Source organism: Streptomyces sp. NPDC101132, from assembly GCF_044759225.1.
In the GTDB taxonomy this organism is placed as follows: domain Bacteria; phylum Actinomycetota; class Actinomycetes; order Streptomycetales; family Streptomycetaceae; genus Streptomyces.
The window spans coordinates 147663-200418 of the sequence record NZ_JBIVYX010000004.1; the positions used below are offsets into that span (position 1 = coordinate 147663).

The 52756-nt window shown below is 73.6% G+C and carries 40 protein-coding genes; 11 read left to right on the plus strand and 29 right to left on the minus strand.

All coding sequences use genetic code 11. The features are described 5' to 3' along the window. Nucleotides 1-139: 139 nt before the first annotated feature. The 5 genes from ilvC to ACIQUR_RS11200 form a co-directional block, all read right to left on the minus strand. Nucleotides 140-1141, minus strand: a complete 1002-nt coding sequence (ilvC, locus tag ACIQUR_RS11180; RefSeq protein ID WP_399948911.1) for a ketol-acid reductoisomerase — start codon at nucleotides 1139-1141, stop codon at nucleotides 140-142. Between the two features lie 157 nt (nucleotides 1142-1298). Further along, the gene (gene ilvN, locus ACIQUR_RS11185) at nucleotides 1299-1823 is read right to left on the minus strand and encodes an acetolactate synthase small subunit (RefSeq protein WP_399948909.1); all 525 of its coding nucleotides are present in this window, start codon (nucleotides 1821-1823) and stop codon (nucleotides 1299-1301) included. 28 nt (nucleotides 1824-1851) lie between these two features. Further along, the gene (locus tag ACIQUR_RS11190; protein ID WP_403661809.1) at nucleotides 1852-3732 is read right to left on the minus strand and encodes an acetolactate synthase large subunit; all 1881 of its coding nucleotides are present in this window, start codon (nucleotides 3730-3732) and stop codon (nucleotides 1852-1854) included. A 210-nt stretch (nucleotides 3733-3942) separates the two neighbouring features. Next, entirely contained in the window at nucleotides 3943-6861 is a 2919-nt protein-coding gene (locus tag ACIQUR_RS11195) for a putative bifunctional diguanylate cyclase/phosphodiesterase (protein ID WP_403661812.1), read from the minus strand. Nucleotides 6862-7111: 250 nt separating this feature from the next. After that, complete coding sequence (locus ACIQUR_RS11200; RefSeq protein ID WP_403661814.1) at nucleotides 7112-8050, minus strand: 2-hydroxyacid dehydrogenase; 939 nt, start codon at nucleotides 8048-8050, stop codon at nucleotides 7112-7114. Between the two features lie 76 nt (nucleotides 8051-8126). Between ACIQUR_RS11200 and ACIQUR_RS11205 the strand changes: the two genes are divergently transcribed. Further along, the gene (locus ACIQUR_RS11205; protein WP_403661816.1) at nucleotides 8127-9185 is read left to right on the plus strand and encodes an aldo/keto reductase; all 1059 of its coding nucleotides are present in this window, start codon (nucleotides 8127-8129) and stop codon (nucleotides 9183-9185) included. A gap of 220 nt (nucleotides 9186-9405) precedes the next feature. Continuing rightward, on the plus strand, nucleotides 9406-10572 hold the full coding sequence (locus ACIQUR_RS11210) for a PQQ-dependent sugar dehydrogenase (protein WP_403661819.1): 1167 nt from the start codon (nucleotides 9406-9408) through the stop codon (nucleotides 10570-10572). A gap of 226 nt (nucleotides 10573-10798) precedes the next feature. On the opposite strand, the gene ACIQUR_RS11215 is transcribed toward ACIQUR_RS11210, so the two are convergent. The 7 genes from ACIQUR_RS11215 to ACIQUR_RS11245 form a co-directional block, all read right to left on the minus strand. Further along, nucleotides 10799-13846 carry an ATP-binding protein gene (locus ACIQUR_RS11215; protein WP_403661822.1) on the minus strand — a complete coding sequence of 1016 codons (3048 nt, stop codon included), beginning with the start codon at nucleotides 13844-13846 and terminating at the stop codon, nucleotides 10799-10801. A gap of 82 nt (nucleotides 13847-13928) precedes the next feature. Beyond that, entirely contained in the window at nucleotides 13929-14099 is a 171-nt protein-coding gene (locus ACIQUR_RS11220) for a hypothetical protein (RefSeq protein WP_403661825.1), read from the minus strand. A 174-nt stretch (nucleotides 14100-14273) separates the two neighbouring features. Beyond that, nucleotides 14274-14888: a hypothetical protein gene (locus tag ACIQUR_RS11225; protein ID WP_403661828.1), complete on the minus strand. Its 615-nt coding sequence runs from the start codon at nucleotides 14886-14888 to the stop codon at nucleotides 14274-14276. Nucleotides 14889-14974: 86 nt separating this feature from the next. Then, entirely contained in the window at nucleotides 14975-15589 is a 615-nt protein-coding gene (locus ACIQUR_RS11230) for a GNAT family N-acetyltransferase (protein WP_403661831.1), read from the minus strand. Between the two features lie 145 nt (nucleotides 15590-15734). Then, nucleotides 15735-17984, minus strand: coding sequence for an MMPL family transporter (locus tag ACIQUR_RS11235; RefSeq protein ID WP_403661834.1), 2250 nt, complete (start codon nucleotides 17982-17984; stop codon nucleotides 15735-15737). A 222-nt stretch (nucleotides 17985-18206) separates the two neighbouring features. Further along, nucleotides 18207-18761 (minus strand): hypothetical protein, encoded by a 555-nt coding sequence (locus tag ACIQUR_RS11240; RefSeq protein WP_403661837.1) that lies wholly within the window; start codon nucleotides 18759-18761, stop codon nucleotides 18207-18209. Between the two features lie 102 nt (nucleotides 18762-18863). Continuing rightward, the gene (locus ACIQUR_RS11245) at nucleotides 18864-19256 is read right to left on the minus strand and encodes a signal peptidase I (protein WP_403661839.1); all 393 of its coding nucleotides are present in this window, start codon (nucleotides 19254-19256) and stop codon (nucleotides 18864-18866) included. A 217-nt stretch (nucleotides 19257-19473) separates the two neighbouring features. Between ACIQUR_RS11245 and ACIQUR_RS11250 the strand changes: the two genes are divergently transcribed. Both ACIQUR_RS11250 and ACIQUR_RS11255 read left to right on the plus strand, forming a co-directional pair. After that, nucleotides 19474-20289 carry a GNAT family N-acetyltransferase gene (locus ACIQUR_RS11250; protein ID WP_403661842.1) on the plus strand — a complete coding sequence of 272 codons (816 nt, stop codon included), beginning with the start codon at nucleotides 19474-19476 and terminating at the stop codon, nucleotides 20287-20289. A 269-nt stretch (nucleotides 20290-20558) separates the two neighbouring features. Next, nucleotides 20559-21014 carry a DinB family protein gene (locus ACIQUR_RS11255; RefSeq protein ID WP_403662666.1) on the plus strand — a complete coding sequence of 152 codons (456 nt, stop codon included), beginning with the start codon at nucleotides 20559-20561 and terminating at the stop codon, nucleotides 21012-21014. A gap of 44 nt (nucleotides 21015-21058) precedes the next feature. Here ACIQUR_RS11255 and ACIQUR_RS11260 read toward each other — a convergent pair whose 3' ends face one another. Further along, on the minus strand, nucleotides 21059-21658 hold the full coding sequence (locus ACIQUR_RS11260) for a hypothetical protein (RefSeq protein WP_403661845.1): 600 nt from the start codon (nucleotides 21656-21658) through the stop codon (nucleotides 21059-21061). Between the two features lie 39 nt (nucleotides 21659-21697). On the opposite strand from ACIQUR_RS11260, the gene ACIQUR_RS11265 reads away from it, so the two are divergent. Then, the gene (locus ACIQUR_RS11265; protein WP_403661848.1) at nucleotides 21698-22840 is read left to right on the plus strand and encodes a helix-turn-helix transcriptional regulator; all 1143 of its coding nucleotides are present in this window, start codon (nucleotides 21698-21700) and stop codon (nucleotides 22838-22840) included. On the opposite strand, the gene ACIQUR_RS11270 is transcribed toward ACIQUR_RS11265, so the two are convergent. Beyond that, nucleotides 22822-23553, minus strand: a complete 732-nt coding sequence (locus ACIQUR_RS11270; RefSeq protein WP_403661851.1) for a siderophore-interacting protein — start codon at nucleotides 23551-23553, stop codon at nucleotides 22822-22824. The genes ACIQUR_RS11265 and ACIQUR_RS11270 overlap by 19 nt on opposite strands. Nucleotides 23554-23638: 85 nt before the next feature. Between ACIQUR_RS11270 and ACIQUR_RS11275 the strand changes: the two genes are divergently transcribed. After that, nucleotides 23639-25789, plus strand: a complete 2151-nt coding sequence (locus tag ACIQUR_RS11275; RefSeq protein ID WP_403661854.1) for a penicillin acylase family protein — start codon at nucleotides 23639-23641, stop codon at nucleotides 25787-25789. Continuing rightward, entirely contained in the window at nucleotides 25786-26388 is a 603-nt protein-coding gene (locus tag ACIQUR_RS11280; RefSeq protein ID WP_403661857.1) for a GNAT family N-acetyltransferase, read from the plus strand. The genes ACIQUR_RS11275 and ACIQUR_RS11280 overlap by 4 nt, the downstream gene beginning before the upstream one ends. Nucleotides 26389-26984: 596 nt before the next feature. Here ACIQUR_RS11280 and gatB read toward each other — a convergent pair. The 9 genes from gatB to ACIQUR_RS11325 all read right to left on the minus strand — a co-directional run bounded on the left by gatB (nucleotide 26985) and on the right by ACIQUR_RS11325 (nucleotide 39575). After that, nucleotides 26985-28493 carry an Asp-tRNA(Asn)/Glu-tRNA(Gln) amidotransferase subunit GatB gene (gene gatB / locus ACIQUR_RS11285; RefSeq protein ID WP_403661860.1) on the minus strand — a complete coding sequence of 503 codons (1509 nt, stop codon included), beginning with the start codon at nucleotides 28491-28493 and terminating at the stop codon, nucleotides 26985-26987. Nucleotides 28494-28509: 16 nt separating this feature from the next. Further along, the gene (locus tag ACIQUR_RS11290) at nucleotides 28510-28752 is read right to left on the minus strand and encodes a hypothetical protein (RefSeq protein ID WP_403661863.1); all 243 of its coding nucleotides are present in this window, start codon (nucleotides 28750-28752) and stop codon (nucleotides 28510-28512) included. Then, complete coding sequence (gatA, locus tag ACIQUR_RS11295; RefSeq protein ID WP_403661866.1) at nucleotides 28749-30248, minus strand: Asp-tRNA(Asn)/Glu-tRNA(Gln) amidotransferase subunit GatA; 1500 nt, start codon at nucleotides 30246-30248, stop codon at nucleotides 28749-28751. The genes ACIQUR_RS11290 and gatA overlap by 4 nt, the downstream gene beginning before the upstream one ends. A 4-nt stretch (nucleotides 30249-30252) precedes the next feature. Further along, on the minus strand, nucleotides 30253-30549 hold the full coding sequence (gene gatC, locus ACIQUR_RS11300) for an Asp-tRNA(Asn)/Glu-tRNA(Gln) amidotransferase subunit GatC (protein WP_003955854.1): 297 nt from the start codon (nucleotides 30547-30549) through the stop codon (nucleotides 30253-30255). Between the two features lie 160 nt (nucleotides 30550-30709). Continuing rightward, complete coding sequence (locus ACIQUR_RS11305; RefSeq protein ID WP_403661870.1) at nucleotides 30710-32983, minus strand: FG-GAP repeat domain-containing protein; 2274 nt, start codon at nucleotides 32981-32983, stop codon at nucleotides 30710-30712. A gap of 171 nt (nucleotides 32984-33154) precedes the next feature. Further along, on the minus strand, nucleotides 33155-35329 hold the full coding sequence (locus tag ACIQUR_RS11310; RefSeq protein WP_403661873.1) for a putative bifunctional diguanylate cyclase/phosphodiesterase: 2175 nt from the start codon (nucleotides 35327-35329) through the stop codon (nucleotides 33155-33157). Nucleotides 35330-35678: 349 nt separating this feature from the next. After that, entirely contained in the window at nucleotides 35679-37865 is a 2187-nt protein-coding gene (ligA, locus tag ACIQUR_RS11315; RefSeq protein WP_403661875.1) for an NAD-dependent DNA ligase LigA, read from the minus strand. 22 nt (nucleotides 37866-37887) lie between these two features. Continuing rightward, a complete protein-coding gene (locus tag ACIQUR_RS11320) occupies nucleotides 37888-38880 on the minus strand; it encodes a methionine synthase (protein ID WP_403661878.1) in 993 nt (330 codons plus the stop codon). Beyond that, complete coding sequence (locus ACIQUR_RS11325; RefSeq protein WP_403661880.1) at nucleotides 38877-39575, minus strand: SDR family oxidoreductase; 699 nt, start codon at nucleotides 39573-39575, stop codon at nucleotides 38877-38879. The genes ACIQUR_RS11320 and ACIQUR_RS11325 overlap by 4 nt, the downstream gene beginning before the upstream one ends. A 124-nt stretch (nucleotides 39576-39699) precedes the next feature. Between ACIQUR_RS11325 and ACIQUR_RS11330 the strand changes: the two genes are divergently transcribed. Further along, entirely contained in the window at nucleotides 39700-41148 is a 1449-nt protein-coding gene (locus ACIQUR_RS11330; RefSeq protein WP_403661883.1) for a VCBS repeat-containing protein, read from the plus strand. A gap of 81 nt (nucleotides 41149-41229) precedes the next feature. On the opposite strand, the gene ACIQUR_RS11335 is transcribed toward ACIQUR_RS11330, so the two are convergent. Next, complete coding sequence (locus ACIQUR_RS11335; RefSeq protein WP_403661886.1) at nucleotides 41230-44610, minus strand: S8 family peptidase; 3381 nt, start codon at nucleotides 44608-44610, stop codon at nucleotides 41230-41232. 188 nt (nucleotides 44611-44798) lie between these two features. Here ACIQUR_RS11335 and ACIQUR_RS11340 point away from each other — a divergent pair, with 188 nt between their 5' ends. Beyond that, the gene (locus ACIQUR_RS11340; protein WP_403661889.1) at nucleotides 44799-45710 is read left to right on the plus strand and encodes a TIGR04222 domain-containing membrane protein; all 912 of its coding nucleotides are present in this window, start codon (nucleotides 44799-44801) and stop codon (nucleotides 45708-45710) included. A 126-nt stretch (nucleotides 45711-45836) separates the two neighbouring features. On the opposite strand, the gene ACIQUR_RS11345 is transcribed toward ACIQUR_RS11340, so the two are convergent. Then, nucleotides 45837-46820, minus strand: a complete 984-nt coding sequence (locus ACIQUR_RS11345) for a GlxA family transcriptional regulator (RefSeq protein WP_403661892.1) — start codon at nucleotides 46818-46820, stop codon at nucleotides 45837-45839. 126 nt (nucleotides 46821-46946) lie between these two features. Here ACIQUR_RS11345 and ACIQUR_RS11350 point away from each other — a divergent pair, with 126 nt between their 5' ends. Then, a complete protein-coding gene (locus ACIQUR_RS11350; RefSeq protein ID WP_403661895.1) occupies nucleotides 46947-47870 on the plus strand; it encodes an NADP-dependent oxidoreductase in 924 nt (307 codons plus the stop codon). Between the two features lie 10 nt (nucleotides 47871-47880). Here ACIQUR_RS11350 and mnmA read toward each other — a convergent pair whose 3' ends face one another. Continuing rightward, on the minus strand, nucleotides 47881-49008 hold the full coding sequence (mnmA, locus tag ACIQUR_RS11355) for a tRNA 2-thiouridine(34) synthase MnmA (RefSeq protein ID WP_403661898.1): 1128 nt from the start codon (nucleotides 49006-49008) through the stop codon (nucleotides 47881-47883). A gap of 66 nt (nucleotides 49009-49074) precedes the next feature. On the opposite strand from mnmA, the gene ACIQUR_RS11360 reads away from it, so the two are divergent. Further along, entirely contained in the window at nucleotides 49075-49731 is a 657-nt protein-coding gene (locus ACIQUR_RS11360; RefSeq protein ID WP_403661901.1) for an N-acetylmuramoyl-L-alanine amidase, read from the plus strand. An 18-nt stretch (nucleotides 49732-49749) separates the two neighbouring features. On the opposite strand, the gene ACIQUR_RS11365 is transcribed toward ACIQUR_RS11360, so the two are convergent. From ACIQUR_RS11365 to ACIQUR_RS11375, 3 genes are all read right to left on the minus strand, one after another. Then, nucleotides 49750-50913 (minus strand): cysteine desulfurase family protein, encoded by a 1164-nt coding sequence (locus tag ACIQUR_RS11365; RefSeq protein WP_403661904.1) that lies wholly within the window; start codon nucleotides 50911-50913, stop codon nucleotides 49750-49752. 112 nt (nucleotides 50914-51025) lie between these two features. Beyond that, nucleotides 51026-51883, minus strand: coding sequence for a thioesterase family protein (locus tag ACIQUR_RS11370; protein WP_403661907.1), 858 nt, complete (start codon nucleotides 51881-51883; stop codon nucleotides 51026-51028). Between the two features lie 45 nt (nucleotides 51884-51928). Beyond that, a complete protein-coding gene (locus ACIQUR_RS11375; protein WP_403662669.1) occupies nucleotides 51929-52597 on the minus strand; it encodes a trimeric intracellular cation channel family protein in 669 nt (222 codons plus the stop codon). Nucleotides 52598-52756 lie beyond the last annotated feature (159 nt).

Consider the following 52756-nt stretch of genomic DNA (forward strand, 5'->3'; position numbering starts at 1 on the left):
GTACCGCGGTTGTTTACGCGGCTGTGCTGAACTGCTCCCGGGGCGGGGTTGGGCGGGGGTCCAACACCCCCCCCGGGGGGCCCGCCCCCCGCCCGGGGGGGGGGGGGCCCCGCGCCCCCCCCCCCCCCGCCGCGGAGGATCAGCTCTCCTCGCTGTCCACCCAGCTCATGAGCTTGCGCAGCTTCTTGCCGGTGGTCTCCAGCAGGTGCTCGGAGTCGGCGTCCTTGTACTCGTTGTACTTCTTCAGACCGCCGTGGTACTCCTCCATCCAGGTCTTGGCGAAGGTGCCGTCCTGGATCTCGGCGAGAACCTTCTTCATCTCGGCCTTGGTGGCGTCGGTGATCACGCGCGGACCGGTGATGTAGTCGCCCCACTCGGCGGTCTCGGAGACCGACCAGCGCATCTTCTCCAGGCCGCCCTCGTACATGAGGTCCACGATCAGCTTCAGCTCGTGGAGGCACTCGAAGTACGCGATCTCCGGCTGGTAGCCGGCCTCGGTCAGGACCTCGAAGCCGGCCTTGACGAGCGCGGAGGCGCCACCACAGAGGACGGCCTGCTCACCGAACAGGTCGGTCTCGGTCTCCTCGGTGAAGGTGGTCTTGATGACGCCGGCGCGGGTGCCGCCGATGCCGGCCGCGTACGACAGGGCCAGGGCGAAGGCGCTGCCCGTGAAGTCCTGCTCGACGGCGGCGATGCACGGAACGCCGCGGCCCTCCTCGTACTGGCGGCGGACCAGGTGGCCCGGGCCCTTCGGGGCGACCAGGGCGACGTCGACGTTGGCCGGGGGCTTGATGAAGCCGTAGCGGACGTTGAAGCCGTGGCCGAAGAAGAGCGCGTCGCCCTCCTTCAGGTTGTCCTTGATGGACTCCTCGTAGACCTGGGCCTGGATCGGGTCCGGGGTGAGGATCATGATGACGTCGGCCTCGGCCGCGGCCTCGGCGACGGAGACCACGCGGAGACCCTGCTCCTCCGCCTTGGCCTTGGACTTGGAGCCTTCCTGCAGGCCCACGCGCACGTCGACGCCGGAGTCGCGCAGCGACAGCGCGTGGGCGTGGCCCTGGCTGCCGTAGCCGATGACCGCGACCTTGCGGCCCTGGATGATGGACAGGTCGGCGTCGGACTCGTAGAACAGCTCGGCCACTGGAAAATCTCCTTGGTCTTGGTGCGTTGCGTCCCACCGTACGGCGGGGAGGGAAGTACGGGTCTACCGGTCTCGGTATACGGGCTCGGGGGGCCGGGCGCCCGTCAGGGCACCCGGCGAGCCGCGGGTTCGGCGCTCGCGGTGGGGCGCGCGGGGATCAGGCGCTGCGGTCGAGGGCCCGCAGGCTGCGGTCCGTGATGGACCGTCCGCCACGCCCTATGGCGATCGTGCCGGACTGGACGAGCTCCTTGATGCCGAAGGGCTCCAGCATCTTGAGCATGGCCTCCAGCTTGTCGGCGCCGCCCGTGGCCTCGATGGTGACGGCCTCCGGGGAGACGTCGACCGTCTTGGCGCGGAACAGCTGGACGATCTCGACGATCTGCGAGCGCGTCTCGTTGTCGGCGCGGACCTTCACCAGGACGAGTTCGCGCTGGATCGCGTTGGACGGCTCCAGCTCGACGATCTTGAGGACGTTGACCAGCTTGTTGAGCTGCTTGGTGACCTGCTCCAGCGGGAGGTCCTCGACGTTCACGACGATGGTGATGCGGGAGATGTCGGGGTGCTCGGTGACACCCACCGCGAGGGAGTCGATGTTGAAGCCGCGGCGGGAGAACAGGGCGGCGATCCGGGCCAGGATGCCGGGCGTGTTCTCGACCAGGACGGAGAGCGTGTGCTTGGACATGTGAGTCGTTCTCTCTTTCGCTCTTCGCTCAGTCGTCTTCGTTGTCGCCGAAGTCGGGACGGACGCCCCGGGCGGCCATGACCTCGTCGTTGGAGGTGCCGGCGGCGACCATCGGCCAGACCATGGCGTCCTCGTGGACGATGAAGTCGATGACGACCGTACGGTCGTTGATCGCGTTGGCCTCGGCGATGACCTTGTCCAGGTCGGCCGGGTCCTCGCAGCGCAGGGCGACGCAGCCCATGGCCTCGGAGAGCTTGACGAAGTCCGGGACGCGGGTGCCCTTGCGGGGCGCGACGGACTCGCCCAGCTGGGAGCCGACCGTCTCGTGACCGGTCTCGTCCGCGTGCAGGACGGTGTTGGAGTACCGCTGGTTGTAGAACAGCGTCTGCCACTGGCGGACCATGCCCAGCGCACCGTTGTTGATGATCGCGACCTTGATCGGGATGTTGTTCAGCGCGCAGGTGACGAGCTCCTGGTTCGTCATCTGGAAGCAGCCGTCGCCGTCGATGGCCCAGACGGTGCGCTCCGGCTGGCCGACCTTGGCGCCCATCGCGGCCGGGACCGCGTAGCCCATGGTTCCGGCGCCGCCGGAGTTCAGCCAGGTGCGGGGCTCCTCGTAGTTGACGAAGTGCGAGGCCCACATCTGGTGCTGGCCGACGCCGGCCGCGTAGATCGTGCCCTTGGGCGCGAGCTGGCCGATGCGCTCGATGACCTGCTGCGGCGAGAGCATGCCGTCCTCGGGCAGGTCGTAGCCGAGCGGGTAGGTGTCGCGCCAGCGGTTGAGGTCGTTCCACCAGGCGGAGTAGTCGCCGGTGTGGCCCTCGGTGTGCTCCGCCTGGACGGCCTGGATCAGGTCGGCGATGACCTCGCGGGCGTCACCGACGATCGGGACGTCGACCGGCTTGTTCTTGCCGATCTCGGCCGGGTCGATGTCCGCGTGGATGACCTTGGCGAAGGGGGCGAAGCTGTCCAGCTTGCCGGTGACGCGGTCGTCGAAGCGGGTGCCCAGCGCGATCAGCAGGTCGGCCTTCTGGAGGGCGGTGACGGCGGTGACCGCGCCGTGCATGCCGGGCATGCCGACGTGCAGCGGGTGGGTGTCGGGGAAGGAGCCCAGCGCCATCAGCGTGGTGGTGACCGGGATGCCGGTCAGCTCGGCGAGGACCTTCAGCTCGGCGTTCGCGCCGGACTTCATGACGCCGCCGCCGACGTACAGGACCGGGCGCTTGGCCTGGACGATCAGCTTCGCGGCCTCGCGGATCTGCTTGGCGTGCGGCTTGGTGACCGGCCGGTAGCCGGGCAGGTCCTGCGACGGCGGCCAGCTGAAGGTGGTCTGCGCCTGGAGGGCGTCCTTGGCGATGTCGACCAGGACCGGGCCCGGACGGCCGGTGGAGGCGATGTGGAAGGCCTCGGCGATCGTCTTCGGGATGTCCTCGGCCTTGGTGACCAGGAAGTTGTGCTTGGTGATCGGCATCGTGATGCCGACGATGTCCGCCTCCTGGAAGGCGTCGGTGCCGATCGCCTTGGAGGAGACCTGGCCGGTGATCGCGACGAGCGGGACGGAGTCCATGTGCGCGTCGGCGATCGGGGTGACCAGGTTGGTCGCGCCCGGTCCGGAGGTCGCCATACAGACGCCGACCTTGCCGGTGGCCTGGGCGTACCCGGTGGCGGCGTGGCCCGCGCCCTGCTCGTGGCGGACCAGGATGTGACGGACCTTCTTGGAGTCCATCATCGGGTCGTACGCGGGGAGGATGGCGCCGCCCGGGATGCCGAAGACGGTGTCGCACCCCACCTCTTCGAGAGAACGGATGAGGGACTGCGCACCCGTGACGTGCTCGATCGCAGCGGTCTGCTGTCCTCCGGTACGGGCCCGCGGCTGCGGATGGTGGGCCCCGGTGGCCTGCTCGGTCATCGGCAATCTCTTCTCGAAGCTGAGGGTTTTTGCGAGGATTCGGGTTTTGCCAGTGCAACAAAAAACCCCTCGTGCCGGATGGCAAGCGAGGGGAGCGCGTCGGGTGCGTTGAGCGGGGACATCGTGGTCCCAGCTTCAGCCGACGCGCTTTCCAAGTACGAGAATTCGGGTGCGCATGGCACTGACCCTCCCTCCGCCGGGAGGGGGATGTCAAGTGGGTGGGATGGACGTCTCACTATTTGAGCCCCTATGGAGGCCTCCCGGGACGCCCCGCGTGCCGCCCGCCATGGCGGGAAGGGCGATCCCGCCGGGTACTGGGAACGTACCGCGGACCAGCGCCCTGCGCAGCCGGTATTCGTCCAGAGGCCCGGAGAAGGCCATTCCCTGGCCGTGGGTGCAGCCCATGGCGCGGAGGGCGAGGACCTGCTCGGGGAGGTCCACCCCGTCGGCCACGGACTGCATGCCCAAATCATTTGCGATGCGCAACAAACCAGCCGTGATCTTGTGCAATCTGGCCGATTCCACCACCCCCTCGACCAGCCCGCGGTCGAGTTTCAGCACGTCCACGGGGAGCCGGCGCAGGGCGCTGATGGCCGCGTAGCCGCTTCCGAAGCCGTCCAGGGCGATCCGTACGCCGAGCCGCCGCAGCGCCACCAGGCGGCGCTCCAGCTCGTCGAAGGGCACCCGGGGGTCGCTGTCCGCCAGCTCGATCACGAGAGCGCCCGAGGGCAGCCCGTGCCGGGTCAGCAGGGCCTCCACCGAGGCGGGGGACGCCCCGCCCGCACCCTGGTGCGGCACCCCCAGACCGAGGAGCCGCTGGGCGGACATCCGCACGGCCACCGGCACGTCGTGGCCGGCCTGATGGCGCTCGGCGGCCTGCACCACGGCCTCTTCGAGGAGCCAGTTGCCCAGTTCGGCCGTACGGGCGGCGGCGCCGCCGGCCAGTCCAGCGCCCTCGGCACCGGAGCGGTCCTCGGCGGCCTCGGTGACGCGCAGGAACTCGGCGGGGGTGAAGAGGATCCCCTGGGCGGACCGCCAGCGGGCCTGGGCGGCCACGGAGGTGATCTCGCCGCCCGCGAGGGAGACGACGGGCTGGTGGAGCAGCGCGAACTCGCCGTCGTCGAGGGCGGTGCGCAGGCGGCCGGCCAGCTCCGCCCGGCGGACCACCTCGGCCTGCATCTGGGGGGCGTACAGCTCGACGCGGTCCTTGCCGCCCGCCTTGGCGCGGTACATCGCCAGGTCGGCGTTGCGCATCAGGTCCGAGGGGGTGATGCCGGGGTCCGCGAAGGCGACGCCGATGCTGGCGGCGACCCGGACCTCGCTGCCGGCGATGAGGTACGGCTGGGACAGGGTGGTGCGCAGCCGGTCGGCGATCTCGTGGACGAGGTACTCGCGGGCCGAGCGGTCGCGGCTGCCGTCGCCCATGATCAGGGCGGCGAACTCGTCGCCGCCGAGGCGGGCCGCGGTGTCGCCCGCCCGGACCGAGTCCTGGAGCCGCCGGGCGGCCTCGACCAGGAGTTCGTCGCCCGCCTGGTGGCCGATGGAGTCGTTCACCGCCTTGAAGCCGTCGAGGTCGATGAAGAGCACGGCGGTGCTGTGGTCCCCGGAGCGGCGGCCGGTGAGGGCCTGGCGGACGCGCCGGGTGAACAGGGCGCGGTTGGGGAGGTCGGTGAGCGGGTCGTGCTCCGCGCTGTGCTGGAGCTGGGCCTGGAGGCGGACCCGCTCGGTCACGTCCCGGCTGTTGAAGATCAGACCGCCCTGGTGGCGGTTGACGGTGGACTCCACGTTGAGCCACTCGCCGCTGCCGGACTTGAACCGGCACTCGATGCGCGTGGTGGGCTCCTCGGCGGGCGGGGCGGCGAGGAAGCGGCGCACCTCGTGGACCACCCTGCCGAGGTCGTCGGGGTGGATCAGGCTGGACAGCTCGGTGCCGACCAGCTCCTCGGCGTCGCGGCCGTAGACGCCGGAGGCGGCGGGGCTGACGTACCGCAGTATCCCGGTGGGCGCGGCGATCATGATCACGTCGCTGGAGCCCTGGACGAGCGAGCGGAAGTGGTTCTCCTTCTGCGCCAGCTCCTGGGTCAGGGCGATGTTGTCGAGCAGCATGATGCCCTGGCGGACCACGAGGGCGAGGACGACCGTGCAGCCGGTGAAGACCACCACCCGGTCGACGCGGCGCCCGTCCACCACGTTGTACAGGATCCCCAGGGTGCAGACGGCTGCGGCGAGGTACGGCGTGAGGGCCGGCAGCGAGCCGGTGATCGGCCGGCTGTGCGGGCGGGGGGCGCCGCGCGGGTGGCCGCCCGGCTCGCCGTACGCCATCCTGCGGGCGCCCCACGGCGCGTACGCCAGCAGCAGCGAGCCGGCGAACCAGCCGGCGTCGAGCAGCTGGCCCGAGCGGTAGCTCTCGCGCAGCAGCGGAGAGGTGAACAGGGCGTCGCTCAGCACGGTCAGCGCGAGGGCCGCGACGGCGGTGTTGACCGCGGAGCGGTTGCTGGCCGACCGCCGGAAGTGCAGGACCAGCACCATCGAGACGAGGGCGATGTCCAGCAGGGGGTAGGCCAGCGAGAGGGCCGCGCGCGGGACGCTGCCGGCGCCCTCGGAGGTGGCGCTGCGCGCGGTGTGGGCGAGGGCCAGGCTCCACGAAAGGGTGAGCAGCGAGCCGCCGATGAGCCAGGAGTCGAGCGAGAGGCAGACCCAGCCGGCCCGGGTGACCGGGCGCTTGGCGAGGACCAGCAGGCCGACGATGGCCGGCGGCGCGAAGCAGAGGAAGCAGAAGTCGGCGAGGGACGGGCTGGGCACCTCCTCGCCCAGCACCACCTCGTACCAGCCCCAGACGGCGTTCCCGCACGCCGCCATGAGGGAGGAGAAGGCGAAGAGCAGCCACGCGGGCCGCTCCCGGCTGGGGTTGGAACGCGCGTAGCGGAAGCAGGACACCGCGGCGAGGAGGGCCGCGACGCTCAGTCCGAAGTCGCCCATGAAGAGGGCGACTTCCTCCGATCCCCAGCCGAAGGCGGCACCCACGGCGTACCCGGCGCAGACCGCCGCGAGGAGGAGCTGGGCGAGCAGGCCCTTCCCGCCGCCGGAGACCGGCGGCGGCTGGGTCAGGAGCGCCCCGGGGGCACTCACCGGGGCTCCGTCACCGGCGTGGCCGGTTTGCGTGCGCGCGGATCGCTTGTCCATTGGCCGTGCATCGCCCGTCGCCCCCCAAAGTGTCCGATCACTCCCCAGCGCCGTACGTTCTCGGCGCAGTCCCCTTGTTCCGGACGATACACCAGTTTCGTCACTCAGGGACATAGGTTCTCTACTCTCCGTTACCACCAGGGGAGTTACGGATAGCGGACGCACCCGGACGGGTGCGGAGCGTGCCCGGCCGGACTCACTCCGTGATCAGCACGGTGTTCTCCACGGGCTCCCCCGCGGCGAACCGGGTGAGCTGCGCGGCGAGCAGCCGCTTGGCGCGCGGCTCGAACGCCGAGGTGCTGCCGCCCACATGAGGCGTGATCAGGACATGGGGAGCATGCCAGAGCGGGTGGCCGGCGGGCAGCGGTTCCGGGTCGGTCACGTCGAGCGCGGCGCGCAGCCGGCCCGACTCCAGCTCCACCAGCAGCGCCTTGGTGTCCACGACCGGGCCGCGGGCGACGTTCACGAGCAGGGCGCCGTCCTTCATCCGGGAGAGGAAGCCGGCGCCCGCCAGGCCCCGGGTCTCGGGGGTCAGCGGCGTGGAGAGGATCACCACGTCGGCCGCCGGGAGCAGCTCCGGGAGGTCCGCCAGGGCGTGGACGGGACCACGCGGGCAGGTGCGGGCCGAACGGGCGACCCTCGTCACCCCGGCGCACTCGAACGGGGCCAGCCGGTCCTCGATCGCGGCGCCGATGGACCCGTACCCGACGATCAGCACCTGCTTGTCGGCCAGGGCCGGGTAGAAGCCGGCCCGCCACTCCTCGCGGTCCTGGCCGCGCACGAAGCCGGGGACGTCGCGCAGGGAGGCGAGGACCAGGGCGAGGGTCAGCTCGGCGGTGCTCGCCTCGTGCACGCCGCGCGCGTTGCACAGCCGTACGCCCGGGCGCAGGTGGTGCAGGCCGGGCTCCACGTGGTCTATCCCGGCGGACAGGGTCTGCACCACGCGGACCGCGGACATGGCGGGCAGGGGGCGGACGGCGACCTCGGAGCCCTTCATGTACGGCACCACGTAGTACGCGCAGTCGGCGGGGTCGGCGGGGAATTCGGGCCCGCCGTCCCAGAAGCGGTAGGCCAGGCCCTCGGGCAGGCCCTCGATCTCGTCGGGACGGAACGGCAGCCACACGTCGGTAGTCATGATCAGGAGGCTATGCGAACCGGCCACGGTCGCAGCGGTTAGTTTGGGATGGCTGCCGAGGGAGGGGTACGAGCGGGTGGAGCGCAGGACGATCGGGGCGCCCGGGCTCGCCGTGGGCGCGATCGGGCTCGGGTGCATGCCGATGAGCTGGGCGTACACGGAGTCGCGGCGGCACGGGGAGGGTTCGCTGCGCGCGGTGCACGCCGCCCTCGACGAGGGGGCGAACCTGCTCGACACCGCCGACATGTACGGGCCGTTCACCAACGAGCTGCTGCTGGGGCGGGTGTTGAAGGAGCGGCGGGCCGAGGCCTTCGTGTCGACCAAGTGCGGACTGCTGGTCGGCGACCAGCACATCGTGGCCAACGGGCGGCCGGGGTACGTCAAGCGGGCCTGCGACGCCTCGCTGCGGCGGCTCCAGACGGACGTGATCGACCTGTACCAGCTGCACCGGCCGGATCCCGAGGTGCCGGTGGAGGAGACCTGGGGGGCGCTGGCGGAGCTGGTGGGCGCCGGGAAGGTGCGGGCGCTGGGCTTCTGCGCGGTGGGGGCGCGGGCCACGGCCCCGCGGGCGACGGGTGTACGGGGGGCGGGTGCGCGGGCGGCGCGGGGGCCGGGGCGGCCGGGTGCCGGGGCGGCCCGTTACGAAGTGACGATTCGCCAGCTGGAGCGCGTCCAGCAGGTGTTCCCGGTCAGCGCGGTCGAGGCGGAGCTGTCGGTGTGGTCGCCCGAGGCGCTGGAGACGCTGCTGCCGTGGTGTGCCGCGCGCGGGGTGGGGTTCCTGGCGGCGATGCCGCTGGGCAGCGGTTTCCTGACCGGGACGCTGACCCCGGGGCAGGGCTTCGAGCGGGAGGACGTACGGGCCAGGCACCCGCGCTTCACCGCGGAGGCGATGGCGGCGAACCAGCCGCTGGTGGCCGGGCTGCGGCGGGTGGCGCTGCGGCACGGTCCCGAGGTGACCGCGGCGCAGGTGGCGCTGGCCTGGGTGCTGGCGCAGGGGCCGCACGTGGTGCCGGTGCCGGGGACCAAGCGAGAGCGCTGGGCGGTGGAGAACGCGCGGGCGGCACGGGTGCTGCTGACGGCGGCGGACCTGCGGGAGATCGCGGCGCTGCCGGGGGCCGTGGGGTCCTGGGACTGAGGTTCCGGGTTCCCGGACCGGGGGTTCGCGGGGCGGAGGCCCGGGGCCGGGATCACGCGGTCCGTGGGGAACTTCCGGAGTGGGCGCGGCGGTTGTGGAGGAGTGCACGGAGACGCGCGGTGCGGGAGCGACCCGTGCGAAGCGGCTGCCGTGGGCGCCGGACGTTGTCCATGATGGAGACGGGGCAGGCGCGTACCAGGGCGGGCGGAAGGAGCGGGTCATGCGCGGGAACGGCAGGGGCAGGGCGGGAGCGGTGGCGCTCGCGGTGTGCGGGGTGCTGCTGACGGGCGGCTGCTCGGGCGGCACGGGCCCGGCGGCCGGGCCCTCGCCGGGCGGGGGCTCCTCCCCCACGGCGGGCGGCGGCACCACGGCGCGGCCGTCCGGTGCGCCGGCCAAGGGCTCGGTGACGGTCGGGCGCGAGGTGGCCAAGGGGCTCGGGAGCCCGTGGGGCGTGGCCCCGCTGCCGGACGGCGACCTGCTGGTGGCCTCGCGGGACGAGGGGACGATCACCCGGGTCGACGGCGAGACCGGTGCGCTCACCGTGGTCGGCGAGGTGTCGGGCGTGGCTCCCGGCGGGGAGGGCGGGCTGCTCGGGCTGGCGCTGTCCCCCTCGTACGCCTCGGACCGCCTGGTCTACGCGTACTTCACCACCGAGTCGGACAACCGGATCGCCCGGATGATCTACGACGACCGCAAGCCGCGGGGGCAGCAGCTGGGCGCGCCCGACACGGTCCTGCGGGGCATCCCCAAGGGCATGATCCACAACGGCGGGCGGATCGCGTTCGGCCCGGACGGGATGCTGTACGCGGGGACGGGCGAGACGGGGAACACCGGCCTGGCCCAGGACAAGGAGTCCCTGGGCGGCAAGATCCTGCGGATGACCCCGGACGGCGACCCGGTGCACGGCAACCCCGAGGCGGACTCGGTGGTGTACTCGTACGGCCACCGGAACGTGCAGGGCCTGGCCTGGGACGCGGAGAAGCGGCTCTGGGCGGCGGAGTTCGGGCAGAACACGTACGACGAGCTGAACCTGATCGAGCCCGGGCAGAACTACGGCTGGCCGCTCGCCGAGGGCAGGGCCGGCAAGCCCGGGTACCGCGACCCGGTCGCGCAGTGGACCACGGACCAGGCCTCTCCCAGCGGGATCGCGTACGCCGGGGGCGCCATCTGGATGGCGGGGCTCCGCGGCGAGCGGCTCTGGCGCATCCCCCTGGACGGCACCCGCGCCGCGGCAGCGCCCCAGGCCTTCCTGACCGAGAAGTACGGCCGGCTGCGCACGGTGGTCGCCACCGGCCCGGACCGCCTGCTGCTCTCGACGAGCGAGACCGACGGCCGCGGCACCCCGGAGCAGGGCGACGACCGCATCGTGGAGCTCACGGTCCGCTGACGCCGGCCCGCGGGGCGGGGCTCCCGGGCAGGCGGTACGCCGGGCGGGGGGTCATCCCGCTGGACGAGCGGTCGCTGGACGCCCCTCAGGGCCCGGCGCCCCCGGGCGCCCCGCCGGGCGAGGGGCCCGGTTGTCCCTGCGTGCGAGGGCACCGGGGCGCCGCTCCGGGCGAGAGCCCCGGGCGCCGCTCCGGGCCGGGGTCCCGGCCCGGTCCGAGGGGTTCGGGCTAGCCGGCGGCTACCCCCTGCGCCGGGGTCTCGCGGGGGAAGAGGCGGAGGCGGTGGGCCAGGGCCGCGGCTTCGCCGCGGCCCGTGACGCCCAGCTTGCCGAGGATGTTCGAGACGTGGACGCTCGCGGTCTTCGGGGAGATGAACAGCTCCTCGGCGATCTGGCGGTTGCTGCGGCCGGCCGCGACCAGCCGCAGCACGTCCCGCTCCCGGCTGGTCAGGCCGAGGGCCCCGGCCGGGTCGACGGCGGGCTCCGGCGCGGCCGGCGGCTCGTCCTCGGTGAGCGCCAGCCGGGCCCGCTGGGCCAGCAGCGCCAGGTCCTCGCGCAGCCGCCGGGCGTTCAGGCCCTCGGCCGCCCCGTGGGCCGCGCGGAGCGCCGCCGCCGCCTCGCCGCGGTCGCCGCCCTCGGCCAGCAGGGCCTCAGCGCGCCGGTGCCGGGCCCGCGCGAGCAGGTACGGGCGGTCCAGCGGGCGCAGCGCCGCCTCCGCCTCGGCCCAGTCGGCGGGGGTGTCGCGGTCCTCGGCGCGCCGCAGCTCGGCCCGTACGTACGCCGCGTGGGCGGCCCACACCGGGGCCGCGGCGGCGAGGGTCCTGGCCTGGGTGCGGATCAGCTCCAGCGCCTCGGCCCGGCCGGCACCGGCGGCGGGCAGGCCCCGGGCGTCGGCCTCCGCCGAGGCGGCGGCCAGCAGCAGGGGCCAGGAGTAGCGCTGGTGACCGGGCGGCATGCCCTCGGCCACGGCGCGTACCAGCTCGGCCCGCACGTCGAGGATGCGTCCCTCGGCGGCCGCGACGCCGAGCGCGAGGCGGTACAGCGGGATGCGGTACTGGGGCTGCCGGTCGTGGCTGCCGAAGTGCTCGTGGGCGGCGGCCAGCTGTGCGGCGGCCTCGGCGAGTTCGCCGCGGGCCAGTGCCAGGTGGGCCAGCCGGGAGGCCGCCGATCCGCGCGGCTTGGCGCTCTGCGCGGAGCGCAGCGCCTGGCCGGCCGCCTCGGCCGCCTCCTCCCAGCGGCCCAGGCTGTAGAGGGAGTCGGCCAGGTTGCCCTGGACCCAGGCCTCGGAGTCCCGCAGCCGGTAGCGGCGGACCAGGTCGATGCCCCGCCGGGCCACCCCGACCGCCTCGGTCGACCGGCCCTGGCTCTCCAGCTGCGAGGACAGGTTGATGTGGGACCGTGCGGCCAGCACCGACAGCTCCAGCGCGGTGGCCCGCTCCAGGACCCGGTACATCTCCGCGATGCCCGCGGCGGGGTCGCCCGCGTCGGCGACGAGGGAGCCGAGGGTGAGGCGGGCGTTCAGCTCGACCTCCTCCGCGCCGACCAGCCGGGCCACCTCGACGGCGCGCTCGGCGGTCGCCAGGTTCTCGGGTCCCGGCTGGTGCAGCATGCCCCAGCCGGCCGCGAAGGCCAGGACCTCGGCGTGCACCTGGGAGGGCGGCATGCCGCGCACCAGCTCCTGGGCGGTGCCGAGTTCCTCCCAGCCGTCGCCGCGGGCCAGCCCGATGACCAGCTTGGAGCGCTCGGTCCAGAACCACGCCGCGCGCAGCGGGTCGTCCTCCTCCTCCAGCAGCCGCAGGGCCAGCTTGGTGATCTTCAGGGCGCGCTCGCGCTCGCCGCCGTACCGGGCCGCGACCACGGCCTCGGCCAGCAGGTCGAGGCGGCGCAGCGGGGTGGTGGCCGGGTCGCAGCCGCACGGCGGGTAGACCTCGGTGTAGTCCGCCGGGCGGAGCGCCCCGCGGACCTCGTCGGGGGCGCTGTCCCACAGGTCCATGGCCCGCTCCAGCAGCCGCAGCTGCTCGGAGTACGCGTGCCGGCGGCGGGCCGCCACGGAGGCCTCCAGCACGGCGGGCAGCGCCTTCGCCGGGTCGTGGGCGTAGTACCAGTAGCTGGCCAGCCGGATGACCCGCTCCTCCGCCCTGACCAGGGTGTCGTCGGCCTCCAGGGCCTCGGCGTAGCGGCGGTTGACCCGGGCGCGCTCGCCGGGCAGCAGGTCGTCGCTGACGGCCTCGCGGACCAGGGAGTGCCGGAAGCGGTAGCCGTCGCCGTCGGGGGTGGCGAGGAGGATGTTGGCGCCGACGGCCGCGCGGAGGGCGTCGATCAGCGCGTCCTCCGACATCCCGGACACCGCGAGGAGCAGCGGGTACTCGACCGTGGAGCCGCCCTCTGCGACCAGCCTGGCCACCCGCTGGGCGGCCTCGGGGAGCACCTCGACCCGGACCAGCAGCAGGTCGCGCAGGGACTCGGTCAGTCCGGTGCGGCAGCCGCTCTCGTCGCAGGCCACCAGTTCCTCGACGAAGAAGGCGTTGCCGTCGGAGCGCGCGAAGACCCGGTCGACGAAGGCCTCGTCCGGCTCGGAGGACAGGATCCCGGCGAGCTGGCGGCGCACTTCTGAGCGGGTGAAGCGGGAGAGCTCGAGCCGCCGGACGGTGCGGAGCCGGTCCAGTTCGGCGAGCAGGGGGCGCAGCGGGTGGCGGCGGTGCACGTCGTCGGCGCGGTAGGTGGCGGCGATCACGAGCCGGCCGCCGGCCAGGGTGCGGAAGAGGTAGGCGAGGAGGTGGCGGGTGGAGGTGTCCGCCCAGTGCAGGTCCTCCAGGACGAGGACGACGGTACGGTCCGCGGCGAGGCGTTCCAGGAGGCGGGCGGTGAGTTCGAAGAGGCGGGCGGTGCTCTCCTCGTCGTGCGGGCCGCGGGGGGTCTCGCCGAGTTCGGGCAGGATCCGGGCGAGCTCGTCCTCCTGTCCGGCGGCGGCCGCGGCGAGCTCCTCGGGCAGCCGGCGGCGCAGGGCGCGCAGGGCGGTCGAGAAGGGGGCGAAGGGCAGTCCCTCCGCCCCTATCTCCACACAGCCGCCGACGGCGACGACGGCGTCGCGCCGGCCGGCCTCGGCTATGAACTCCTCGGTGAGGCGGGTCTTGCCGACGCCCGCCTCACCACCGATGAGCAGGGCCTGCGGCTCGCCGGTGGCGGCGCGGGCGAGTGCGTCGGTGAGCAGGGCCAGTTCGTCGGCCCGTCCGACGAACACCGGGCTGACGGATCTGGTTTCCACGTCGCCGAGCATCGCACAGTGATCCGTGCGCGCGGCAGTGGGTGGCGGCGGGGTTCTCATGCGGCGTCACCTGGGGTGCTGCGCCCGGTGCCGGCTAGGCGGCGCGGGTGAAGCGGTGGCGGGCGGCCTCGGCCTTGACGGCGGTGCGGGCGGCCTTGCCGCGGCCGGCCCTGCGGTACTCCTCGGCCTGCCGGACGCGGCGGTACTCCTCGGCCTCGCGGAGCAGTTCGGCGCGGCGGAGGCTGGCGATCTCGTACTCGAACATCTCGTTCTCCCCTGGAGGTTCTTCCTGGTCACGGCCCGTTCGTTCCGTGTGATCCAAGATTCGCCTCCCAGGGGGTGCCGCCACATCGGGCGACTGCCGCATCTGCCGGGGGCGGGGTGCCTTAGGCGGGTACGCCGGGTGCCCGCCCCGGCCTAAGCACCCGCCGGACAGGCCTTAGGGAGCCGTGGGCAGGGGGGCGAGGACGTCGAAGTACATGAGGACGGCGACCAGCAGGCCGAGCAGGCCCAGGCCCACGGCGCCCCAGGAGACGGCCCGGACCCAGGCGGGGAGGGTGCGGCCGGGCACGCCGAAGGCCGGGCGGAGGAGGACGGCCGTGCCGACCAGCAGCGCGAGGACCGCGAAGACGCCGTTGACCAGGGCGGTGAGGTGCCAGGCGTCGCCGTAGAGCGCGGAGATCTTCTCGGCGGTGGAGGCGGCGGTCTGGGACTCGATCTGGCCTATGAGGGTCTGGCGCTCGGCGGCGACGCGGGAGACCCAGGTGCCGGTCAGGGCGGAGACGCCGAGTCCGGCGGCGACGACGGCCGCGGCGCCGGCCCCGGCGCCGGTGTACGGGGCGTCGGCCTCCGCGTCCGGGTCGGCGGGCAGCAGCTCCTCGTCGGCGTCGCCGTCCTCGTCGAGGGCGTCGAGGAGGTCCGCGTCGGGCTTCTCGCCCACGACGGGGTCGGCGTCCTTCGGGCCGGGTCCCGCGGTCCCTGCGGGGGTGCCGTCCGCGGTGGGGTCGGTCGGGTCGGCGGGGGCGGTGGCCGCGTCGGCGTTCTTGGTGTCCATGGCGGGCACCGTAGGCGGGGATTCTGAGATCTTCCTGAGAGGGGGCCCGCGGTGTCCGGGCCGTGGCCCGGACCGGGCGCGGCGGGTCAGGCGCTGGGCTCGGGGCGGGGCAGGGGTTCGGGGCGGGGGCGGGCGACGGGGGCTTCGGCCGGCACCCCGGCCGGGGGCCACTCGCGGGCGAGGACGGACCAGACCTCCAGGTCGTGGCGGAAGCCCCGGTGCAGGTGGGCCTCGCGCAGCACGCCCTCGCGGGTCATGCCGAGGCGGCGGGCGACGGCGCTGCTGGGGGTGTTGTCCGCCGCGCAGACCCATTCGACCCGGTGCATGCCCCGGCCCAGGAAGGCCCAGTCGATCAGCGTCCGGCAGGCCTTGCTGACCAGCCCCCGCCCGGCGCCCGCGGGCTCCAGCCAGCAGCCGATCTCGCAGGTGCCGGTGGTGGTGTCGAAGGTCCGGTAGAGCACCCCGCCGACCAGCGTGCCGTCGAGCCAGATGCCGTACAGGCGGCCCTGGTCGGCCGCGGCCTTCTCGGCGAAGGAGCGCAGCAGGCTCCGCGCGCCGTCCAGGTCGGCGGCCCGGTCCGCGAAGCCGATGTACTGCCCGATGTACTCCCGGCCGCGGTCCACGTGGGCGAGGAACTCCTCGGCGTGCCAGACCTCCAGCGGCTTGAGCTGGGCGTCTTCGGCGAGCGGGATCGCGAACATGCGGGCTGGTCCTCGGGGTGGGCGGGTACGGACGGTGGAGCGGCCCGGCGGCGTGCGCACGTACCCGGCGTACGTACGCATCCGCGCGGCCGGCGCGGGTACGGGCGTCCGCCGCCCCCGGGGGCGGCGGGCCGCGGCGTACCGGCTAGCGGCCCGCGGGCGTCGTCACGGCGGAGTCCGCGTCCCCGGCGCCGTCGGCACCGTCGTCCGCGCTCTTCCGCTGCCCCGGCAGTGTCGCACGTGTGGCGCAGTCCGGGGGCTCGATGCTGATCTTCGGCAACCGGCGGTCCAGCCAGGCGGGCAGCCACCAGTTCGCCCCGCCCAGCATGTGCATCAGGGCGGGCACCAGCAGCGTGCGGAGCACGAAGGCGTCCAGGGCGACGGCGGCGGCCAGGGCGATGCCGAACATCGCGATCAGCCGGTCGCCGCTGAGGACGAAGGCGAGGAAGACGGAGATCATGATGACCGCCGCGGAGTTGATCACACGGCTGGTCTCGGCGAGGCCGACGCGTACGGCACGCCGGTTGTCTCCGGTCTCCAGCCACTCCTCGTACATCCGGCTGACCAGGAAGACCTGGTAGTCCATGGAGAGCCCGAAGAGCACCGAGACCATGATCACGGGCAGGAAGGGCTCGATGGGCCCGGCGCTGCCCAGCCCCATCAGCTCGCTGCCCCAGCCCCACTGGAAGATCGCGACGACGATGCCGAAGGAGGAGGCGACGGCGGCCACGTTCATGGCGGCGGCCTTGAGCGGGATGCCGATCGAGCGGAAGGCGAGCAGCAGCAGGAGGCAGCCGAGGGCGATGACCACGCCCACGAAGAGCGGCAGCTTGCCGACGATCACCTCGGCGAAGTCGTCGTAGCCGGCCGTGACGCCGCCGACGTGCACCTCCAGCGTGGTGCCCTGCTCGGCCCAGGGGATCACGTCGTCGCGCAGCCGGTCGACGAGCGCGCTGGTGGCCTTCGACTGCGGCGAGGAGTCGGGCATGACGGTGAGCACGGCGGTGTCGCCGCTGCGGTTGAAGACGGCGGGGCCGGCGGAGGCAACGCCCTCGGTGGCGCGTACGTGGTCGCCGAGCATGTGCAGGGCGATGCGGTCGCCCGCGTTGTCCATGTGGGCGACGAGCGTCAGGGGGCCGTTGACGCCGGGCCCGAAGCCCTCGGCCAGCAGGTCGTAGGCCTGGCGGGTGCTGGAGGCGGCGGGGTTGTTGCCCTGGTCGGAGGTGCCCAGGTGGAGCGAGAGGGTGGGCAGCGCGAGGACGGCCATGACCACGGCCGCGACGGCGCCCAGCAGCTTGGGGTGGCGCTCGACGAAGGCCGACCAGCGGGCGGCGAAGCCCGTGGTGGTCTCGGGCTGGGGGCCGTGCTCGGCGAGCCTGCGGCGCTCGCGGCCGGAGAGGGCGCGCATGCCGATGTACGAGAGCAGGGCGGGCAGCAGGGTCACGGAGGCCGCGACGGTGAGCACCACGGTGAGGGAGGCGGCGATCGCGACGCCGTTGAGGAAGTTCAGGCGCAGGATCAGCATGCCGAGCAGGGCGATGCAGACCGTGGCGCCGGCGAAGACGACGGCCCGGCCGGTGGTGGCGACCGCGTTGCGGGCCGCCTCCTCGACGGGCAGGCCGCGCTTGAGGCCCTTGCGGTGCCGGGTGACGATGAACAGCGCGTAGTCGATGCCCACGCCGAGGCCGATCAGGGTGCCCAGCATGGGCGCGAAGTCCGCGACCGGCATCAGGTGGCCGAGCAGCGTGATCCCGGAGTAGGCGGTGCCGACGCTCACCAGGGCGGTGGCGATCGGGAGCGTGCTGGCGGCGAGGGAGCCGAAGGCCAGGAACAGCACGACGCCGGCCACGACCACGCCGATGACCTCGGCGAGGTGGGCGGTGGGCGCCTCGGTGAGCCCGACGGCGCGGCCGCCGAGTTCGATGCGTACGTCGTCGGTCTCGGCGGCCTTGGCGGTGTCGACCACGGCCTGGGCCTCGGACCGCGGCACGGCGTCGGCCGGCTGGTCGAAGGTGACGACGGCGTACGCGGTGCGGCCGTCGGCGCTGATCTGCGCGGCGCCCTCGAAGGAGTACGGGCTGGTGACGGAGCCGACGCCGGGCAGCTCGGCTATCTCGTCGAGGGTCTGGCTCATCCGCTGCTCGACGGAGGGGGTCCGGGCGGTCTGGGAGGGACCGGTGCGCCAGACGACGGTGTCGGTGTCACCGCCCTGGCCGTGGAAGCCCTTGCGGAGCAGGTCGGTGGCCTTGCCGGACTCGGTGCCCGGGACCTCGTAGTTGTTGGAGTAGGCGGAGCCCGCGAAGGCCGCCGCCGCGGTGGTGCCGCCGAGGGCGATGAGCCAGAGCAGGACGGCGATGAGGCGATGCCGCATGCACCACCGTGCGATTGCTGCCAACGGGCTCTCCTGGTGGTTCGGATCTTTACGGGAGGGGCCCGGCGCAAAGAACGGAACGAGTAGGTTTTCGACCTGCATCGCCACGATGTCAGCGTTTGGTGATCGTTGGCCCGTTTCGTGTGCATCGTCACAGCGGCCGACGGGGTTGGATGACCTTGGTCATGGGCAGTGTGCCCGACCTTCGGCGGCCCTCGGGGACCCTGGTCACCCGGGCGGGGGACGTCAGCGCCTGGTGTTGAGGAACCCCACGACGACCGAGCCCCACCAGCACAGCTGCGAGACGAGACCGGTGGCGCCGGCCCAGATCAGGACCCCGCGCCCGGGCGAGGCGAGCCGGCGGGTGAGGAGACCGGCCTGGAGGCCGTTGACGGTGAGCAGCGCGACCATCACGAGCTTGGCGCGGGTCAGCGGGGAGCCGAGGTCGGGGTGGAGCATGAAGCCGCTGGCGACGAGCCCGGCGAGGCCGGCCCAGATGGGGGCGTGCAGCCGGCCGATGACGGCGAGGGCCTCGTCGAGGGAGCAGCGGCCGAGCAGCCAGAGGCCGCCGTACCAGTCGGCGGCGAGCACGGCGCCGAAGCCGAGGACCAGGGAGGCCAGGTGGACGAAGAGGGCCGCCTCGTGCAGGACGGGGTCGGTGCGGACGTGGACCGAGAACCAGAGGCCCCCGGTGAGCACGACCAGGGCGGCGAGCGAGGCGGCGGCGACCGTCCACCACGAGTCGTGGAGGCGCGTGGGTCTGAGCCGGCCGGGAATGGTGCTGGCGGGTACGGCGGACACGGGCAACTCCCTGACGAACCTGAAAGACAGGTAAGGCTTACCTAAGACATAAGGACGGCGTCAAGGCGTGCCCGCAGAGCGGACGGAATCATTCCACCGTTGTTACCTGCGGGTTTCCGGATCAGGCACCGCATATCCGGGCACCGAGGGCCACCTGACGGTCAGCACCACGGAGTCCTCCTCCGCGTACCAGGAGTGATCCACGCCACGCCCCCAGACCACGTAGTCGCCCTGCTCGGCGAGGACCACGCTGCGGCCCGGCAGCTCCAGCCGGAACCGCCCGCTGATCAGCACCTGGAGCGCCACCCGCCCCTCGCCGCGGACCCACTGGGCCCGCTCCTCGCCCCGCGGGTGGACGCCCCACTTGATCTCGACGTCCTCGCTGTGCCGGACGTCGCCGGGGTCCTTGAAGTGGCCGAGCAGCCACCCGCGGTCGAGCGGGGCGTCCTTGCCGGCGTTCCCGACGTACACGTTCTCCGTGGCCTCGATGTCCATGGACCGGAGGCTAGGCCCTGTCTTTCGGATCAGGCCGGATCAGGGAGCGGGGTCTGGTGCGTGCGATCGCAAGGCGGAGGAGGGAGTCAACGCGGAGCGTTGGCGACCGACGACAACGCGGCGAGCGTGCGTGCCAGGCCCCGCGAGCCCGGCGTGATCCGAAAGACAGGGCCTAAACCGATTGCCGGGGCGGGCGGGCGGTGCTGAGGTGGGCCGCATGACTTTCGATCACGCACACGCCCTGGCCCTGTACGACGAGGAGATGCGGCGCGGCGCGCTCCCCGAGGGGCCCGACGGCCTCATCGAGCGGAGCGGGGCCGTCGTCCGCCACACCGGGCCCGTCCCCGGCTGGAACGGCGTGATCTGGTCGGACCTCGACGAGACCACCGCGGACGCGGTCATCGCGGAGCAGGTGGCGCACTACGCGGCCCGCGAGGGCGGCGCGGGCGTGGAGTGGGAGTGGAAGCTCTACGACTACGACCGCCCGGCCGACCTGGCCGACCGCCTGCTGGCGGCCGGCTTCGAGGCCGACGAGCCCGAGACGCTGATGCTGGCCCCGGTGGGCGCACTGCCCCTGGACGCGGAGCCGCCGGCGGGCGTACGGCTGGAGGCGGTCACCGACGAGGCCGGCGTGGAGCTGATGATGGAGGCCCTCGGGGCGGCCTTCGGCCGGGACAACCCCCAGGTCCGCCACCTGATGCTGACCCAGCTCCGGGAGCAGCCGGAGGTACTGGCCGCCGTGGTCGCCATGGCGGGCGACCGCCCGGTCAGCGCGGCCCGGCTGGAGCTGCTGCCCGGCGCGTCCTTCGGAGGCCTGTGGGGCGGCGGGACCGTCGCGGAGTGGCGCGGCAAGGGCATCTACCGGGCGCTGGTCGCCCACCGCGCCCGCATCGCCGCCGAGCGCGGGGTCCCGTACCTCCAGGTGGACGCGTCCCCGATGAGCCGGCCGATCCTGGAGCGGCTGGGCTTCACGCCGGCGGCCCGGATCGTGGCGTACAACTGGCACCCGGCGGGCGGAGCGGACGCCCGATGACCGCCGGAGCCGGCCCGGGCGGCGCGGACGAGCGGGCGGACTCCGGATCCGAGGCACCGGCCGAGCAGGCGGACTCCGGACCCGGGGCACCGGCCGAGCGGGCGGACTCCGGCACGGCGACACCGGCCGGGCGGGCGGAACCCGGCTCCGGGGCACCAGCCGGGCGGGCGGAACCCGGGTCCGAGGCACCGGCCGAGCAGGCGGAACCCGACTCCGGGGCGCCGGACGGGCGCGTCGCGCCGCCGCTCACCGGCGGGGAGCGCGAGACGCTGCGCGCCTTCCTCGACTACCACCGCGCCACCCTGGCGCTCAAGTGCGAGGGCCTCACCGACGAGCAGCTCCGGCAGCGCTCGATGCCGCCCTCGACCCTGACCCTGCTCGGCCTGGTCCGGCACATGGCGGAGGTGGAGCGCACCTGGTTCCGCCGGACCGTCAACGCCGAGGACCTCCCCCTGCGCTGGTCGCCGGACGGCGACTACCAGGCGGCGTACGACGCCACCGGCGCCACCCGCGCCGAGGCCTTCGCGGCCTGGCAGGAGGAGGTGGCCCACGCCCGCCGCATCGAGGCCGCGGCCGCCTCCCTGGACGTCACCGCCCACAACCGCAACTGGGACACGGAGGTCTCGCTGCGCCTGGTGATGCTCCACCTCATCCACGAGTACGCCCGCCACAACGGCCACGCGGACTTCCTGCGCGAGGGCATCGACGGGTCGGTGGGCGCGTAGCGGGCGGGCCGGGGCGGTGCGGCGGGGCCCGGTGGCGCGGGCGGTCAGGTGCGGGTGAGACGCATGGTCCAGTTCACCGCCCAGGTCTGCCCGCCGTCCGTCGAGAAGGACTGTTCCCAGTGGGCCGCGTCCCCGGTGATGCCGGACCAGACGAAGCGGACGCGGACCGGGCGGCCGTCGTAGGTGTCCTCGCCGTGGAAGAGGCCCACGCCGTCCGGTCCGAAGCTCCCCGTCACCGGCGGGAAGAGGGTGCCGGTGCGGCGGCTCGCCCAGTACAGGGACCACAGGCCGGTCTGCCGGTCGTACAGGCGCAGGGTGAGCCCGCCGGAGCCGAGGGTGGGGAACTCGATCTCGTCGAAGCTCGCGCCGCCGTCGAAGTGACGGGTGCCGCGGCTGGTGGCCGGGAACTCCTCCCACCCGCTCGCGGGGTCGAGGAAGTCCCTCAGGCGGCGGTTGACGACCCGCCAGTCCCCCGCGAGGAAGTCGAAGTCCGTGGGGGCCGGATCGGGCGTGGCGGCGGTCCGGGGCGCGGGGGTCCCGGGCGTGGTGGTCCCGGGCGCGGGGGTCCCGGGCGTGGTGGTCCCGGGCGCGGGGGTCTCGGGGGTCTCGGGCGTGGTGGTCCGGGGCGTGGTGGTCCTGGTCATGGGTGGACCGTAGGACCGCTCCCCTGACAGCCTGTGTCAGTGAAGTCCAGCCGCCTGCTCTCGATCATCCTGCTCCTCCAGACCCGCGGCCGGCTGACCGCCGACGAGCTCGCCGCCGAGCTGGAGGTCTCGCCCCGCACGGTCTACCGCGACATCGAGGCCCTGCACGCCGCGGGCGTCCCGCTGTACGGCGACCCCGGCCACCACGGCGGCTACCGGCTGCTCGACGGCTACCGCACCCGCCTCACCGGCCTCAACACCCCCGAGGCGCAGAGCCTGTTCCTCGCCGGGCTGCCGGGCGCGGCCTCCGCCCTCGGCCTGGGCGCGTCCCTCGCCTCCACCGAACTCAAGCTGCGCGCCGCGCTCCCGCCGGGACTGCGGGCCGAGGCCGACCGGATGCGCGCCCGCTTCCACCTGGACGCGCCGGGCTGGTACGCGGAGGACGACGACCTGCGCCACCTCCCGGAGGTCGCCGACGCCGTGTGGGCCGGCCGGACGCTGCGGGTGCGGTACCGGCGGTGGAAGGAGCCGACCGACGTGGACCGGGTGCTCGACCCGTACGGGCTGGTGCTGAAGGCGGGGCGCTGGTACCTGGTGGCGGCGCCGGGGCCGCGTACGTACCGGGTGGACCAGATCCTGTCGGTCACGGTCACCGGGGACGCCTTCGAGATCCCGGCCGGCTTCGACCTGGCGGCCCACTGGGGCGCCGCGCAGCGGGACTTCCACGCACGGCTGCGGCAGGGCGAGGCGACGGTGCGGCTCGCGCCGGGGGCGGCGGCGCGGCTGACGGGTACGGCGGCCAAGGCGGCCGCGGAGACCGGCGTACCGGAGGCCGACGGCTGGACCAGGGCGGTGCTGCCGACGGAGTCGCCGGAGCAGGCCCTGGCCGCGTTCCTCGCCCTGGGGCCGGCGGTGGAGGTGCTGGGCCCGCCGGAACTGCGGGCGGCGCTGCGGGAGGCGGCCCGCGCCACGGCGGCGCTGTACGAGGGGCCGGCGGCGGAGGCCGCGACCGCGGGGGCCCTGACCGCCAAGGCCCGTACGGCGCAGGCCGGTGCGGCGCAGGCCCGTACCGCCGGGACCCGTACGGCCGAGGCCCGTACCGCCCAGGCCGGTACCGCCCAGGCCCGTACGGCCCGGGCCGGTGCACCCCGGAACCCCGGACCTCAGGCCGCTCGCCAGTAACCCAGCGCGTTCACCCGCTGCTTCGGCAGGCCCAGCTCCTTGCGGACGAAGCCGGTGAGCGTGCGGGTGGTGGCCGCGTCGCAGGCGAGCCACACGTACGCCTGCTCGGGGTCCCCGACCAGCTCCGGCAGCTCCGCCCGCACCCGGTCGACCAGCGCGCTCCCGTCCCGCGGCACCCGGCGCAGTTCGTGCCGCCCGGCGTCCGCCCGTACCGGCAGCTCCTCGTCCGAGCCGTGCTGGGTCTCGAACCAGATCGTGGCCGGTACGTCCGCGTGCGCGTCGAGCAGCGAGTTGATGGCCGGCAGGGAGGCCGGGTCGCCGATGACCAGCAGCCGCGGGGGCGCGGGCGACGGGGTCGTGAAGCCGGTGCCCTGCACGGTGGCCTCGATGGTGTCGCCGGGCTCGGCCGCGCGCGCCCAGTCGCTCGCGACCCCGTCGTGCAGGGCGAACTCCAGGGAGAAGGTGCCGGCGGCGGGGTCGGGATCGACCAGGGTGTACGCGCGCTGGTGCGGCCGCCCGCCGTCCTGGAACCACAGCCGCACCCACATCGTGGGGTGCAGGGCCCCGCCGACGGCCGCGAGCAGCCCGCCGTCGCTCATCCGCACCCGGCGGTAGTGGTCCGTGACGTCCTCGGCCCCCGTCACCGTGAAGACGAAGTCCTTGCCGCGCAGCAGCTTGAGGACGACGTGCTCCCAGCCCTTGCCAACCCCCACCGTGGGTCCCTTCCCCTGGCTGCCGCCCCCACGGACGGCATGCTTACACTTAGGCCAGCCTAACCTAATGCACCCGGGGAGCAGTGTGAGTACCGAGGTCTACCGGGACGCCTGGGGCATCCCGCACCTTCGCGCGTCCGACACCCGTGAACTCGCCTTCGCCCAGGGGCGCGTGACCGCACACGACCGCGCCTGGCAGCTCGAAGTGGAGCGCCGCCGCGCCCAGGGCACCACCGCGGCCTTCCTCGGTGCGGAGGCCGTCGCCTGGGACCGGTTCGCCCGGCGCTCGCGCCTGGACGACACCGCCCGCCGCTGCTTCGAGGCCCTGGACCCGGAGACGGCCGCCTGGGTACGGGCGTACGTCGACGGCGTCAACACGGGCATGCCGCAGGGCGCCGCCCGCGACCCCCGCTTCGCGGAGACCGGGCTGCGCACCGAGTCGTGGGAGCCCTGGGTGCCGCTGGGCATCTGGCTGTCCACGCACATCCTGTTCGCCGGCTTCCCCACGAAGCTGTGGCGGGAACGGGTGGCCCGCGCGCTCGGCCCGGAGGCGACCACGCTCTTCGCCACCGACGGCCCCGGCACCTCGGGCAGCAACGGCTGGCTGGTGCCGGGCGACCGCACCACCACGGGCGCCGCGATCATCGCGGGCGACCCGCACCGCTTCATCGAGGACCCGGGCGTCTACCAGCAGATCCGCCTCTCCTGCCCGGAGTACGACGTCCTGGGCCTGGCGGTCCCCGGCGTCCCCGGCCTCGCCCACTTCGGCCACACGGGCACCGCCGCCTGGGCGATCACCAACGCCATGGCCGACTACCAGGACCTGTACCGCGAACGCCTGCGCCGGACCGGCAGCCTGGTGGAGGCGCTCGGCCCGGACGGCCGCTGGGAGTCCGTACAGCACCACACGGAGACCATCGAGGTCGCCGGCGCGGACCCGGTGACGGTGGAGGTCCTGGAAACGCCGCGGGGGCCGGTGGTCATCGGCGCGGACGAACCGGTGGAGGGCGTGACGGGGGCCGGCGTCGCGGAGCCCGGAAGCGAGGGGGCCGGGGGCACGGGAGGCACCGGAGGAACGGCAGGCACCGCAGACACCGCAGGCACCGAGGAGGCGGTGGCGCTCCGCTACCCGCCCCGCGTCCGCGACGACCTCGGCTTCGCCGCCCTCCCCGCCCTCCTCCGCGCCCGCACCGTCGCCGACATCGACCGGGCCTTCGACGGCTGGGCCGAACCCGTCAACGTCGTCCACGCGGCCGACACCGAGGGCGGCCTGCTGCACCGCGTCGCCGGAGCCGTCCCGCTCCGCCCCCGCGCCAACAGCCTGCGCCTCGTGCCGGCCTGGGAGCCGGAACACGTCTGGCAGGGCTGGGCGGAGACCCCGTCCGAGCCGGTCCAGGGCTTCGCGGTGATGGCCAACGCCCGCGGCATCGCGTCACCACTGGGCGTGGAGTTCGCTCCCCCGCACCGCGCGAACCGCATCCGCGACCTCCTCACCGGCTCGGCGGACTGGTCCGGCAAGGACATGGCGTCGATCCACACGGACACCCACCTGGCCTCGGCGGCCCCGCTGCTGGCGCTGACGAAGGAACTCACCGGCCTCTCACCGGAAGCCGAGGCCCTCCGCGACCGCCTCCTCACCTGGAACCACCACATGGCGGCGGACAGCAGCGAGGCGGCCCTCTTCGCATCGCTCCGCACGAACGTCATCCGCCGCATCGCCGCCGACCCGTCGCTGGCCGCCCTCTCGGCCCTCCCCACGGGCCCGGAGGTCTTCCACCCCTGGCTCTACCTGGTCCCCCGCGTCGGCTACGCCCTCGAAGGGATCCTGGCCACCGACCTCCTCCCGGACCTGGACCGCCCGGCCCACGTCCGCGCGGCCCTGGAAGAACTGGCGGCAACACCCCTGCCGGACACCACCTGGGGCGACGTCCACGTCCTCACCCCCTGGCAGGCCCTCCCCGACCCCGAGGCCACCTGGCCCGGCCTGGCCGGCGACCACGACTGCGTCCTGGCCACCTCCAGCGTCCCGGGCGTGACCGACCGCACCGCCCGCGGCCCGGCCGCCCGTTACGTCTGGGACCTCGCCCGCCGCGAGGACAGCCTCTGGGCCGTACCGCTGGGCGCCGACGGCGTCCCTGCCGGCCCCCACCACCGCGACCAACTGCCGCTCTGGGCACAGGGCGAGCTCGTACCGGTCGTCACCGACTGGACCCGTCTCACAAAGGAATCCGAATGACCTCCCCCACCACCCCCGCCGCCCCCACCAGACCCGCGGTCTTCACCCGGCACGTCGACGGCCTCGGCACGGTCACCGTCTCCCCTCTGGACCCGGCGGCCGACTCCCCCCTCGTCCACTCCTGGGTGACGCAGGAGCGGGCCCGCTTCTGGGGCATGCGCGAGGCGAGCCTCGAACTCGTCCGGGAGATCTACGAGGACGTCGACCGCCGCACCACCCACCACGCGTTCCTGGTCCGCCTGGACGGCACGCCGGCCGCGCTCTTCCAGACGTACGACCCGGCCGAGGACCGCATCAGCGAGTGCTACGAGGTCCAGCCGGGCGACATCGGCATCCACCTGATGCTGGCCCCCTCGGACGGCCCGGCCGTACCCGGCTACAGCGGCAAACTCCTGGGCGCCCTCACGGAGTTCACCCTCTCGGGCGGCAAGACCCGCATCGTCGGCGAACCGGACGCCTCGAACACCAAGGCCATCGCCCGCCTCCGGCGCACCGGCTTCGAACTGGGCCCGGAAGTCGAACTCCCGGAAATCGACCTCCCGGAGGTCTACCTCCCGGCGAAGCAGGCCCGCCTCTGCTTCCTCAACGCGCAGCGCTGACAAGGAGTGACGATCGCTGGCGGCCCATGTCCGGCCCAAGACGGCCGTCTGTCGCCGTGGGGCAGGAGCGCGTAGCGATCTGTGGCGGCTTGTGAAGGAGCACAGACGGCCCGGAGGCCGCTGAGACGGGCTGGGGGCCTACGGACGGGGACGCGTCCGCCCCGTGGGGCGAACCGGCCCCCCTGTGCGGGGCCGGGCACCCGGTACCGGAAGGCATGAAGTGTCCCCCTGGCCGTTCCTTCGGGGTTGTCCGCCGAGGGTCTTTGCTTCCGGGGCGGGGTGTTCTGTCAAGGGTGGAACGAAGTGGAATCGCCGCAGGCGACGCGACGAAGGAGCGCCCTTGACAGGGCGCCCCGCCCCGGAAACCCTCGGTCGGCGGACGGCCCCGGATGGGCTCAGTTCCGTGACGCCGGTTCAGGGGATACCGCGCCCCTGCCCGCGCACCGGCACCGCCCCCGCCCCCGCCCCCGCCCCGACCACACCCCGACCCCGGCCAGCCACCTCCCCGAGACCGTCCCCGAACGCGCAGGCGCCCCGTGCCGGTCACCGGGACCGGTACGGGGCGCCTGTCGCCAAGCTGGGCCAGGACGTGGGCGTCAGGCCTCGACGCCCAGCTTTTCCAGGATCAGTTCCTTCACGCGGGCCGCGTCGGCCTGGCCGCGGGTGGTCTTCATGACCGCGCCGACCAGGGCGCCGACCGCGGCGACCTTGCCGCCGCGGATCTTGTCCGCGATGGCCGCGTTGCCGGCGATGGCCTCGTCCACCGCGGCACCCAGGGCGCCGTCGTCGGAGACGACCTTCAGGCCGCGCTTCTCGACGACCTCGTCCGGCGTGCCCTCGCCGGCCAGCAGGCCCTCGATGACCTGGCGGGCCAGCTTGTCGTTGAGCGAGCCCTCGGCGACCAGGGCCGAGACCCGGGCCACGTCGGCCGGGGCGACGCCCAGCTCGTCCAGGCCCTTGCCCGTCTCGTTCGCGTTGCGCGCCAGCTCGCCCATCCACCACTTGCGGGCGGACGCCGAGTCGGCACCGGCCTCGATCGTCGCGACGATCAGGTCGACCGCACCGGCGTTGAGGATCGACTGCATGTCGAACTCGCCGATGCCCCACTCCTCGCGGAGCCGGTTGCGGCGGACGCGCGGCAGCTCGGGCAGGGTGGCCCGGAGCTCCTCGACCCACTCACGGCTCGGCGCGACCGGCACCAGGTCCGGCTCGGGGAAGTAGCGGTAGTCCTCCGCCTCTTCCTTCACGCGGCCGGACGTCGTGGAGCCGTCGTCCTCGTGGAAGTGGCGGGTCTCCTGGATGATCGTCCCGCCGGACTGGAGGACGGCCGCGTGGCGCATGATCTCGAAGCGGGCGGCCCGCTCCACGCTGCGCAGCGAGTTGACGTTCTTCGTCTCGCTCCGCGTGCCGAACTTCTCCGTGCCCTTCGGCATCAGGGAGAGGTTCACGTCGCAGCGCATCTGGCCCATCTCCATGCGGGCCTCGGAGACGCCGAGCGCCTTGATGAGCTCGCGCAGCTCGGCGACGTACGCCTTGGCGACCTCGGGGGCGCGCTCGCCGGCACCGACGATCGGCTTGGTGACGATCTCGATGAGCGGGATGCCGGCGCGGTTGTAGTCCAGGAGCGAGTGCGAGGCGCCGTGGATGCGGCCCGTCGCGCCGCCCACGTGGGTGGACTTGCCGGTGTCCTCCTCCATGTGGGCGCGCTCGATCTCGACGCGGAAGACCTCGCCGTCCTCCAGCTGGACGTCCAGGTAGCCGTTGAAGGCGATCGGCTCGTCGTACTGGGAGGTCTGGAAGTTCTTCGGCATGTCCGGATAGAAGTAGTTCTTCCGGGCGAAGCGGCACCACTCGGCGATCTCGCAGTTCAGCGCGAGGCCGATCTTGATGGCGGACTCGACGCCGATCGCGTTGACGACCGGGAGCGAGCCGGGCAGGCCGAGGCAGGTGGGGCAGGTCTGCGAGTTGGGCTCGGCGCCCAGCTCGGTCGAGCAGCCGCAGAACATCTTGGTCCTGGTGCCGAGCTCGACGTGGACCTCAAGACCCATGACGGGGTCGTACGCGCCCAGCGCGGCCTCGTACGACAGGAGTTCGGTGACGGTCACGGTGAAACTTTCCCTCTCAGCCCAGCAGAACGTCGTCGTCGCCGAGGCGCCGCAGCTCGCGGTACAGGATCGCGAGGCCGGTCACGATGGCGGCGGCGGACACCACGGCGTCGACCAGCTTGAGCGTGTCGTTCTCCAGGCGGGCCTTCTTGACCTGCTTCACGACGCCGATCGCACCGAAGGCGGTGGTGCCGATGGACAGGTAGGTGCCGGACTTGGACTTCTTGAAGCCCTTGGCCTTGGTCAGTGCGTTGCTCACAGCGACGGTGCCTCCTCAAGCAGCGGGTGACCCCAGCGCTCGACGAAGGCGGCCTCGACGGCGGCACCGACCTTGTACAGGCGGTCGTCCTTCATCGCCGGGGCGATGATCTGCAGACCGACCGGCAGACCGTCCTCCGGCGCCAGGCCGCAGGGCAGCGACATGGCGGCGTTGCCGGCCAGGTTGGTCGGGATGGTGCACAGGTCCGCGAGGTACATCGCCATCGGGTCGTCGGCGCGCTCGCCGATCGGGAAGGCGGTGGTCGGGGTCGTCGGGGAGACGATCACGTCGACCTGCTCGAAGGCCTTCTCGAAGTCCTTCGTGATGAGCGTGCGGACCTTCTGGGCCGAGCCGTAGTACGCGTCGTAGTAGCCGGAGCTGAGCGCGTACGTGCCGAGCATGATCCGGCGCTTGACCTCGGGGCCGAAGCCGGCCTCGCGGGTGAGGGCCGTGACCTCCTCGGCGGACTTGGTGCCGTCGTCGCCGACGCGCAGGCCGTAGCGCATGGCGTCGAAGCGGGCGAGGTTCGAGGAGCACTCGGACGGCGCGATCAGGTAGTACGCGGCGAGCGCCAGGTCGAACGACGGGCAGTCCAGCTCCACGATCTCGGCGCCGAGCTCCTTGAGCAGCTCCACCGACTCGTTGAACCGCTGGACGACGCCGGCCTGGTAGCCCTCACCGGCGAACTGCTTGACGACGCCGACGCGCATGCCGGCGACCGAGCCGTTGCGGGCCGCCTCGACGACCGGCGGGACCGGGGCGTCGATGGAGGTCGAGTCGAGCGGGTCGTGGCCGGCGATGACCTCGTGCAGCAGGGCCGCGTCGAGGACCGTACGGGCACAGGGGCCGCCCTGGTCGAGGGAGCTGGAGAACGCCACCATGCCGTAGCGGGAGACGCCGCCGTAGGTCGGCTTCACGCCGACGGTCGCGGTGACGGCCGCGGGCTGGCGGATGGAGCCGCCGGTGTCGGTGCCGATGGCGAGCGGGGCCTCGTACGACGCCAGCGCGGCGGAGGAGCCGCCGCCGGAGCCGCCGGGGATGCGGGTGAGGTCCCACGGGTTGCCGGTCGGGCCGTACGCGCTGTTCTCGGTGGAGGACCCCATGGCGAACTCGTCCATGTTGGTCTTGCCGAGGATGACGACGTCGGCCTCCTTCAGCTTGCGCGTCAGGGTGGCGTCGTACGGCGGGATCCAGCCTTCGAGGATCTTGGAGCCGACGGTGGTGGGGACGCCCTTCGTGGTGAAGATGTCCTTGAGCGCGAGCGGGACGCCGGCCAGCGGGCCCAGCTTCTCGCCCTTGGCGCGCTTCTCGTCCACGGCGCGGGCCTGCGCGAGGGCGCCCTCGCGGTCGACGTGCAGGAAGGCGTGGACCTTCTCGTCGACGGCCTCGATGCGGGCGAGGTGGGCCTCGGTGACCTCCACCGCGGTCAGCTCGCCGGAGGCGATCTTCGCGGCGATCTCGGCGGCCGTGAGCTTGATGATGTTGCTGTCCGTCATGGTCTTAGTCCTCCCCCAGGATCTGCGGCACCTTGAAACGCTGCTGCTCCTGGGCGGGAGCGCCGGAAAGCGCCTGCTCGGGGGTGAGCGACGGACGGACCTCGTCCGCGCGCATGACGTTCGTCAGCGGCAGCGGGTGGGAGGTCGGGGGTACGTCTTGGTCGGCGACCTCGGCGACGCGGGCGACCGCGCCGATGATGTCGTCCAGCTGACCGGCGAAGTGGTCCAGCTCGTCGCCGGACAGCTCCAGACGCGCCAGCCGAGCGAGGTGGGCGACCTCCTCGCGCGTGATGCCAGGCATGCAGCGATCCTCTGAGGGTGGTGAGTGTGTAGTTTCGGGCCCAATCCTATGGGGCCCGGCCCCCCGGCCACGAAACGGTTTGGCGCGGCCGGGGGTCACGGCACCCGCGGGAGACCGCCGCGGGCCCGCCCCGGAAGGCGGAACGGGCCCGTTCCCGGCGTCAGGAGATCGTGCGGGTGGCCCAGGTCGAGGAGACCTTGACACGGTTGCCGAAGGTGCCGCGGCCGGTGCCGGGGTTGAGCCAGCCGACGCCCGCGGAGTCCTTCGAGAAGAGGTCGGCCCGGCCGTCGCCGTTGAGGTCGCCGGCCCCGATGACCTGCTTGTACGTCGAGCCCCAGTCCCGGAAGACCAGCGCGCGCGTGCCGAGCTTGCCGGTGCCGGTGCCGTAGTAGCGCCACAGCTCGCCGTGGGCGTCGCGGGCGAGCACGTCGCCGTGCCCGTCCCCGTTCAGGTCACCGGCGCCGACGACCTTGGTGTACGCGTTCCAGCCGGGCCCGATCTTCACGCGCGAGGCGAAGCCGGCGCTGCCGTTGCCCGCGAGCAGCCACAGGTTCCCGGTGGCCTTCTCTCGGGCCAGCAGGTCGGCCCGGCCGTCGCCGGTGAGGTCGCCGGGGGCGGTGAGCACGTCGTACCCGCGCCAGTCGGCGCCGGCCTTCGTGTACGGGGACGTGGGCGCGGGGAGGCGGCCGGCCGGGGTGCGGTACATCCGGGCCTCGCCGCCGGGCAGCACGGCCAGGACGTCGTTGAGCCGGTCGCCGTTCAGGTCGCCGAAGGCGGTGAAGCGGGTGCCGGCGGCCCAGCCGGTGGTGACCGAGCCGGTGTGGAGGGAGCCCTTGGTGAGGTGCCCCGCGCCGTCGCCCTCGTACCGGGTGAGGGTGTCACCCGTCAGGGACAGCACGTCGGCCTTGCGGTCGTCGGAGAAGTCCCGGAAGCGGGGGGTGGGGCGGGTGGTGCCGGAGGCGGCGTACAGGGGGCTGCTGTAGGAGCTCCAGAGGGCGGCCGGCCGGCTGCCGGAGACGGTGAGGACGCCGGTGACCACGTTGGCGTACTGGGCGGCCGGGGTGGTCGTCAGCGCCTTGGGCGCGGACCAGCCGTCGCGGGTGCGGAAGGCGTGCACGTAGCTGTACGAGCCCTTGCTGCGGTAGACGGTCCAGCCGGCGTGCACGGTGCCGTCCGCGCCGACGGCCGCGCCGACCACGCCCCCGTACGGGTAGCGGTCGTCGGCCTGGGCGAGCGACCAGGTGCCGGTGGCGGCGTCGCGGGTCGTCGAGAGCACCCGCTTGGCGTCGTACGAGGCGGCGACCAGCGTGACGTCGCCGTTCGGGCCCACGAGGGGGCGGGGCAGCGTGCGCGGGGCGTTGGTGCCGGTGAAGGAGGTGACCTCGGGCGCGGTCCAGTCGGCGCCGGGGGCCGGCTTGCGGGAGTACCGGATGGCGTGGTCGGCCTCGTAGTACCCGATGTGGTTCCACACGAGGGTGAAGCCGCCGGCCGGGTGGGCGTCCAGGCGGAGCCAGCCGGGGCCGGTGCCGACGAGCGGGGCCGCCTCCTTCGCCTGGCCCCATTCGGAGGTGCCCGCCGGGAGCTCCATGATCCGGGAGTGGTACTCGATCGGGATGACCTCCGTACCGGGGGCGGCGGCGCCCGCGGCGGGAACCGAGTCCTTCGGGGACCCGGCGGGGGGCGCGTCACGCTGCATGTCGTCGAGGTTCCACACGACGGCGGCGTTGCCGTCCTTGTCGACGGCGCCGGAGAGGCCGGTGAGGTACCACTCGCCGCCGAACTCGCCGTCCCCGGTGTCCTTCACGCTGTCGAAGATCCGGGGCTGGGACCAGTCGCCGCCGGGCGTGGCACGCTCGGTGATGCGCAGCTGGATGCTGCCGTTCTGGGGCTCCTCGCCCCAGACGGCGACGAGCCGTCCGGTGGCGCTGCCGAACACGCGGGGCGCGATGACGTACGAGCCGAGGGTGGTCACCGTGGTCACGGCGGACCAGGTGGTGGCGCCCGGGGCCAGGGTGGCCGCCTTGAGCAGGTACTGACCGCCGTCCTGCGGCTCCAGCCAGGAGGCGACGAAGGAGCCGTCGCCCTGCGGGCTGAGAGAGACGAGCGCGGCGTAGGCGTTGGTGGTCAGCTGCCGGGTGACCCAGGCGGTGCCGCCCGCGGGCCGCAGCATGACGGTGAGGGTGCGGACCCCGCCGACCGTACCGGCCGGGTCGGTCGCCCGGCCCCGCAGCCCGATCAGGGCGCCGTCGGCCCGGGTGTGCAGTCCGACGGCCTCCTCACCGGCCGCGGCGACCTCGGCAGCGCTCCCCCAGACGCCCGGCTGGACGGCGTCGGTGGCCACGGCGACGGGTCCGGCGAGCGCGGCGGGTACGCCGGCACCGAGGACCAGGGCCGGCCCGAGCGCGAGTACGCAGGCACGACGAAGCGAATGCATGTTCAAGTGGAGCCCCCCGGTTCGAACTTCATGCGAAGTGGCTGGATCCTAACCGAGCCGGATGACACCCCTACCGCCCGGTACCGCCCGCGCCCGAAGCCGCACCGCGTGGAGACCGCGCCGAGGCCGAGTGGGGCGGGGCCCGCACTCCCCCGCACCCCCCTACGCCCCCTACGGCCCCTGGATCTCCGAAGCCGCCAGCTCCGCCGTGATGTCGGCCGGCCGGCGCCAGCCGTGTTCCCCGCGGGCCAGCAGCCAGGCGGTGGCCTCGGCGGGCGGCATGGCGGCGGCGACGAGCCAGCCCTGGACCGCGTCGCAGCCCAGGTCGCGCAGCCGCTCCCAGGTCTCGTCGTCCTCGACGCCCTCGGCCACCACGAGCAGGCCCAGCGAGTGGGCGAGGTCGACGGTGCAGCGGACGATCTCGGCGTCCTGGGCGTCCACGGCCAGCCGGGCCACGAACGACCGGTCGATCTTCAGCTCGCTGACCGGCAGGCGGCGCAGGTGGACCAGCGAGGAGTAACCGGTGCCGAAGTCGTCGAGGGACATCTTCACGCCGTGGCCGGTGAGCCCCGCCATGGTGTCGGCGGCCCGCTGCGGGTCCTCCAGCAGCACGTGCTCCGTTATCTCCAGCTGGAGGGAGCCGGCGGGCACCCCGTGGCGGGCCAGCCGCGCGGCGACCGCACCGGCGAAGCCGGGGGTGTGCACGTCCCGGGGCGAGACGTTGACCGCGACCGGCACCTTCAGGCCCTGGGCCCGCCACCGGGCGACCTGGGCGAGGGCGGTCTCCAGCACGTACTCGGTGAGGTGGGGCATCAGGCCGGAGGTCTCGGCGATGGCGATGAACTCGTCCGGGGGGACCCGGCCGCGCTCCGGGTGCACCCAGCGGACCAGCGCCTCCAGCCCGGCGACCTGGCCGTCGAAGCGCACCTTGGGCTGGTAGTGCAGCTCGACCTCGCCGGCGTCGAGGGCGCGGCGGAGGTCGCCGAGCAGGCCCAGCCGGTCGGGGGTGTTGCTGTCGCGCTTGGACTCGTACACCTCGACGCCGGTGCGGTCCCGCTTGGCCTGGTACATCGCCACGTCGGCGCGCCGGAGGAGGCCCTCGGCGTCGAGCGCGTGGTCGGGGAAGACCGCGAGGCCGGCGCTGGCCTCCAGGACCAGGGTGAGTCCGTCGAGGTCGAGCGGCGAGGACAGCTCGGCGACCAGGTGACGGGCGACGCGCTGGGCGCTGGTGGTGGAGTCGGCGACGGGCAGGAGCACCGCGAACTCGTCGCCGCCCAGCCGGGCGGCCTCGGCCTGGCCCGGCAGGGCCTTCTGGAGGCGTTCGGCGATCTGGAGCAGCAGCCGGTCGCCCGCCAGGTGCCCCAGCGTGTCGTTGACCGCCCGGAACCGGTCCAGGTCGATCAGCACAAGAGCGGACCGGGTGCCGATACGTTCAGCCTCGTCCAGCGCCGACCAGGCGCGCTCCAGCAGCCACTGCCGGTTGGGCAGGCCGGTGAGCGGGTCGCGCAGCTGCTCCTCGGCCCGCGCCCGGGCGATCCACAGCGTGGAGTCGAGGGCGATGAGCGGTACGGCGAACAGCGGCAGCAGCACCGGCAGGCTGGTGGCCACCACGCAGATGAGCGGGGCGATCCCCAGCAGGGCGATGGCGACCAGCCCCTGACGGACCATCGCGGTCCGGGCCACCGTCGGCAGCCCGCCGCCGCGGGGGGTCAGCGCGAACCACAGCAGCACCCGGGTCACCAGCAGGTACGCGATGGCGACGAGGGTCACCTCGGGGACGGCGGCGGCGTCCCAGAAGGCGGGGAGCCAGGGGTCCTCGACGGTCGGGGACTCGCCGAAGGCGGCGAGCACCAGGGCGCCCGCGCCGATGCCGAGCACGTCCACCGAGCCGTGCAGCAGGCCCTGTCGCCAGCGGTGCCTGCGGGCGGCCCCGACCAGCGAGACCACCGCGAGGCTGACCAGTCCGGCCGGCACCCAGCCGTAGAGCAGCAGGACGCCGAGGGTGAGGGCGGCGCCGGAACCGGTGCCGCCCCACCAGCGGTCGCGGCCGAGGGCGACGAGGTGGCCGACGATGATTCCGGTCAGCAGGGCCAGGCACCAGCCCACCGTGCCGCCCGGGAAGAGCGCCTGGCCGTCGCCGATGCCCAGCACGATGCCGGCCGCGAGCACCAGGGCGGCGGCCGTCACCACGGCGACGGGCAGCGCCTTGCGCCGCCCGTCCCCCGTCTCCAGCGGATGGGTCTCCGGTGTCCTGGAGCCCAGGACACCGAACCTGGCCGCCCGTCCTGACGGGATCAGGTCCCCGCCGAATTCTGGTGACGGGTCGGCGCTTTCGGTGGGTTTCATGCCCGTCCCTCTCACAGCCGGCGATGCCGATGCCTGGGGGCACCTCCCAGCGGCAGCTGGGGGATGTCCCGATGTCATGCCATCACGGCTGGAATTGCACCACGCAGCCGTGCACGACAGGCGCACCCCTCAACAGTAGGCCGCAGGAAGCTCCCAGGGGCAGCGGTCGGCGGCGGTTGCCCGAATGCGCCCCAGCCATCCTCATCAGTACGGTATCCGCCGAACGGGTGAGATTGGACCAGCACCCCCCTGTCACCCATCCGATGATCCGACAGGCCACCGCCGGCTGACCACCCCTCCGCTTCCTCCGGTTCCCCCCTTTACCTACCCCGCTCCTCCGCTCTTCTCCCTATTCCCCCTCAACCGGAAGAGCCGCCTCGCGCGCGGCGTCGGCGCCCTGCTCCAGAAGGATGGCGAAGCCCGCCTCGTCGAGCACCGGCACCTTCACCTGCATCGCCTTCTCGTACTTCGAACCGGGGTTCTCGCCGACCACCACGAAGGAGGTCTTCTTCGAGACGGAGCCGGTCACCTTGGCCCCGCGGCTCTGCAGCGCCTCCTTGGCGCCGTCCCGGGTGTACGAGGCCAGGGTGCCCGTCACGACCACCGTGAGGCCCTCCAGCGGGCGGGGGCCCTCGTCCTCGCCGGCGCCCTCGTCCTCCATCCGGACGCCCGCGGCGCGCCACTTGCGCAGGATCTCGCGGTGCCACTCCTCCTCGAACCACTGCTTGAGCGAGGCGGCGATGGTCGGGCCGACGCCCTCGACCGCGGCCAGCTCCTCCTCGCCCGCCTGCTCGATGCGCTCGATCGACCGGAACTCGCGGGCCAGCGCCTCGGCGGCCACCGGGCCGACGTGACGGATGGACAGCCCGGTGATGATCCGGGCCAGCGGGCGCTCCTTGGCGGCCTGGATGTTGGCCAGCATCGCCAGGGTGTTGGTCTTCGGCTCGCCCTTCTGGTTGGCGAAGAAGGTGACCACCTTCTCCTCGCCGGTCTTGGGGTCGCGCTTGGGCAGTCCGGTGTCGGGGTCGAGCACGTACGACTTGATGGGCAGCAGCTGTTCGACCGTCAGGTCGAACAGGTCGCCCTCGTCGCGCAGCGGCGGCTCCGAGGGCTCCAGCGGCTGGGTGAGGGCCACGGCCGCCACGTACCCGAAGTTCTCGATGTCCAGGCACTTCCGCCCGGCGAGGTAGAACAGGCGTTCGCGCAGCTGGGCGGGGCAGGAGCGGGAGTTCGGGCAGCGCAGGTCGATGTCCCCCTCCTTCATCGGGCGCAGCTCCGTGTCGCACTCCGGACACCGGGCCGGCATCACGAACTCGCGCTCGGTGCCGTCCCGCAGGTCGGTGACCGGCCCGAGGATCTCGGGGATCACGTCACCGGCCTTGCGCAGCACCACCGTGTCGCCGATGAGCACGCCCTTGGCCTTGACCACGTCCTGGTTGTGCAGCGTGGCGAACTCCACCTCGGAGCCGGCCACGGTCACCGGCTCGACCACGGCGTACGGCGTGACGCGCCCGGTCCGGCCGACACCGACCCGGATGTCGACCAGCTTGGTGTTGACCTCCTCCGGCGGGTACTTCCACGCGATGGCCCAGCGCGGGGCGCGCGAGGTGGTGCCCAGGCGGCCCTGCAGCGGGATCTCGTCGAGCTTGACGACCACTCCGTCGATCTCGTGCTCGACGGAGTGGCGGTTCTCCCCGAAGTAGGCGATGAACTCGCGCACTTCGGCGAGCGAGCCGACGACCTTGTTGTGCCGGGCGGTGGGCAGGCCCCACTCGTGCAGCAGCTCGTACGCGTGCGACAGGCAGTCGATCTCGAAGCCGTCGCGCGCGCCGATGCCGTGCACCACCATGTGCAGCGGGCGGGTGGCGGTGACCTTGGGGTCCTTCTGGCGCAGCGAACCGGCCGCCGCGTTCCGCGGGTTGGCGAAGGGCTTGTCGCCGGCCTCGACCAGCCGGGCGTTGAGCTCCTCGAACTTCTCCATCGGGAAGTAGACCTCGCCGCGGATCTCCACCACGGCCGGGATCCGGTCGCCCTTGAGGCGGTCCGGGATCTCGGCGATGGTCCGCACGTTCGGCGTGATGTCCTCGCCGGTGCGGCCGTCGCCGCGGGTGGCCGCGCGGGTCAGCCGCCCGTGCTCGTACGTGAGGTTCACGGCGAGGCCGTCGACCTTGAGCTCGCAGAGGTAGTGGTAGTCCGGGGTGCCGACGTCCCGGGCGACGCGCTCGGCCCAGGCGGACAGCTCCTCGTCGTCGAAGGCGTTGTCCAGCGAGAGCATCCGCTCGCGGTGCTCGACCGCGGTGAACTCCGTCTCGTACGCCCCCGCCACCTTCTGCGTGGGCGAATCGGGCGTGCGCAGCTCGGGGTACTGCTCCTCCAGGGCCTCCAGGGAGCGCAGCAGCCGGTCGAACTCCGCGTCGCTGACGACCGGCTGGTCCTTCACGTAGTACCGGAAGCGGTGCTCCTCGACCTGCTCGGCCAGCAGCTGGTGCTGCTCGCGCACCTCCGCCGGTACCGTGTCCTGCTGTTCGGCTGCCATGCCCCTGGTCCTCCCGTATCGATCACTCAGGGTTGTCGGCGAGGGATCTCGCCGCCCTGACGCAGTGCGCCATGGCCGCGCGGGCGTAGCCGGGCGAAGCGCCCGCGAGACCGCACGACGGAGTGACCACGACGGACTCCGCCAGAGTCCCCGGGGCCAGCCCCAGCCTGCGCCAAAGCTTCCTGACCCCCATGACGCTACCGGCAGGGTCGGACAACGCGGTGTCGGTGCCCGGCACCACTCCGGCGAAGAGTTTCGTGCCGCCTTCGACGGCCTCCCCGATGGCGTCATCCTCGCGCTCGGTGAGCAGCGAGAAATCGAACGACACGCCCGTGGCCCCGGCCCGCCGCAGCAGCGCGAAGGGCACGCCGGGCGCGCAGGAGTGCACGACCGACTCTCCCGCGTGGACGGCGAGGAGGTCGCGCAGGGCGCCCTCGACGACCTGCCGGTCCACGGCCCGGTACGTGCGGTAGCCGCTGGCGGTCTTCACCTGCCCGCGCAGCACGGCCGTCAGCGAGGGTTCGTCGAACTGGAGCACGATCTCGGCGCCGGGCACCCGCCTGCGCAGGTCGGCCAGGTGGTTCCGCAGCCCCTCGGCCAGGGACCCGGCGAGGTCGCGGCAGGCGCCGGGGTCCTGGAGCAGGGCCTCGCCGGTGCGCAGCTCCAGGGCGGCGGCGAGCGTCCACGGGCCCACGGCCTGGACCTTGAGCTTCCCCTCGTACCCCTGGGTGAACTCCTCCAGCGCGTCGAGGTCCTCCCCGAGCCAGGACCTGGCCCGCTTGGTGTCGCGGCCGGGCCGGTCGCTGACCCGCCAGCCGCTGGGCTCCACGTGGGCGTACAGGTCGACCAGCAGCCCGAGGGAGCGGCCGATCATGTCGGCGCCGGGCCCGCGGGCGGGCAGCTCGGGCAGGTACGCGAACTCCTCGAAGGTGCCGGTGACGGTCTTCGCGGCCTCGCGGGCGTCCCCGCCGGGCAGCGACCCGACGCCGGTGGCGCCTCCCCCGTACCCGGTCATCGGCCGGGCCGCACGGAGAGGTCGTTGACCTCTGCGTCGCGCGGGAGGTCGATCGCCATCAGGATGGTGGTCGCCACGGACTCGGGGTCGATCCAGCGGGCGGGGTCGTACTCCTTGCCCTCCTGCGAGTGCACCTTGGCCTGCATGGGGCTGGCGGTGCGGCCGGGGTAGACGGAGGTGACCCGGATCCCGTGGGCCTTCTCCTCCTGGCGGAGCGAGTCGGCGAGGGCCTTGAGGCCGTGCTTGGAAGCGGCGTACGCACTCCAGTCGGCGTGGGCGTTGAGCCCGGCGCCGGAGTTCACGAAGACCACCTGGCCCTGGGAGGCGCGCAGGGTGGGCAGCAGCAGCCTGGTGACCTCCGCGGGGGCGATCAGGTTGACGTTGAGCTGCTGGTGCCAGGTCTTCGGGCGCAGCTCGGCGACCGGGCCGAGGTCGACGATGCCGGCGACGTGCAGCAGGGAGTCGAGGCGGTCGGGCAGGGCCTGGTGGGAGAAGGCCCAGGAGAGCCGGTCGGGGTCGGCGAGGTCGCCGACGAGCGCGCGGGAGCCGGGGTAACGGGCGGTGAGCTCCTTGCCGCGGGCGGCGTCGCGGGCGAGCAGCACGAGGTCGTCGCCGCGCTCGTGGAGCCGGCGCGCGACGCACGCGCCGATGCCCGAGCCGGCACCGGTGATCAGGTGAGTAGCCATACCGGACATGCTCGCATTCGGGGGCGCGGCGTCGTACGCGTGGACCGGACCCGGTGGGTCCGGTGGGGCGGGAGTGGCCTAAAGTCCGTGGGCCCGCTCCGCGGGGGCGGGAGCACGGCTCAGGGGAGGATTCATGAGGATGCGCCGGGAATGGGCGGCACTGGCGGTCGCGGTGGCGGCGGTGGCCGGTTCCGTGGTGACGGCGGGGCCCGCCGCGGCGGCGAGTGCGTCGGGGGTGCACGAGGCCGATTTCAACGGGGACGGGTACAACGACCTGGTCATCGCTGCCCCCGCGGCGACGGTCGGCGCCAAGTCGGGCGCGGGCTACGTGGCCGTCGTGCCGGGCGGCGCGAACGGTCCGGTCACGGCCCAGCGCAAGGTGATCAGCCAGGCGACGGAGGGCGTGCCGGGCGATCCGGGGAACGAGGACTGGTTCGGCTACTCGCTGGCGACCGGTGACTTCAACGCCGACGGGTTCTCCGACCTGGCGGTGGGTGCTCCGTACGACCGGACGGGCACGGTGGCCGTCAGCCAGGCCCCCGGTTCGGTGACCGTGCTGTACGGCAGCCCTGCGGGCCTGGTGAAGGCGGCGCGGATCATGGGCACGACCAAGCAGTTGGGCCTCGCGGTCACCGCGGCCGACATGGACGGCAACGGCCGCCCGGAGGTCGTCGCCAGCGAGTACCGGCTCTACCCGGAGGGCGGTCTGCGCCGCTTCACGGTCACCAAGGGCGGCACCACCCTGACGCGGACGGCCGACTACACGACCTTCGGCGTGTACGGGCTGGCTGCCGGCGACGTGGACGGCGACGGGCGCGACGAGGTGGTGGCGCAGTTCGGCAGCCTGGGCGACGTGCCGATGCTCGGCGTCTTCCACGGCGGGAAGCTGTCCGACAGCTCCGCGTGGTGGCCCGAGTCCCCCGGTGAGGGCGGCTCCGACGCCGTCGTGGGCGACCTCGACAAGGACGGCAGGGCGGAGATCGTCGTCGGCCGCCGGAACGCAGCCTGGTACGCGCCCGGCGGCGACGTGGCGATCTGGAAGGGCCGTACCGGCGGCATCGCCGACGAGCCCGACCGAGTCATCACCCAGGCCACCGCCGGTGTGCCCGGGACCGCGGAGGACGGCGACGGCTTCGGCACCTCCGTCGCGCTGGGCGACCTCGACGGCGACGGCCACCTCGACCTGGCCGTCGGGGCCGGGCGGGAGGACAACGGCACCGCGGTGGACGGCGGTTCGGTCACCGTGCTGCGTGGCAGCGCGACCGGGATCGTCACCGCCACCGGCGGTGTGGTGCTGACCCAGAACTCCACGGGCGTCCCGGGCACCACCGAGGCGCGGGACCAGTTCGGCTCGGCCGTGTCGCTGATGGACTTCACCAAGGACGGGAAGGCCGAGCTGACGGTGTCCTCGCACGGCGAGGACAACAGCGCCGCCGAGTGGCCCTACTACGGCGACGGCGTCGTCAACGTGCTGCGCGGCACGGCCACCGGGGTCGGCACGACCGGCGGGCTGTCCCTCAGGGCGGCCACCTTCGGGTCCACCCCCGGCGGCAGCCCCTTCGGCTGGGCGATCGGCCGCTAGCGGCAGCACCGGAAACGAACCGGTGGCCCGCCGGGGCGTCGAGACGCTCCGGCGGGCCACCGTCGTTCCGCGGGTGGGGACTTACCGGGTGGTGTACGCCCGGAAGACCTTCACCTCGGCGGTGTTGCCCTGCTTGTCGGTGACGACGGCGCGCAGCGAGACCGCCTTGCCCTTCGCCGGGTTCCGGACGCTGACCGCGCCGTCCTTGACGGTCAGCTTCTTCCAGGTGGTGCCGTTGTCGAAGCTGACGTACACGGCCAGGGACTTGAGGTTCGAGCCCTTGGCGCTGCCCTGGACGGTGACCGGCACCCGGAGGGTGCGGCCGGCCGGGGCGGTGCTGTCGAGCGCCAGCTCCGGGGTGAAGCGGACCACCGAGGCCGGCAGCTTGGTGAACTCCGCGGTCTTCTTGGACCGGAAGGTCCAGGAGGCCTCGACCCTGCTGGTGGTGCGGGCGATGGCCTGGCCGCGGTCCAGCGTGGTGGTCAGGCGGTAGTCCGCGCTGCCGGCGGGCAGCTCGAACGGCTCCGCGTAGCCGAACGGCGTCTTGGTGCGGACGATCTCCTTGCCGTCGCGCAGCAGGACCGTGGAGCCCTTGGTGAACGCGGTGTCGCCCTGGTGGCCGGCGCCGTCGGTCAGCAGCGGGAAGTAGCCCATCAGGTGGTTGCCGTCGCGGTAGATGCCGGTCTCGTCGCTGACGCTCGGGCCGAAGACGCCGGTGTTGAAGGTCTCGCGGTAGGTCTTGCCCGCCTTGTATGCCTTCTGCGTGCCCCACCAGCCGCCCTCGCGGATCGGGAAGCCCTGCTCGTCACGGCCGCCCAGCTGGTCGAAGTCGACCTCCCACTTGACGTCGCCGATGACGGCGAGGCGCAGGGTGGCGGTGGCCGGCAGGCGGCGCGGGATGGAGATGGAGGTGGAGCCGGAGCTGCCGGGCAGCGTGCCGAAGGCGCTGAGCGCGCCCTGCTTGCCGGGCAGCGAGGTGCCCTGGGCGACCTTCACCGTGGCGAGCTCGGAGGCCTTGACGTGCCGGGTGAAGCCGTTGGCCAGGCGCTTGACCTTGCCGCCGACCGTCATGTGGTACTCGGTCGTCGGGCCCTCGGTCCAGTGGGAGTCCCAGGTCTGGACGACCGTGGTGCCCGCGGGGACGGCGCCGCCGCGGTGTGCGGTGCGGAAGCCCTTGTACGAGTCGAGCCACCAGCCGAAGCCCCAGCCGGAGTCGCCGGCGGACACCTCGAAGCCGGGGGCGGCGAACTCGCTGGTCGCGATGGCGGACGGGACCGTGATGTCGACCGGCTTCGTGGTGCGGGCGTCGATCGTGACGGTGCCGTTCTTCCCGACCTTCAGGACGGGCTGGGCGACCCAGCTGACGCCCTTCGTGAAGTCGCGCGGGTCGTGCACGAAGGAGCTGCTGAGGATGTAGTCGCCCTTGGGCAGGCGGACCTCGGAGGTGCCGGAGGGGTCGAACAGGTTCAGGAAGAGGTCCTGCCCGAGGCCCGAGGTGCCGGCCAGCATGGTGTTGAAGTCCTTGGCGGGCTTGCCGTCCCGCGCCAGGTGCTTGAACTTCACGTCGTACGACTCGACTTCGCGGTCCACGGCCGCGGCCGTGCGCACGGTGGTGCCGCCGCCGGTCGCGACGACGTACGCGGAGTACGAGCCGTCCAGGGTGCCGCCGATCCGCGTGTCCGCGGTGAGGTCGACGGAGGCGGTGCCGCCCGCGGGGACAGTGACCTGCCGGGCGCCGAGGGCGAAGAAGCCCGCGGGGGCCGGCTTGCCGTCGGGGCCGGTCGCGGTGGCCTTGAGGTCCAGCGTGACGGGCTGGGTGCCGAGGTTGCGGTAGGTGACCTTCTTGGTGACCGGCTTGTCGTCGGTGTGGGGCCACTGCTGGCGGCCGAAGCTCACCGACACGGGCTCGGCGATCACGTTCTGCTTGATGGCGCTGCCGACGGCGATGCGGCCGCTGCCCTGCTGGAACGGGGTGTACTTGCCGGGCTTGGTGGAGGCGGTCAGCACGCCCTTGAGCTCGGCGCCCTTCCACTCCGGGTGCTGCTGCTTGAGCAGCGCGGCGGCGCCCGCGACGTGCGGGGTCGCCATGGAGGTGCCGGAGATGGTCAGGTAGCCCTTGGGGTTCTGGCCGACCTCCTTGTCGATGACGCTGCCGGGCGCGGCGGCCGCGGTGATGTCGACGCCGGGGGCGGTGACGTCCGGCTTGACCGCTCCGTCGCCGACGCGGGGGCCCTGGCTGGAGAAGCCGGCCAGGCGGTCCTTGTCGTCGACGGCGCCGACGGTGAGCGCGGCGTCCGCGCTGCCCGGGGAGCCGACGCTGGACGGGGCGCCGTCGTTGCCGGCCGCGATGGCGAACAGGATGCCCTTGTCGGCGCTGAGCTTGTTGACGGCCGCTTCGAGCGGGTCGATGCCGGGCTGGTCGGTGCCGCCGAGGCTGAGGTTGACGACGTCGGCGCCCTGCGCGGCCGCCCACTCCATGCCGGCCACGATGCCGGAGTCGTCGCCGTACCCGCTGTCGTCGAGGACCTTGCCGTTGAGCAGCTTCGCGCCGGGCGCGACGCCCTTGAACTTGCCGGCGGAGCCGGCGCCGGTGCCGGCCGCGATGGAGGCGACGTGCGTGCCGTGGCCGAAGCGGTCCCCGGCGTCGGCGGCGGCGGTGAAGTTCTTCTCCGCGACGACCTGTCCGGCGAGGTCGGAGTGGGTGGCGTCGACACCGGTGTCGAGCACCGCGATCTTGACGCCCTTGCCGTCGTAGCCGGCGGCCCAGGCGGCCGGGGCACCGATCTGGCGGGTGCTCTTGTCGAGGCTGGCCTTGCGGACGCCGTCGAGCCACACCTTGGCGATGCCGGAGGCGGTGGTGCGGTACGCGGTGCCGGCCTGCGGGTCGGTCAGGGCCTCCCAGACGGCGGCCGCGCCGCGCTGCGGGGCGGTGACGGCCTCGGCGTTGAGGGAGGTGAAGGTGCGGCGCACCTCGCTGCCGGGGGCCTGGCGGAGCCGGCCCTTGGCCGCCGGGGCGGTGCCGTTGTACTGGACGATCAGCCGGATGCCGGCGCGGCGGGCGGCCTGGTACTCGGGGCGGCTCAGCTCGGTGACGTCGAAGAGCCGGGCGTCCAGCTTCCCGCTGTCGATCAGGCGCTGTGCGTCGTACGGCACGACGCGGACGTGACCGTTCACCCGCTGCACCGAAACCGGCACGTGCTCGCGGCCCTTGGCGCGCTCGATGCCGACGGGCTTGCCCTTGGCGTCGACGACGACCTTGTCGCCGGTCAGCAGCGCGATGCGGGTGGTCGCCTGGACGGGGGCGCCGCTCGGGGCGGCGAGGTCCCCGGCCCCGGCCGGCACTGCGGCGGCCGGGGTGGTCAGCCCCGCCGCGAGTGCCACGGTGGCGGCGGCGGCCACGAAGGCCGCTCCCGCCCGGTTGAGTTGACTGCGCACGTCATCCCCCCTGGATGATGAGGTCATCTCACGGGGGAACGGAATGGCCCCCCGGCATACGCAGTATGTGCGTAAGCGATCAGATTGCTCAACAGAGTGGCCGGATTAGGCGGTTGGGACGACTGAGGTGACGCCACTCTGGCGCGATCGTCTTGTTTGGACGGTCCGCCGCGGGGCGACAATCGAGGTGAAGCGCCGGTAACCGGGGGGTACTTGTGTGGATCACCTATTTCGCCGTTGCCGCACTCCTGCAGGCCGTCCTGTGCGTGCGGCACCTCAGGGCGTACCGCCGGCTCCACCCGCAGCCGGCCCGGCCGCGCCCTGAAAGCCCTCCGACCGTCTACGAGTTCGCCTACCTGAAGGGCGGACCGTCCCGGGTCGCGGAGACGGCGATCGGGGCCCTGTTCCTGACCGGCCGGGTGACCGTGACGGCCCCCCGATGGCTGGAGATCGCGAGCGATCCGCGGCCCGGCGACCCGGTGCAGTGCGCGGCCGTCGACAGCCGCGGCAAGGGCAGCGCGACCCGCAGGGCGGGCCGGGCCCTGCACGGGGTGACCGGGGACGTGGCCCGGTCGGCCGCGGTGGCCGCGGTGGCCGACCGACTGGTGGCACAAGGGCTGGCGCAGGACCAGAAGGCCCTGCCGGCGGCCAGGAGCGCGGCCGGCCTGCACGCCGCGGCGCTGGTGGCGACCGCGCTGCTGGGCATCGCGGCCGTCACGCACGAGGCACTGTCGCGGCGCCCCGCGGTGCTCCCCGTGGTGGCCTTCACGACGCTGCTGGTGGCGGGGACCGTCGTGGCGGCCATGAGCGCGCCGCTGCGGGGCAGCCATCCCACGCACCGGGGCCGGCTGTGGCTGCAGCGGTACGGAATCCACACGGTCACGCCGGACCCGGGGATGGTGCGGGTCAGCACGGACGTGCTGTCCCTGGCCGCGGTGGCGCTGGCCGGCCTCGTGACGATGCGGGGCCTTTCGGCGCTGTTCGCTTCCGAGACGCCGGTGGCGCACACCTCGGCCGCCGCGGACGGCTCGTCGGGTGGCGGCGGGGGCGGCTGCGGGGGCGGGGACGGCGGCGGTGGGGGCTGCGGGAGCAGCTGCGGAGGCGGCTGCGGGGGCTGCGGAGGCTGACCCACGGGCCCGGCCCGCCCGTACGGGCCACCGTGCCGCCCGGTACGAGGCCCGGCACGCCCGGTACGAACCCCCGCGCGCCCGGTACGGCGACCCGCGCGCCCCACCCGGCCGGCCCGCGCCCGCTCAGACCCCCACCGCCTCCCTGGCCTGGAAGGTGCGCCGGTAGGCGATCGGCGAGACGCCGAAGGCTGCCCGCATGTGCTGCCGCAGGGAGTTGCCCGAGCCGAAGCCGGACCGGTGGGCCACCAGGTCGACCGGGAGGTCGCTGGTCTCCAGCAGCTGGCGGGCCAGTTCCAGCCGCTGGGCGGTGAGCCACTGCACCGGCGTCATGCCCACCTCGTCGCGGAACCGGCGGGTGAAGGTGCGCAGGCTCATCCCGGCCTGCGCGGCCAGCTCGGCGAGGGTCAGCGGGGTGTCCAGCCGGTCCATGGCCCAGGCGCGGGCCGCGGAGGTGGTGGCCACGGTCGGCTCGGGCACCGGCCGCTCGATGTACTGGGCCTGGCCGCCGTCGCGCCAGGGCGGCACCACGCAGAGCCGGGCGGTGAGGTTGGCGACGGCACTGCCGTGGTCGTGGCGGATCAGGTGCAGGCAGAGGTCCACGCCCGCGGCCACCCCGGCGGAGGTCAGCAGGTCGCCGTCGTCGACGAACAGCACGTCCTCGTCGAGCTTCACGCGCGGGAAGGCCCGCCGGAACCTCTCCGCGTCCACCCAGTGCGTGGTGGCGGGCCGTCCGTCCAGCAGGCCGGCCGCGGCCAGCACGTGCGAGCCGGTGCAGATGGACACCAGCCGGGTGCCGGGCCTGATCCGGGCCAGGGCCGCGCTCAGGTGCTCCGGCAGCGGGCCGCCCTCCAGCAGCTCGTCCATGGCGTGGGTGGGCGGCACGATCACGGTGTCGGCGGTCTCCAGGGCCTCGGGCCCGGCCGTGACGCCGACGGTGAAGCCCGCGTCACTCGTGACCGGACGGCCGTCGGCGGTGCACACGACCACCTCGTAGAGCTTGCGGCCGCCCGGTCCGTAGGCGTTGCCGAAGACCCGGGAGGGGATCCCGAGCTCGAAGGGGGGCACGCCCTCCAGGGCGAGGACGGCGACGCGGTGCCTGGTCTCCATGGCCAGATTCTGTCACATCATGGCTATCCGGCCATCACCACACGGGTCCCCGCCGCCCCATGCTGAAGTCACGCCGCCGGACGAGCGGCCCCCCCGACCAGGGTTTTTCTTTCCAAGGAGCAAGCAATGCGTGCAGTCGTCGTCAGCCAGTGGGGCGGTCCCGAGGTGCTCACCGAGGTCGAGCTGGCCAAGCCCGAGCCCGGCCTGGGCGAGGTCCTCGTCCGCGTCCACGCCGCCGGCGTCAACCCGGTCGACTGGAAGACCCGGGCCTCCGGCGCCCTGATCGCCTGGGGCGGGACCCCGATGACCGGCTGGGACGTCTCCGGCACGGTCGAGGCCGTGGGACCGGGCGTGACCCTCTTCCAGCCGGGCGACGAGGTCTTCGGCATGCCGCGCTTCCCCTCCCAGGCGGGCGGTTACGCGGAGTACGTCACGGCACCGGCCCGGCAGTTCGCCCGCAAGCCCGCCTCCCTCACCCACCAGCAGGCCGCCGCGCTGCCGCTGGCCGCGCTGACCGCCTGGCAGGCGCTGAACGACACCGCGGGGCTGCGGGCCGGCCAGCGGGTGCTGGTGCACGCCGCCGCCGGCGGTGTGGGCCACTTCGCGGTGCAGATCGCCAAGGCCCTGGGCGCGTACGTGATCGGCACGGCCAGCGCCGGCAAGCACGACTTCGTACGCTCCCTCGGCGCCGACGAGGTGGTCGACTACCGCAGCACCGCCTTCGAGGAGGTCGTGGCGGACGTCGACGTGGTGATCGACTCGATCGGCGGCGACTACGGCGCCCGCTCGCTGAAGGTCCTCAAGCCGGGCGGCACGCTGATCACCCTCAACGGCCCGGACGACATCCCGGCCGGCGCCGAGGGTTTCCGTACCGGCTGGACCCTCGTCGAGCCCGACTTCGCGGGCATGCAGGCCATCGCCGCGATGGCCGAGGAGGGCAGCCTGCGCCCCGAGATCGACACCGTCCTGCCGCTCGCCGAGGCCGCGAAGGCCCACGAGATCGGCGAGCGCGGCCGCACCACCGGCAAGATCGTCCTGTCGGTGGTGTGAGACGCCGGGCTCAGACGCCCGCGGTGGCCCTGGTCGTGGCGGCGATGGTCGCGGAGCCGACCACGCGCGTGCCGTCGTACAGCACGATCGCCTGGCCGGGGGCCACACCGCGGACCGGCTCGGCGAACCGCACCCGCAGCTCCCCGTCCACGACCTCGGCGAAGACCTCGGTCTCGCCGCCGTGGGCGCGCAGCTGCGCGGTGTACGTGCCGGGGGCGGCCTCGCGGGCACCGCACCAACGCGGCTTGATCGCCGTCAGGGCGGAGACGTCCAGGGACTCCTTGGGCCCGACCGTGACCGTGTTGTCCACCGGCGAGATGTCCAGGACGTAGCGCGGCTTGCCGTCCGGGGCCGGGTGGCCGATCCGCAGGCCCTTGCGCTGGCCGATGGTGAAGCCGTACGCGCCGTCGTGGGTGCCGACCTTGGCGCCGGATTCGTCGACGATGTCGCCCTCGGCCCTGCCCAGCCGCTTCGCGAGGAAGCCCTGGGTGTCGCCGTCGGCGATGAAGCAGATGTCGTGGCTGTCGGGCTTCTTGGCCACGGCCAGGCCCCGGCGCTCCGCCTCGGCGCGGATCTCGCCCTTGGTGGTGACCGTGTCGCCCAGCGGGAAGAGGGCGTGCGCCAGCTGCTTCTCGTCCAGCACGCCGAGGACGTACGACTGGTCCTTGGCCATGTCGGAGGCGCGGTGCAGCTCCCGGCTGCCGTCGGGCAGCTCGACGATGGTCGCGTAGTGGCCGGTGCACACCGCGTCGAAGCCGAGGGCGAGGGCCTTGTCGAGCAGCGCGGCGAACTTGATCTTCTCGTTGCAGCGCAGGCATGGGTTGGGCGTGCGTCCGGCCTCGTACTCCGCGACGAAGTCCTCGACCACGTCCTCGCGGAAGCGCTCGGCCAGGTCCCAGCAGTAGAAGGGGATGCCGATCACGTCCGCGGCGCGGCGGGCGTCGCGGGAGTCCTCGATCGTGCAGCAGCCGCGGGCCCCGGTCCTGAAGGACTGCGGGTTCGCGGACAGGGCGAGGTGGACACCGGTCACGTCGTGGCCCGCCTCGACGGCGCGGGCGGCGGCGACGGCGGAGTCCACGCCGCCGGACATGGCGGCGAGTACGCGGAGGGGACGGCGCGGCTGCGGGTTCTGAGTCATAGCACCCACCAGAGTACGGGGGGAACCGGATCCGGAGCACGGACGTTCTTCTTCCGCGAGGGGGTGGTGCGGGTGGCACGCAGGAAGCGCGGGCCGGCGCGCAGGGCTCTGCTGGTCACGGCCCTGGGTGTGCTGGTGGGGGCCGGGGTGGCCGGGCGCGACGAGATCTCCCGCGGGTACTGGATGCTCCCGGGGGTGTCCAAGCCGCGCAAGGCGGGCGAGCTGGACCACAAGGGGGCGGGCTGGACGGCGGCCTCCCCCGCGAACTGGCGGATGGCGGACCGGCCGGCCGACTACCCCGTGGACCGGATCGTGGTGCACGTCACGCAGGGCGGCTTCGAGGGCTCGGTCAGCGCCTTCCGCAACCCCTGGCACAAGGCGTCGGCGCACTACATCGTCCGCGGGGACGGGCACATCGAGCAGATGGTGCGCGAGCTGGACGTGGCGTTCCACGCCAACAACCGCTCGGTGAACGAGCGCAGCGTGGGCATCGAGCACGTGGGCTTCGTCGACCGTCCCAGGGACTTCACGCCGGCGATGTACGCGGCCTCCGCGCGCCTGGCGGCGGACATCTGCGCCCGGTACGACTTCCCGGCGGACCGCCGCCACATCATCGGCCACAACGAGGTCCCGGGCGCCGACCACACGGACCCGGGCCCCCACTGGGACTGGGACCGCTACATCAGCCTGGTGAGGGCGGAGCTGAAGCGGCGCGCCGGCTGAGTCGGCCGGGCCGCCGCGTCAGCTGAGGCCGGCCGTGCGGGCGCGGGCCACCGCCGGGCCGATGGCCGCGGCGAGGGCGGCCACGTCCTCCTTGGTGGAGGTGTGGCCCAGCGAGAAGCGGAGCGTGCCGCGGGCCAGGTCCGCCGGGGTGCCGGTGGCCAGCAGGACGTGGCTGGGCTGGGCGACGCCCGCCGTGCAGGCGGAGCCGGTGGAGCACTCGATGCCCTGGGCGTCGAGCAGGAGCAGCAGGGAGTCGCCCTCGCAGCCGGGGAAGCTGAAGTGGGCGTTGGCCGGCAGCCGGTCGACCGGGTCGCCGCTCAGCACCGCGTCGGGCACGGCGGCCAGCACGGCCGCGACGAGTTCGTCGCGCAGCGCGCCGATCTCGGCGGCGAAGTGCTCGCGGCGTTCGGCGGCGAGCCGGGCGGCCACCGCGAAGGCGGCGATGGCGGGTACGTCGAGGGTGCCGGAGCGGACGTGCCGTTCCTGGCCGCCGCCGTGCAGGACGGGTACGGGCGTCTGGTCGCGGCCCAGCAGCAGCGCGCCGATGCCGTAGGGGCCACCGATCTTGTGGCCGCTGACGGTCAGCGCGGCGAGCCCCGACGCGGCGAAGTCCACGTCCAGCTGCCCGACGGCCTGGACCGCGTCGGAGTGCATCGGTACGCCGAACTCGCGCGCCACCGCGGCCAGTTCGGCGACCGGCAGCACGGTGCCGATCTCGTTGTTGGCCCACATCACAGTCGCGAGGGCCACGTCGTCCGGGTCGCGCTCCACGGCCTCGCGCAGGGCTTCGGGGTGCACCCGTCCGTACCGGTCGACGGGCAGGTACTCCACGCGGGCGCCCTCGTGCTCGGCGAGCCAGTGCACCGCGTCCAGCACCGCGTGGTGCTCGACGGGGCTGGTCAGCACGCGGGTGCGGGCGGGATCGGCGTCGCGGCGGGCCCAGTACAGGCCCTTGACCGCGAGGTTGTCGGCCTCGGTGCCGCCGGCGGTGAAGACGACCTCGCTGGGCCGTGCCCCGAGGGCCTCCGCCAGGGACTCGCGGGCCTCCTCGACGGTGCGGCGGGCCCGGCGGCCCGCCGCGTGCAGCGAGGAGGCGTTGCCGGTGACGGTGAACTGGGCGGTCATCGCCTCGGCGGCCTCCGGGAGCATCGGAGTGGTCGCGGCGTGGTCGAGGTAGGCCATGGTTCCCCGATTCTACGAGGGCCCGGCGGCCGCCTTGACCCAGGTGCGCGGCGTACGGGCGGGACGACGGTACGCCGGTCCGCCGCACGCCGCGTCGCGCCCGGGCCCCGCCTCAGCCGCGCGGGGCGCGGGCCAGCTGCCGCGACTGGGCCACCAGGCGGTCCGTACTGTCCCAGACCTCGGCGTCCTCCTCCAGGAATCCACCGGCCATGTTCCGCGTCGTGATCGAGACCCGGAGCGGGCCGGGCGCGGGGCGGCAGCGGATGTGGGTGGTGAGCTCGACGGTGGGCGCCCAGCCGATCAGGCCGAGGTCGAAGGCGGTGGGGGGCAGCGCGTCCACGGCGAGCAGCAGCGAGAGGGGGTCGGCGTCGCGGCCGTCGGCCAGGCCGAACCAGGCCCGCATCTCGCCCTTGCCCGAGGGGGCGCCCAGGGCCCAGCCCGCGGTGGCCGGGTCCAGCCGGAGCGCGAGCCGGTCGACGATGGCGGAGCTGCCGGGGATGGGGGCGGGACCCATCTCGGGGCCGAGGCAGTGCTCGTACGGGGGCATGGCCGGCGGCTTCGCGCTGGTGCGGACGTCGTCGCTGAGCGCGCCGAGGTCGCCGTAGGAGGCGAGGACGCGGATGCGCTCGACCTCGGCGCCGGTCTCGTCGTACTGGAAGAGGGAGGCCTGGCCGGTGGAGAGGGTGTTGCCGGTGCGGACCTGCTGGGTGCGGATCACGGCGGGGCCGGGGACCGAGGAGGTGAGGTAGTGCGCCGAGACCGTGACGGGGTCGCGGTGCGGGAGGGCCTCGGAGAGCGCCCGCCCCACCAGGGCCAGCAGGTAGCCGCCGTTGACGGCGCTGATGATGGTCCACCCGGCGGAGAGTTCCGCGTCGAAGACGCCCGGTTCGGCCGCGCCGCGGGGCGTGAGCCGGGTGTCCCGGTCGAACTCGCTGTCGCCGATCGTTGCCTGAGCTGCTGCCTGTGCCATACATCCAGCGTACCGCCGGTAGCTACTAAGCGGTAGCTTTCCGTGTTACGGCTTGGCGTGCTCCTCCTCGGCCACCTCCGAGCGGCGGTTCCAGGCGCGCGGGGCCTGCCAGTGGAAGCGCATCGCGAGCAGCCGGAAGACGAAGGCGGTCACGGCGGCGATGGTGCTGGTCACCGCGTTGAGGGCGTCGAAGTTGAGGAAGAGGGCGACCATGCCGGCGCCCACCATCGCGGGTACGGCGTACATCTCGCGGTCGCGCAGCAGCGAGGGCACCTCGTTGGCCAGCACGTCGCGCAGCACACCGCCGCCGACGGCGGTGGCGAGGCCCAGGGCGGCGGACTGGGTGAGGCCGAGGCCGTACTCGTAGGCCTTGGTGGTGCCCGTGACGCAGAAGAGACCGAGGCCGGCCGCGTCGAGGACGCTGACCAGCCGGTTGATCCTGGCCACCTCGGGGTGGAGGAAGAAGACGAAGGCGGCGGCGACCAGCGGCGTGATGAAGTAGCCGAAGTCGGTGAACGCGGCGGGCGGGATCGCGCCGATCATCAGGTCGCGGAAGAGGCCGCCGCCGAGCGCGGTGACCATCGCGAGCATCGCGATGCCGAAGATGTCGAAGTTCTTGCGGACCGCGAGCAGGGCGCCGGCCAGGGCGAAGACGAAGATGCCGACCAGATCCAGTGCGTGCTGGAGGGTCGGGTTGAACAGATCGTGGTACAGGGACACGGACACATTCTGCCGGTCGGTTCCGGCCACGCCCGTGCCGAGGTGGGGGGGGGCCCGGGGCGCCCCCCCCCCCCCCCCCCCCCCCCCCCCCCCCGGGCGCGGGCCCCCCCCCCCCCCCCGCCGGGGGGGGGGGGGGGCCCCGGGCCCCCCCCC

Excerpts from the sequence above, each read along its gene's own strand:
- ilvN (WP_399948909.1), bottom strand. The coding sequence starts at position 1,823 with ATGTCCAAGCACACGCTCTCCGTCCTGGTCGAGAACACGCCCGGCATC.
- ACIQUR_RS11190 (WP_403661809.1), bottom strand. The coding sequence starts at position 3,732 with ATGACCGAGCAGGCCACCGGGGCCCACCATCCGCAGCCGCGGGCCCGT.
- ACIQUR_RS11200 (WP_403661814.1), bottom strand. The coding sequence starts at position 8,050 with ATGACTACCGACGTGTGGCTGCCGTTCCGTCCCGACGAGATCGAGGGC.
- ACIQUR_RS11210 (WP_403661819.1), top strand. The coding sequence starts at position 9,406 with ATGCGCGGGAACGGCAGGGGCAGGGCGGGAGCGGTGGCGCTCGCGGTG.
- ACIQUR_RS11215 (WP_403661822.1), bottom strand. The coding sequence starts at position 13,846 with ATGCTCGGCGACGTGGAAACCAGATCCGTCAGCCCGGTGTTCGTCGGA.
- ACIQUR_RS11220 (WP_403661825.1), bottom strand. The coding sequence starts at position 14,099 with ATGTTCGAGTACGAGATCGCCAGCCTCCGCCGCGCCGAACTGCTCCGC.
- ACIQUR_RS11225 (WP_403661828.1), bottom strand. The coding sequence starts at position 14,888 with ATGGACACCAAGAACGCCGACGCGGCCACCGCCCCCGCCGACCCGACC.
- ACIQUR_RS11230 (WP_403661831.1), bottom strand. The coding sequence starts at position 15,589 with ATGTTCGCGATCCCGCTCGCCGAAGACGCCCAGCTCAAGCCGCTGGAG.
- ACIQUR_RS11245 (WP_403661839.1), bottom strand. The coding sequence starts at position 19,256 with ATGGACATCGAGGCCACGGAGAACGTGTACGTCGGGAACGCCGGCAAG.
- ACIQUR_RS11250 (WP_403661842.1), top strand. The coding sequence starts at position 19,474 with ATGACTTTCGATCACGCACACGCCCTGGCCCTGTACGACGAGGAGATG.
- ACIQUR_RS11260 (WP_403661845.1), bottom strand. The coding sequence starts at position 21,658 with ATGACCAGGACCACCACGCCCCGGACCACCACGCCCGAGACCCCCGAG.
- ACIQUR_RS11280 (WP_403661857.1), top strand. The coding sequence starts at position 25,786 with ATGACCTCCCCCACCACCCCCGCCGCCCCCACCAGACCCGCGGTCTTC.
- gatA (WP_403661866.1), bottom strand. The coding sequence starts at position 30,248 with ATGACGGACAGCAACATCATCAAGCTCACGGCCGCCGAGATCGCCGCG.
- gatC (WP_003955854.1), bottom strand. The coding sequence starts at position 30,549 with ATGCCTGGCATCACGCGCGAGGAGGTCGCCCACCTCGCTCGGCTGGCG.
- ACIQUR_RS11305 (WP_403661870.1), bottom strand. The coding sequence starts at position 32,983 with ATGCATTCGCTTCGTCGTGCCTGCGTACTCGCGCTCGGGCCGGCCCTG.
- ACIQUR_RS11310 (WP_403661873.1), bottom strand. The coding sequence starts at position 35,329 with ATGAAACCCACCGAAAGCGCCGACCCGTCACCAGAATTCGGCGGGGAC.
- ligA (WP_403661875.1), bottom strand. The coding sequence starts at position 37,865 with ATGGCAGCCGAACAGCAGGACACGGTACCGGCGGAGGTGCGCGAGCAG.
- ACIQUR_RS11320 (WP_403661878.1), bottom strand. The coding sequence starts at position 38,880 with ATGACCGGGTACGGGGGAGGCGCCACCGGCGTCGGGTCGCTGCCCGGC.
- ACIQUR_RS11325 (WP_403661880.1), bottom strand. The coding sequence starts at position 39,575 with ATGTCCGGTATGGCTACTCACCTGATCACCGGTGCCGGCTCGGGCATC.
- ACIQUR_RS11330 (WP_403661883.1), top strand. The coding sequence starts at position 39,700 with ATGAGGATGCGCCGGGAATGGGCGGCACTGGCGGTCGCGGTGGCGGCG.
- ACIQUR_RS11335 (WP_403661886.1), bottom strand. The coding sequence starts at position 44,610 with ATGACCTCATCATCCAGGGGGGATGACGTGCGCAGTCAACTCAACCGG.
- ACIQUR_RS11345 (WP_403661892.1), bottom strand. The coding sequence starts at position 46,820 with ATGGAGACCAGGCACCGCGTCGCCGTCCTCGCCCTGGAGGGCGTGCCC.
- ACIQUR_RS11350 (WP_403661895.1), top strand. The coding sequence starts at position 46,947 with ATGCGTGCAGTCGTCGTCAGCCAGTGGGGCGGTCCCGAGGTGCTCACC.
- mnmA (WP_403661898.1), bottom strand. The coding sequence starts at position 49,008 with ATGACTCAGAACCCGCAGCCGCGCCGTCCCCTCCGCGTACTCGCCGCC.
- ACIQUR_RS11365 (WP_403661904.1), bottom strand. The coding sequence starts at position 50,913 with ATGGCCTACCTCGACCACGCCGCGACCACTCCGATGCTCCCGGAGGCC.
- ACIQUR_RS11370 (WP_403661907.1), bottom strand. The coding sequence starts at position 51,883 with ATGGCACAGGCAGCAGCTCAGGCAACGATCGGCGACAGCGAGTTCGAC.